Here is a 56,286-nt window from a genome sequence, read left to right as displayed (position 1 = left end):
GAGCGGCAGCCTACCGAGCGAGTAGTGCGACCGGGGGCGGATCTTGCCCTGGTACGTCTGGTGCAGCACCTCGGACTTGTAGGTGGCCATGTCGATCCCGGTCGGGCAGTCCGACGCGCACCCCTTGCAGGCCAGGCAGAGGTCCATCGCGTCGTGCACGGACGGGTCGCTGAACGCCAGTTCGCCGCGCACCACCTCCTGCAGCACCCGGGCCCGTCCGCGGGTGGAGTCCTTCTCCTCGCGGGTGGCCAGGAACGACGGGCACATCACGCCACCGGCGGCGGAGTTGTCGGCGCGGCACTTGCCGACGCCGGTGCACCGGTGCACGGCCTGGCCGAGGTCGCCGTCGTCGTGCGGGTAGGCCATCGCGAGCATCGGCAGCGGGAACCGGCCGGCCGGGCGGATGTCGGCGTCCACCGGGTCCGGGTCGACCAGCACGCCCGGGTTGAGCAGGTTGCCCGGGTCGAAGGCGTGTTTGATGGCGGCGAACAGGGCGATGGCGTCCGCCGAGTACATGTGCGGGAGCAGTTCGGAGCGGGCCCGGCCGTCGCCGTGCTCGCCGGAGAGCGAACCGCCGAACTCGCCGGCCAGTTTCGCCGCGTCGATCAGGAACTCGCGCATCACCGTGGTGCCGCCAGGCTGGTCGAGCGGGAAGTCCAGGCGCACGTGCATGCAGCCGTCGCCGAAGTGCCCGAACGGTGCGGAGGTCATGCCGTACTGCGTCACCAGCTCGTCGAAGCGGGCCAGGTAGGCGCCGAGCTTCTCGGGCGGGACCGCGGCGTCCTCCCAGCCGGGCCAGGCGGGCTTGTCCGAGGGCGCCCGGCCGGCCAGGCCGGCGCCGTCCTCGCGGATGCGCCACAGCCGGGCCTGTGTGGCCGGGTCCTCGACGACCAGGGCGTCGTCGGCGATGCCGTCGGCGGCGAGCTTGCGGGCGCGGGCGGCCACCTCGCCCAGGTCGTCGCCGGCCAGTTCGACGAAGAGCCAGGCGCCGCCGCGGGGCAGCGGCGGGACGGCATCCGGTCCGCGGCGGGCGCGCAGCACGTCGAGCAGGCGGGAGTCGAGGCCCTCGCAGGAGGTGGGGCCGTGGGCGACGACGGCCGGGGAGGCCTCGCCGGCGGCGACGATGTCGCGGAAGCCGAGGACGACGACGACCCGGACCGGGACGTCGACGACGAGCTTGACGGTGGCCTCGGTGATGACCGCCAGGGTGCCCTCGGAGCCGACGAACGCCTGGGTGAGGTCGAAGCGTTCGGGCAGGAGGTGGTGGACCGCGTATCCGGAGACCTGCCGTCCGAACCGATCGAATTCGGTCCGCGCGACCGCAAGGTTCGCGCCCATCACCTTCTGGACATTTTGAATCATCTCGTCGGGTCCTTCGGCGAAGGCCTGATCGTCCCGGTATCCCGTGACAATCGTTGATCCATCCGCCGTCATGAGCCGCAGACCGGCCACGTTGTCCGACGTGCGGCCATAGGCCAGCGATCGCGAACCACAGGCGTTGTTGCCGATCATGCCGCCGATCGTGCAGCGCGGATGCGTCGACGGGTCCGGCCCGAACCGCACGCCGTGCGGCATCGCCGCCTTCTGCAGGACCGCGTGCACGGTCCCCGGCTCGACCACGGCCGTGCGCGACTCCGGGTCGATCGACAGCACCCGGTTGAGGTGGCGGGAGAAGTCGAGCACGATCCCGCGCCCGACCGCGTTGCCGGCCACCGACGTCCCGGCGCCGCGCGACGTGATCGGCACCCCGGTCTCGCGGGCCACGGCCAGCGCCGCCGCCACCTCGTCGACGTGCCGCGGGCGGACCACGGCCAGCGGTGGGATGCGGTAGAGCGAGGCATCCGACGCATACATCCCCAGGGTCGCCGGATCACTCCGCACCTCGAGGCCGGCCTTCGCCAGGGCACCCACCACGCCGTTCACCTGCTCGCTCATGAGTAACATGTTACTCATGCCTGAGCTGGTCCTGCCGCCGGACGCCCCCTCCCTCGCCGACGCCGTCGCCCAGGCCGTCCGCGACGGCGTCGCCGCCGGGGAGTTGCGCCCGGACACCACGTATTCGGTCTACCAGCTCGCCGACCTGCTCGGGGTCTCGCGCAGCCCGGCCCGCGAGGGTCTGCTCCGCCTGGCCGAGGCCGGGCTGATCGAAATCCGCCGCAACCGCGGCTTCCGGGTCCTGCCGCCCCGCGCCGACGACATCGAGGAGATCATCGGCATCCGGCTGGCCCTGGAGCCACCGGCCGCCCGGCACGCCGCCGTGCACGGCACCGACGCCCAGCACGCAGCGATCCGGTCGGCTCTGGCAACGATGGCGTCGGCCGCCGCAGACGGCGACGAGCAGGCGTTCTGGCCGGCCGACCGCGCCCTGCACGACCTGCTGCTGCACACCGCCGGCAAACCCCGCACCGCCACCATCGTCGACCGCCTGCGCACCACGACCGCCCTGCTCGGCCCGCCCACCACGGCCGGCGGCCGCACCCTCGCCGAGATCCACGCCGAGCACGAGCCGCTGGTCACCGCGGTGCTGGCCCGCGACGGCGCGGCGGCCGAGGCCGCCATGCGGGTCCATCTCTCCTCGACGCTCACCCTCCTGACCGGCATGACCCCGGCCCCGGGCGCCCGGTGAGCAACGGCCGAATCATCCAGGCCCGGCCCGCGCCTTCCCGATCCACACTCGTTGATCAAGAACGCTATCCTCCTCGCCGTGTGGCCCTTCCGGAGGCGTACGGCCTTCCACCCCGAAAACGTGTCGGTCGACGAATTCCTGCACGACGACGACGCCGAGTCACTGCGGACCGCGTTGCGGCGCAAGGACTGGCCGGCGGCCCGGCTGATCCTGTCCACGAAGGACCCCGAGCACCGGATGTTCTACTGCCGGATCGCCGGGGAGACACCGGGCCTGGAGGAGTGGATCGACGCGCCGTGCCACACCGACGAGTCGACGCTGCCGCTGCTGATCCGCGGGGCGCGCTACATCTACTGGGCGTGGGAGGCCCGCGGTTCGGCCGTCAGCGCCGAGGTCGCCGCGAGCGCATGGCCGACGTGGTTCGAACGCCTCGATCACGCCGCGAAGGACCTGACCGAGGTCCTGCGGCGCGACCCCGGTGACGCCGACGCCCTGCAATACATGATCATGCTGTCCCGTGCCCGGCAGAAGGGGCTCGACGAGTCGCAGCGCTGGTTCGACCAGCTGCTCGACGTCGCGCCGACCCACCTGTACGGCCACACCGCGATGCTCAACGCCCTGATGCCGAAGTGGCAGGGCAGCACCGAGCTGATGTTCGCGTTCGCCCGGAAACGGGCCGCCGCCCACCCCGGCACCCACCTGCCGGTCCTGGTCGCCAAGGCACACATCGAGCACCACTGGACGAACGGCCGCGAGAGGTGGCTGGAGCGTGACGAGGTGGGCGAGGAACTCCACCAGGCCGCGCACGCGTCGGTCTTCCACGACGACTACGTGAACACGCTGATGACGCCGGTGCCGTGGAACGATTTCGCGTACACGCTCAGCAATGCCCTGTATTTCTCGGCGTCCTGGTCACTGTACGAGGTGATCGGCGAAGACTGGGTGACCACACAACCGTGGGGCAGCGTCCGGAACTTCCTGCGGGAACGCGAGTACGCCGCCCGCAACCGCAGACACTGACCGCCACATCGCCGGCACCCTCATGATCGTTTCTCTCGGCAGAACATCGAATCGGGAGAATCGAACTCATGAAACGCCTGTTCAGCATGGTCGTCACCGCGATGCTCGCCACCGGCGGCATCGCGGTGACGACGGTCGCCGCCGAGGCCGCGGCATGCACCCGGACGACGGCCACCATCGGTGTGCCACTCGACGCCGAGGACCACCGCGACATCCTGCGGCACGCACGGGACGCCATCGCCAAGGGCTATCCGGCCGTCCTCGTCCTGAACCGTCCCGGCGCCGACGAACGCCGCCGGAAGGCGCTCACCACGATCCCCACGAAACGGGGGTACGACCGGGACGAATACCCACCCGCGATCGGCCGCGCCGTCGTCGCCGCCGACGTGCGTCACGTGCCCAGCGCCGAGAACCGTTCGGCAGGCGCCCTGATGGGCAGCACGCTGCAGAGATACTGCGACGGCACGAAGTTCGCCTACAGCGTGCGGTCCACCGCCGTCCCCACCCTCGCGCCGACGGCCGGCACCGACCCGCGGTTCCGTACCTGCGCGGAGGCCAAGCGCAAGGGCTACGGACCGTACGTCCGCGGCACCGACCCGGAATACCGCTGGTACACCGACCGCGACGGCGACGGCACCGTCTGCGAATAGGCCGATCCACGGTCGCGGGGACCGCAGGACGCCGCCGCTCCGCACGGGTGGCGATTGATCACCAGTACGCGGACGGCACCGGCGTGCGGATCCACCGGGCGTTCGGCGGCCCGCAGTGCAGGTGCCCGCAAAGCCGTGCTCCCGAAAGGTCAGCACGGCCGCGCGCAGGAGCAACCGGCGGAACGATGCTGCGCGCCTGGAACTTTTGGTAGTACGGTCGTACCATCAAGGGCATGGAACCCTACGGACGGTTCGTCAGTGACACGGCGCGGCGGGCGTTCCTGGCGGCCTACGACCGGGCACTGCTCGCCTGGCCGGAGCCGAGGACGTCGTGGGACCTGGAGACGCGGTTCGGGAGCGTGCACGTCCACCGGTACGGGCCGGCGGACGGCACGCCGATCGTGCTGCTGCACGGCGCCGCCGGGAACGCCACCAACTGGTACCCGCACGTGGCTGCTCTCGGCGTACACCATCAGGTCTTCGCCCTGGACACCCTCGACGAACCGAACCGCAGCGTCGCCCGGCAGGCCCTGACCGGTCCGGACCAGACGGCGTCCTGGCTCGACGAGACCCTCGGGCTGCTCGGACTGGACGCGGTGCACCTGGTGGGCTTCTCCTACGGCGGATATCTGGCGCTGAACCAGGCCGTGCACGGGCCGGACCGCCTGCGCCGGGTGACCGTCATCGATCCGGGTGGGCTGGCGACGGTGCCGGCCCGGTTCTACCTGTCCATGCTGGCCGGGGCGTTCGCCATGATCCTGCCCCGGCGCTGGCATCCGTGGCTGAGCCGGGCCCTGGCCCAGCGGGCGCTGCTCGAACCGCCCGACCAGCTCGCGCTGATCAAGGCGGCGGCGACGTCGTTCCGGACCCGGCGGCCCGCCGCGCGACGGCTCACCGATGATGAATTACGGTCGATCCGGGTGCCGGTGCGGGTGCTGCTGGCGGGCCGCAGCGTGCTGCTCGACCCGCAACGCACACTGGCCCGGGTGCACGCCCTGATCCCGGACGTCCGTGCGGCGATCGTGCCGGGCGCGGGACACGGCCTGCCGCTGGAACAACCCGGCCTGGTCACCGCTCGCATCCTGGCGGACGACTGACATGCCCCGGCTCGCCGACCACGACGAACGACGGGCGCACATCCTCGACGCGCTGCTGCGGATCGCGGCGTCCCGGGGGCTGCACGCCGCGAGCATGCGGACGGTCGCGGCCGAAGCCGGCGTCACGGTCAGCACGGTGCAGCATTACTTCCAGGACAAGGAGCGCCTGTTGTACGCGGGACTCGAGCGCCTGTCAGTGCGGGTGGGCGAGCGGGCGCTGCGGTCGGTCGCCGGAGACGGTCCGCGGGCGGTCGTCCGGGCGTGGCTGGGACAGTTCATCCCGGTCGACGCGGAGCAGCGGGCGGCGTACACGGTGTTCGCCGCCTATCACGCACTGGCGCTCACCGACGACAGGCTGGCCCGGCTCCCCTATGGACGGCGGACGGGAGCTTTGGAGCGTACCCTCGCCGGGAATTTGATCGGCTCCTGCAACGACCCGGACGCGGCCGCGGCCATCGCGCTCGCCCTGGCCACCGGGTTGGGCGACAGCGTGATGGCCGGGATCCGCACGCCGGAGGCGGCCCTCGCGCTTCTGGAAAGGCACCTCGACGACGTTCTCGGCGGTGACGTGGCGTGACATGCTGGGCGGATGGGGCCGGTGGTTCGGTTCGCCGCCACGCCCGCGGGCCGGGTCGCCTACACGGTGACCGGCAGCGGGCCGCCGTTGCTGTGCCTGGCCGGCTGGGTGTCGCATCTCGCGCTGATGGCGGAGAACCCGCAGCACGAACGGTTCTTCGACGGGCTCGCCCGGTCCCGCACGGTGATCCGGTACGACAAGATCGGCTGTGGCCTGTCTGATCGTTCGCGGACCGACTTCAGTCTCGACGTCGAGCTCGCCACGGTTCGGGCGCTGACCGCGCACCTGGGTCTGGACCGGTTCGCGCTGTTCGGATCGTGCGAGGGCGGACAGGTCGCGGCGGCCTACGCGGCGGCGCATCCGGACGCGGTGTCGGCGCTGATCGTCTACGGCAGTTGCGCCCGCGGCGGTGACCTCGCCCCGCCGGCGGTCCGCGCCTCGGTGCTGGACCTGATCCGGGCGCACTGGGGACTCGGGTCGCGGGTGCTCACCGACATCTGGCTGCCGGCCGCACCGCCCCCGCTGACCGCGATGTTCGCCCGGATGCAGCGGGCCGCGGCGGACGCGGCGACGGCGGCCGCACTGCTGGAGATGTTCTACGGATGCGACGTCACCGCGCTGCTGCCGGCGATCCGGGTGCCCACCCTGGTGGCGCACCGGCGCGACAGCCGGGCGGTCCCGTTCGAGCGGGGGCGGGAACTCGCGTCGCTGATCCCGGGCGCGCAACTGGCTGCCTTCCCCGGACGGATGCAGCCGATCTACGCCGAGGAGCCGGGGGCCGCGCTGGCTGCCCTCCTGCCCTTTCTGGGGTCGGCCGGTTCGCTGCCCGGGCCCCTCACCGCCCGGGAGTTCCAGGTGGCGGACCTGATCGCGGACGGTCACACCAACCCGGAGATCGCCCGGCGGCTGGGCATCTCGGCGCGGACCGTCGACGCCCATGTGGAGCATGTCCGCACCAAGCTCGGGGTGCGGGCGCGTACCCAGATCGCGGTCTGGGCCCGTCGCCCCGCGTAGGTGTGTTGACCGATGCGGGCTCCCGGCCCGCGAATTTAGCGTCGACAGCATGGACCTCACCACCACGCGGCGCGGCGTCGCGTTCACCCCGATGGAGACCCGGCCCGACGTGCTCGTCCGGGCCGCGGCGCTGGCCGACGACCTCGGCTACGAATCGTTCTCGGTCGCCGAGGGCTGGGGGCTGGACTCCGCGGCCCTGCTCGCCACACTCGCCGGCGCCACCCGGCGGATCACCCTGATCGCCGGTGTCCTGTCGGTGTGGGGACGCACCCCCGCCACGATCGCGATGACCGCTGCCACGCTGCACCGGCTCTCCGGCGGGCGGTTCGTCCTCGGGCTCGGCGCGAGCACGCGGCGGCTGGTCGAAGGTTTCCACGACGTCCGCTACGAGCGTCCGGCCGTCCGCCTGCACGAGGTGACGGCCCGGGTCCGCGCCCTGCTGCGCGGCGAGCGGATCCCCGGCAGCCTCCGGTTGGGGCAGCCGCCCGCTCCGGAAGTGCCGATCTGGCTGGCCGCGACCGGTCCGCGAACCCTGCGGACGGCGGCCGAGCTGGCCGACGGGTGGTACCCGCTCTACCTGCGGCGGGACCGGATCGGGGACCTGGCCGGCCGGATCGCCCGGCACCGGATCCGGAGTCTCACCGACGGGCTGCCGCAACGGCCGATCACCGTGGCGGCCGGGCCGTTCACGGTGGTCGACCCGGACGCCGCCGCGGCGCGGACGGTCGCGACGGCGTGCACGGCCGCCTATCTCACCACGATGGGTGAGGTGTATCCGCGGCTGGTCGCCGGGCAGGGCCTGGCCGAGGACGTGGAGCGGGTCCGGGCCGGAGGTGAGGTGTCCGAGCGGCTGCTGGACGAGTTCACCGCGTACGGCGAGGAGAAGACCGTCCGGGACCAGCTGGAGCGCTGGGATGCCACGGTCGACGTCACGATGCTCGGGATCCCGCCGGGCCTGCCCTGGCCGATGATCGAGGCCACGATCAGGGCCGGCCGTCCGTGACCTGCACCCGGTCCCCGGCTTCTCGCCGTCCGACCGGCAGAGCGGTGCTGCGCGCCTGAGGCCCGGTTCAGGGGTGGAGCCGCCGGAAGGCCTCGCCGCAGGCGTCCACGCAGCGGGCCAGAACCACGTCGGCGGTCAGCACCTCGGGCACGGTGAGGAGGAAGACCTCACGGTCGGCCCGCTCGACCGCGGTGATCCAGGGCTGGGCCGCGAGCACCTGTTCGAGGGTGTCGGAGCCGGGCCGGGACAGGTCGAAGACGACGAGCATCCCGTCGTCGAAGCCGAACGACCACTCCCGCCCGTCCCGCGTCGCCACCGACAGGTAGTCCGGCAGGTCGGCCAGTTCGGGGTGGTCCGGCAGCCGCCCGGCCGCCGCGGTCACCGCCGGGCGGGCGGCCAGGCTCTCCCCTGCGAAGCTGTACCAGCCGTTGCTGCCGCGGTCCAGCTCGACACCGTCGACGGCGAACGCCGGCCGGGACTTCCGCAACCAGTTCATGGGTATCACTCTCCCCCGGGCCGGGCCCGGTGTCGCCACCGGACCCGGCCTGCGGACGTGTCAGGGCCAGTAGGTGTCGTTCGACGGGTGAAGAGTGAACGGAATCCGGTTGCGGCGCAGGCAGTCGAGCAGGTCCTGCGGGATGCCCTGGGATCCGTTGGCGTGCGGCAGGAAGTGCCACAGCACGTCACCGACCTGGCCGGTGTCGAGCAGGTGCCGGTCCTGATCGCACTGCTTGAGATAGGACTCCTTGTGGCCGGGCTCGCCGGTCTTCACCTCGTGCAGTTTCAGCGGTGGCCCGTCCTCCAGGAAGTCGGGTTCGCGGGCCGAGTTCGGCTTCGGCTTGCCCGGCATCGGGATCCGCGCGTCCCGGTTGCGTTTGCCGGGGATGCCGGCCAGCAGCACGTCGGCCAGGTAGTCCTCACCGGCGGGCCAGCCCCGCAGCCACGGCACCGAGGCCGCGCCGGGCACCGCGTCAGTGAGCGCGTCGGCCAGCCGGGCCAGGCTGTTGCTGGACTTGCGGGCCAGTCGCAGGATCACCGTGTCGGACATGCCGGCGCCGGTCAGCTTGCCGTAGTTGCCCAGCATGATCGCGCGGATGGTCAGCGTCTTGACGCTGTCCGAGATCTTGTCGTACTTGGCGACGAACGTGATCACCTTGTCGAGCCGGTGCACGTACTTCAGGACGAACTTGGCGGCCTTGCCGGGGATGGCCACCGCGTCTCCGGCGTACGGAACCAACCCCATCACCGACAGCCCGGTGCCGACCCAGTCCTGGTGGATCACTCCGGCGACGGCGTCGCGCAGGTCTGCGAGGCCGCCGAGGATCCAGCCGACCACCGGGATCAGGCTGAGTCCGCCGGAGCACAGGTATCCGGCCAGCCACGCCATCGAGTCGATGGGCTTGAAGTCGCCGGCGATCAGGCCGACCACGAAGTCGGTGACGTAGGTCCACTTGCCGACCCGCTCGTCCGGCACCAGCGGGTCCAGACCCTGGTCCTCGGCGTGCGCGATCTCGTACGCGTCGGCGATCCCGTCCCCGTCGGTGTCCCCCTGCAGCGGGTTCGTCAGGTGTTCGCTGATCTCCGCACCGTCGGACAGGCCGTCGCCGTCGCTGTCCGGGTTGGCCGGGTCGGTGTCGGTGTCGTCGGTCTCGGTGGTGTCCGGGATGCCGTCGCCGTCGGTGTCGACGTCGGTCGGCGTGGTCGGCACCGGCCCGGTGGGCTCGCTGACCGGCGGCGGCGGGTTGTCCGCGACCAGCGGGTCACGACCCTGTGCCACCTCGGCGCCGTCGGCAAGGCCGTCGCCGTCGGTGTCCGGGTCGGTCAGCCTGGTGCCCAGCTCCTGCTCGCGCAGGTTGGTCAGGCCGTCGCCGTCGGCATCCTCGGCGCCGTCCGCGGTCCCGTCGTCGTCGGAGTCCGCGTCGTTGGGCCGGGTGAAGGTGGCGAGCTGTTCGATCTCGGTCAAGTCGGTGAGGCCATCGCCGTCGGAGTCGGCGATCAGCGGGCTGGATCCGAACCGCAGCTCGGTCAGGTCCACCACACCGTCGGCGTCGTGGTCGCCCTCGTAGGTGATGCCGAACCGGCCGAGCACCGCGAAGCCGTTCCTCCAGGTGTCTCCGGCGTACTCGACGGCGTCCTCGGGGTCGGCCTCGCGCAGCTGCTCGTCGGCGTTCGCGAGGGCCCTCGTCGCCTTCGTGATGTCCTCGAGGGCCTTGTCGAGCCCCGTGGGCGTGGGCGGCGCCGGGCTGATGATCTTCCAGGGGCCGACGATCGCCTCGGCGTCCTGAATCGAGGCGTCGGCGAGCAACCGGACGCCGGTCAGCGACCCGACCAGCGCGTCGAGGTAGGGCTGCCGCTCGTCTGCGTCGTCCTCGAGCTCGTCCTGGATCTCCAGGAGGTGCGCGAAGGTCTTCTGCGCATCGGCGGCGCTCCGCAGGCGGGCCCCGTCGAAGTAGCGGGTGCCCAGGTCCTCGCGGATCGGGGTGAGCTTCTCCGCGACGTCCTCGTCGTCGAGGTACGGCTCGACGCGGTCGGCGGCCTCCCGGACATAGGTGGGCGCGTCGCGGGTGTAGGTGGCGGCCGGGATCTTCCGGACCGCGGCCTCCCAGTCCAGGTCGGCCGCGTACGCCGGCGACGCGACCAGGAACGTGGAGGCCAGCAGGGCGGCGGAGCCGAGAACCGCCGTCCTTCGGGCACGATGCATGAACACTCCCCCGTATCAACGACCGCCGATCGACGGCCACGGCGAGAGTATCGACGTCAATAACTTCGCTCAACCCCGTTCCCGGGCCCTACGATCAGGTGGATCCGGCCGTCCCGCGAGGCGAACCGCACCCGGTCCAGACCGTCGACGACCAGGTCGGCCTCCTTGAGCTCCGCCGCTGCCGATGTGCCGGTGACCGCGAGCACCGTGCACCCGGCCGCCAGCGCGGAGCGGATCCCGGCGGCCGCGTCCTCGACGGCCAGGCAGCGGGCCGGATCCACGCCGAGGCGTTCCGCGGCCAGCAGGTAGGGCTCCGGGTCCGGTTTGCCGGTGCGGACGTCGTCGGCGGTGACCGTCACCGGCGGCGTCACCAGTCCGGCGGCCGCCATCCGGGCCCGGGCCAGCGGCGCCGAGCACGAGGTCACCACCGCGCGGCGGCTGTCCGGCAGGCTGCCGAACAGGTCCAGGGCGCCGGGCGTGGGCCGGACCGTCACCGCGTCCTCGATCTCGATCGCGGTGATCCGGGCCAGGCCCGCCTCCGCCTTGTCGGCGGGCAGCAGCAGGTCGATCAGGTGCCGGGCCGGCCGTCCGTGGTTGTCGGCGACGGCCTTCGCCGGGATGCCGTGTTCGGTGGCGAAGCGCCGCCATGACCGGAGCACCGAGGCGGTCGAGTCGGCGAGGGTGCCGTCGATGTCGAACAGGACCGCGTCGAAACCGGCCGCGAACAGCGGGTTCGGCGCCTCGACCGGGCTGCGGCGATCGAGGGCGACGAGGACGCGTAGCAGCTGCTGTTCGGTGGTGAGCTCGGCGTCCACGCTGATCACCGGGATCGACGGTGGGGTGGACGGGCCGTCCGGAGCGCGGTGCCGGTCGCGGTCGGCGCCGCGGTCGGCCCGGCGTTCGGCGAACAGGTCGGGCGCGCCGGTCAGGTGCACGACTCGCACGTCGGCGACCGTTCTCAGCCGGTTCCACGCGTCGTCCTTCTGGAGTTCGGCGGTGAACGGGGCCACCAGGACGGCCGTGCCCGCGGTGGCGACGACGTCCACGGCCACCGTGAGCAGGGCCGCGTACCGGCCGTCGCGGATCGTGGCACGGTGCGGCGACGCCAGCCAGTGCCCGCCGAGCGCCTCCGCCGGGAGGCTGTCGAGCAGCGGATTCGTCATCGTGTCGAGGTCGAGCAGGGGTGCCCCGAGGGTTTTCGCGAGGGCCCGGCCGAGCGTGGTCTTGCCGCTTCCGGCGACCCCGGCGACCGCCACCACGAGGGGTCGGACCTGTTGACAATCCGTTGCTGAGCGCCACATCATGGCTGCCATGTTACCGGTGTCATGGTCGATCGCGACACCGGTGACATGCTCGGATTCCAGCCGCTGGGGAGAACTCCTGTGACAGAACGCGCGGACACCACCGGTCGCTTGATCGCGGGCGTCGACCTCGGCAGCACCGCCATGAAGATGCTGGTCACGGATGAGTCCGGGATCGAGGTCGGCGCAGCCCAGGTCCCGACGCCGTGGCGATCGGGCCCCGGCGGCACCACCGAGATGGACGCCGCCGCCCTGCTCGCGGCGATCCGGACTCTGGTCGCCACTGCCTGTGACCGGGTCGCCCGGTCCACCGGCGCCCCGATCGAGGCGGTCGCGCTCTCCGGGATGGGCGAGACCGGCATGCTGATCGACGCCGACGGCAGCGCCGTCGCACCGGCGTTCGCCTGGTTCGACCCACGCGGCGCCGCGCAGGCCGCCGCGTTCCCGGCGACCGTCCGGGACGAGTTCGCCGGGCGCACGGGTCTGCCGCTGGGCGCGCAGGTCAGCGTGGCGAAACTGGCGTACCTGCGGGACCAGGGACTGCGGCTCGACGGGTTGCGCTGGCTCAACCTGCCCGAGTTCGTCGCCGCCGCGCTCGGCGGGCGGACCGCCGTGGAGTACTCACTGACCTCCCGGACCGGGCTGATCGACCAGGACACCGGCGAGCCGTGGACGGCGATGCTGACCGAGCTCGGCGTCCGGGAGTCCTTCCTGCCCCCCTTGCTCGACGCCGGCGCGCCGTTCGGTGTCACCGGTGACATGGTCCCGGCGAACCTGGCCGGCGCCCTGCTCACCGTCGCCGGGCACGACCACCTGGTCGCCGCCGAGGCCACCGGCGGGCTGCCCGCCGACCACTACCACGTCTCGCTCGGCACCGCCGAGGTGCTGCTCCGGGTGATCGACGAGCCGCTGGGCTACGAGGCCCGCCGCCGCCTCGCCGAACACCTGATCAACGAGGTACGCCACGTCGTCCCCGGCAAACACGTGCTCGTCGCCGGGGTCAAGACCGGGCTCCTGCTGCGCCGGGCCCTGCAGGCCGCCGGGATCAGCGACCGGACCGGCCGTGACGGGCTCGACCTGGCCGTCATGCGGCTGCCGTACGAGGGCGCCCTGCCCGCCGACGCCATCGACGTCTCCGGAGCCCGCAACGACGACGGCGTCCTGAAACTCACCTACCACACCGACGGTGTCACCCCGGCCGAGGTCTTCGGGGCTGTGCTGCGGCACAGCAACGACGAGATCGGCCGGCTCATCCGGGCCATGGACCGGGAGTTGCCGCCCGCGGTCACCTCGACGCTCACCGGCGGCTGGGCCGGCATGGCCGCGGTCCGCCGCGCCCGCGCCCACGCCCTGCCCGCGATGACGGTGTCGTCCCGCGAACAGGAGACCGCGTACGGGGCCACCCGCGCGGCCGTCCGATTGCTCAGCACCATCCCACCGAAGATTGGAACCGCCCCGTGAACCCGCTGACCACCATCGAACGCCGTGGCATGTCCGCCATCTCCACCCCCGGCGGCAAGATGCTGATCGTCGCCGCCGACCAGCGCAACGGCATGAAGGCCGCGATGAAGGACGCCCCCGGCGGCGCCGCGGCGATCAGCAAGGCCGAACTGGCCGAGGCGAAGGCCGACCTGCTGCGCTACCTGGCGAACAACGCCCCCGCCATCCTGCTCGACCCGGAGGTGGCGCTGCCGGGCGTCGTCGACGACGGGGTCCTCGCCCGCGGCACGTCCCTGGTCGTCGGCCTGGACGCGTCCGGCTTCGAGACGGTCGACGGCCTGCGCTACACCGGTCTCGTCCCCGGGGTGACCGCGAAGACCGTCCGCGAGCTGGGCGGCGACGTCGCCAAGATGCTCTGGTACACCCGCCCGGACCGGCAGGACGTCACCTCCCGGGTCGCCGACGAGATGCGCAGCCTGATCAAGGAGTGCACCGACGAGGGTGTGCTGCTCATCGTCGAGCTCCTCACGTACCAGCTGGAGGGCGAGACCGACGAGGACTACGCGGCGAAGTTCGCCGGCCTGGTCGCGGACGGCGCGAAACTGGCCGTCGAGTGCGGCGCGAAGGTCCTGAAACTGCAGTACCCCGGCTCGGCCGAGGGCTGCGCCGCGGTCACCGCCGCCGCGAACGGCGTCCCGTGGGCGGTGCTGTCCGCCGGCGTCGACCACGAGACCTTCCTGGGCCAGGTCGCCACCGCGATGGCCGGCGGCGCCGGCGGGGCGATGGCCGGACGCTCACTCTGGAAGGACAGCCTGTCCATCTCCCCGGACCTGCGCAGGGACTACCTCACCAACCGCGCCCTGCCCCGCCTGCGGGAACTGGCCGACGTGGTGGACGGCGCCAACCGACCCTGACAGCGGACCGGGCCGCCGCGGCATCTCCGATATGCTGCGGCGGCCCGGGTACGGACATGCGGAGGTGACATGGCAACGATGCGGGACGTCGCTGCCCGTGCCGGGGTGAGCGCCAAAACGGTCTCCCGGGTCTTCAACGGCGACCCTCACGTGCTCCCGGAGACCCGTTCCCACGTGGAACAGGTGATGCGCGAGCTCAACTACGTGCCGAACATCCTCGCCACCACGTTCCGCTCCGGCAACTCGTCGGCCATCGGTGTCGCCGTCCCCGACGTCGTCGACCCGTACTTCGCCGCCATCGCCGGCGCGGTCGACGACGCCGCCCGCGACCACGGCGTGGCCACCCTGCTCACCAACCTGAGCGACGACCCGGCACGGGAACGCGGCATCCTCGAGTCCCTGCTGAGCCGCCGCCTCGCCGGCCTGGTGGTGGCGCCCACCGGCACCGACCACTCGTGGCTGAAACGGTGGAAGGACAGCACCCCGATGGTCTTCGTCGACCGGGCCCCGATCGGCCTGTCCGCGGACACCTTCACCGACAACGACGAGGCCGGCGGCTACCTCGGCACCCGTCACCTGATCGATCACGGGCACCGCCGGATCGCGTACGTCGGCGACCAGGTCCACCTCTCCACCGAGGTCAACCGCCTGGCCGGTTACCGCCGCGCCCTCACCGAAGCCGGCATCGACCTGGACGACGCCCTGGTCGCGGCCTACGTGAGCGACCGGGACACCGCCGCCGCCGCACTGCACCGCATTCGAGGCCTGCCCGACCCGCCCACCGCGATCTTCTCGGCCAACGCGCGCAGTTCCATGCTTCTGGCGTACGCGAAAGCGCCCGCAACCGTGGCCATCGTGGGTTTCGGCGACTTCCCGATGGCCGACCTGCTCACCCCGGCTTTGACCGTCATCGACCAGGACCCCGGTCAGCTGGGCCGTCTCGCCGTCGAACGCGTCTTCGAACGCGCCGAACACCCGAAACGCCGCCTGCGCCGCACCACCATCCTCGACGTGACCTTGATCGAACGCGACTCCTGCAAGGTCACCCCGCCCGGCCACGGATAGCACCCGGTCGATATATCTGTCAGCATGCGAATCCCGTCCGCGTGGTGAGCAGTGGACCGTGGTGACAGGTGCGCTGTCACCACACGCAGTAGGGCGTGGTGAATTGAGGCGCGCTGGACGCCCGAAATCACCACACGCAGCAGGGCGTGGTGAATTGAGGCGCGCTGGACGCCCGAAATCACCACACGCAGCAGGGCGTGGTGAATTGAGGCGCGCTGGGCGTGTGGTCGGCCGCGCGGAGGAGTCCGCAAGGTTCGTCGATCAGGCGGCGGCCAGATGCCCGTCCGGCCGGACCAGACCGGCCGGGGTGGGCACGAACCCGCCGTCGCGGAGCCGGGCAAAGAGCGTGCCGCCCTCCGGTAGTTCCTGGTCGGGCACGCGCGGTCCGGTGGCGTAGGAGGCCGCGAGCCCGGACAGCCGCTCCGCGAGCCGCCGGGAGAAGTCCGGCGCGGTCGTGATCATCTCGCTCAGCACACGGCGCAGCGCCTGGCCGTCGGGAGAGTAGGCGGTCATCAGCGCGGTCTGTGCCCGCGTGTGTTCCAGCAGTTCCGCGCCGACCGGCCACCGCTCCTCGTGATAGCTGTCCAGCAGCGCGTCCGGCGCCCGCCCACCCGCCACGGCAGCGAGCTTCCAGCCGAGGTTGTGCGCGTCGGCGATGCCCACGTTCATGCCGACGCCACCGGCCGGGAAGTGCATGTGCGCCGCGTCGCCGGCCACGAACACGTTTCCGCGCCGATACGTCGCGGCCTGCCGGGCGGCGTTGCCGAAGCGGGACAGCCAGTCCGGGTCGCGCATGCCGAAGTCGGATCCGGCGATCCGGACGACGGTCGCGCGGACCTCGTCCAGCGTCGGCGCGCCACCACCGGTCGCCGTCGCGTCCGCGCCGACGAGCCGGTGCCGCCCGCCCGGCATCGGCACCACCATCAGCCCGCCGTGTTCGCCGGTCAGCGTGAGCAATCCGCCGGCCGGAGGCGCGTCCAGCACGACGTCCGCGAGCCAGCCCCAGGTCGTCGCGTCCGTGCCGGGGAAGTCGATGCCGGCCGCCTCGCGGATCGTGCTGCGGGTGCCGTCACAGCCCACGACATATCGTCCCTCGACTGTCGAACCGTCCTCGAGGAGCACTCCGCCCGGCGCCAGCCCGGCCACCCGTACCCCGCGCCGGACATCCGCCCCCAGCTCCCGGGCCCGCTCCTCCAGCAGTTCCTCCGTGCGTGCCTGCACCAGGATCAGCGTGAAGGGGAAACGCGTCTCCAGCAGCGAGAAGTCCAGCCGGTCCGGGAGCGAGGCGAAATGCCCGTTCGGCACGCGCAGCCCTTCGGCGAGGAACCGGTCCGCGAGCCCGCGCGAGTCCAGGATCTCCAGCGTGCGCGGGTGCACGGTCAGCGCTTTCGAGTGTCGGTCCGGCGCGTCCCGGCCTTCCAGCACGGTGACCGTGGCCCCGCCCAGCCGCAGCTCTCCGGCCAGCCACAGCCCGGTCGGCCCGGCACCCACGATGACGACGTCCATGTCTCCTCCTTGGTCAGTGACCAAGAGACTAGACTAGGTCAGTGACCAAGAGTCAAGAGGATGTCGTACGCACCGCACTCGAGGTGCTCCACGACGAGGGCGCGTCCGGCGTCTCGATGCGCGCGATCGCGGCCCGGCTCGGCGTCCGGATGAACACCGTCGTCTGGCACGCCAAGTCCAAGGCCCGCCTCGAGGAGCTGATGGCCGACGCGATCGTGGCGGGCGTACGCCTCGACGATCTCCCGCAGCCGGGCCGGGACCGCGCCGCCGAGATCGCCGCCCGCTACCGCCGCGCACTGCTCGCCCACCGGGACGGCGCGACCGTGGTCGCCGGCACCTACGCGGCCGAGCCCGCCACACTCGACGTGGCCGAGGCGCTGGCGACCGCACTGCTCGACGCCGGCCTGCCCGCACGCGAGGCCGCATGGACCCTGTGGGCGATCATCTACTTCGTCCTCGGCCTGGTCCAGGAGGAGCAGGCACTCCCGGCCCGCACCACGCCCGCGTTCGACCCCGGCGACCGCCCCGCGCTACGGCGCCTGATCCCCTCACTCGCCGAGGACTCGTTCGACGCCCGTTTCACCCACGGCCTCGACCGCCTGCTCAGCCCGCCCGCTTGACCGGCCGGGCAGTGCCTGCAGGCCCTCGCCGATGGCGAGCATGGTGCCCGGAGCGGCTTGCCCGGAGCGGCGTCGACTCCGGAGATCCGGATCGCGTACGACGACGGCGGCCCACGCCAGATCCTGCATCTACGCCGCCGCAATCGACTCGGCACGGATCGGCTGGGCCTGACCGCGTCGACATCACGAAATCGGCAACACCCCCGACGGCGGCGGTCGGCGCACCGCCGGTCGCGCCCAGGGCGGACTCAACCGCACCGCCGCCGAAACCCCTACCGACGACTCGGCATCACTTCTGAGCTGTGATATCCGCCGGCACGGCGACGGCTGTCCCTGCGTCTCGGGCGGCGTGTCAGCGTGCCTGAGGGTGCAGCTGCCCGGCGAATGGTCAGGAATGACGTTGCGGCCGTCACCGCAAGGAGCCCTCCGCTGATCAGGAAGCCCGGACCCGGGCCGAGCGACTCGGCGACGACCGGCACGCATTGATTCTTGAGCATCGATCGATCACCACCTAGATTGATGTGCGGCGATGTCCATTGTGGAACGGATGCGCTCAAGGAACGGGGGTTCCATGAGAACAGGCACGGCAAGAAGACTGGCTGCGGGTGCCGCAGCGGCGGCCCTGGCGGCCGGCACACTACTGTCGGCGGCACCGGCCACGGCAGCACCGGACGAAACCGGACAGGAAAACCGCGGGATGCGCCTGACCGCTTTCGACGCACGGGTCGCAGAGGCTCACGGCTACCGGATCGTCATCCTTCCGGACGGCGCTACCGCCTCGGTGCCGGCGTCCCTCGCCGCGGCCGCGGAATCCGGCACCTACGTCCCGACGAGCGGCGTCATCCCCGCCGAACCCGCCGAGGGCGACATGTCGACGTCGGACTACGGCGCGGCGGATGGCGACTGCGGGATGTCCTGGGTCTCCCTGGAGGCCCGCGGCGGCTCCAAGGCGACCCTGCTCACCGGCATGGCTCTGCGGCCTGACGCCGGCGATCCGTGGGACGTGCACTGGAACGTGAACATCAGCGACCCGGGCGGCTCCTCCACCCAGAGCTACAGCGAGGGCCAGGGCACATCCGGCTTGCTGACCTGGACGGCGTACGCGCGCATCCTCGGCCTGACCAAGGGGTACGCCTTCGCCACCGTGGTCTGGTACAGCAGCTACACGGTGACCGACAACGGCTGGGTCTGCTGGTCGGCAGGCCCGACCACGTCCGAGAAGATCACCTGATCACCCCCGCGGACCGGGCTCTCGCCCGGTCCGCGGTATCGGCCGGTCCACGGGGTCGGTCAGGGCCGGTATCGACGTTATGCCCGCCCGAAGGCGGATTCGGCTCAGGCGGTGTGCGGTCGGACGGCGGTTGAGCTATGCGCGGCCCGTCCCCCGCGGCGACGGCTGCCGGGTTACGGTTTCCATCGACGTCGACCTGTCGCCGCCTGCTGCGGATTCGGCGGGTTCTTCGGGGCTTTCGGGGCTGGAAATGTTCGACCGGCTTGGCAGGGCTCGAACGGGAGGTGACGGGATGGCGTTCGGACCGGCCGCGGGTGGGGACAGGCAGGCTGGGCTTCGGGACGAGCTGGCGCGGCGGGAGCTTCCGGTTCTCGTTCTGGCGCAGGCTGTCGACAGCGCGCGGCTCGCCGGTACGGAACGCTTCGACGGGGTGCCTACCTGCGTTCGGGTGCGGCATGACGGGCCGGACGGCTGGCTTGTGGTGGAGAGTGCGCGATGGGCGGGCACCCGAGTTTCGTCCGGCTCGCTGCGCGAGATGATCGAACATCATATGAGGCTTTCCGGGGTACGGTTCGCGGACTTCGCCTGGTCCGAGGAGCCTGCGACGCTGGTCGTCGACGGTCGTGAACTGTCCGGGCGCCGGGTGCGCGCCGGCGCCGACTGGTGGGCTACCCGGGTCACCGACGGCGAGCTGGAGATCAGCGCGGTGGCCTTCTGCTGGGCGGAAGGGATCACTCTTCGATCCCTGGCCGGGGAACTGCCGGCACCGTACTCGAGAAAACGAACACCTACGTCCACCACTGAACCACCTGCCGGAGAGCCGAGCGGACAGCCTTCCGGAGAAGACGGCGGACAGGCTTCCGGGGAACCGTACCGGGCACTGGTCGACGCTGCCCTGCGGACCTCGCTGCGGCAGGCGGAATGGCTGGCCGAGGGCGGGCCGGTGCCGGAGCTGCCTGCGGACTGGCGACGGCTCTGGCAAGCGACGGTCGATCGTCAGGCCGGACTGGCGGACCAGTCCCCCGAGTCTGCGCGGCGGGCGGTGCAGAGCATGCTGGGCCAGCTCACCGCGCTGCAACGGGAGGCGACCTGGTTCCGCACCGACGCGGCGTTGCGGGAGCGGGCGATCACAGAGACTCTGCTGTACGGCTCCGGACTGACCGAGTCGGTGCCGAGCCGGGCCGCCCAGGAGGCGTGGACCCGCTGCGAGCCGTCGGACAGCCCCGACACACGGAACCACTGGATCGACCACTGGCACGCCTGGACCCTGGAACATCCCTGAACCGGTTGGGCGCAACCACTCACGCAGGTCGCCCGGTGGGCCGAGTGGTTTGGACGCGGAGCGGCCAGCTCGGGCCGGCGGGCCCTCGGCGGGAGCGACGGTCTGTACCCACCACCTCGCTACGACATCGGTCTTATGATCTTGATCTTTTTCGGGCACGGCGAAGCCGGACGACTGTTCGTCGCCCGGCCTCCCCCCGTTGAAATGCCCGATCAGCAGGTGCTCTGGTAGGCCGCCTTCGCGCCTTCGGTGGCCAGGTTGTCCTTCGTGATGGTGCTGAAGCCGGTCTGGACCTTGGGGTTGACCGTGCTGCCGTCCAGGGCCGCGACCGCCGAGTCCACGCCGTAGGCGCCGATCGTGCCGGGCTGCTGCGCGACCAGGGCGTTGACCGTGCCCTCCTCGAGGGCCTTGATCTGGTTGGGGCCCGCGTCGAAGCCGACGATCTTGACGCTTCCGGTCTTGCCGGCCTGGCGGACGCCGGTCGCGGTGCCCTCGGCGGTGAAGAGGTTCGCGGCGAAGACGCCCACGATGTCGGGGTCCTTCTGCAGGGCGGCGCTGATCAGGTTGGCGGCGGTGGCAGCGTCGTTGTGCGAGTACTGGACGGGCAGGTAGGTGAACTTCGCGTCGGCCTCGGCGGCGTCCTTGAAACCCTTGACGCGGGCGTCGGCGGTGGAGATGCCCGGGTCGGTGGACATCACCATGACCTTGCCGCCGTTCGGGTTCAGCTGCTTGATCGCGTCGAAGGCGGCCGCGCCGCCGCCCTCGTTGTCGGAGGCGATCGCGGCGGCGGCGTAGGACGGGTCCTCGGTGCTGGTGTCGACCAGGACGACCTTGATGCCGGCGGCGGCCGCGGCCTTCAACGGGGCCTGCATCGCGGTGACGTCGGTGGGGGCGATCAGGATCGCGTCCGGCTCGGCGGCGACGATCGAGTCGAGGATCGGCTTCTGCAGGGTCGGGTCGAACTTCTGCGGGCCCTGCGTGGTCAGGGTGACGCCCAGCTTCGCGGCTTCGGCCTGCGCACCGCACTGCATGCTGATGTAGAACTCGTCGCCGGCCACGCCCTGGATGAACTGGACGGTGTAGTTCTTCTTCGCCTTGTCCGGGACGACCGCTGCCGTGGCGGCGGGGGCGTTCGGGTCGGCTGCGGTGTTACTGGCGACGTTCTCGGCCGGCTTCGAGCTGGTGCAGGCGGAGAGACCGGTGACGAGGGCGAGACCGGCGGCGGTGACCGCGGCGAACTTCTTCATGAGGGGGGTCCTTTATCTGCGCGTGAGGAAGGAGAGGAGCGGCTTGCGGGCCGAGCCGCGGAGCATCGCGGCGCGGCGGGACTGGTCCACGTAGACCGCGGCGACCAGCACGGACCCGACGGCGACGCCCTGCCAGAAGGACTCGACACCGATGATCACGAAGCCGGCCTGGAGGACCGCGGGGATGAACAGGCCGATGACGGTCCCGAAGATGGAACCCTCACCGCCGAAGATCGAGGTGCCGCCGATGACGACGGCCGCGATGACGTTCAGGTTGGTGAGCGACTGCCCGGCGATCGTGGTGGTGCCGAACTGTGCGAGGGCCAGCACCGCACCGAGTCCGGCCATCGCGCCGGACAGCGCGTACACCAGGATCAGGTGCCGGTCGACGTTGATGCCGACCCGCCGGGCGCCGAGCTCGTTGGAGCCGACCGCATAGGTGTAACGCCCGAACCTGGTCTTGTGCAGGAGGATCCCGCCGAGGACCACCACGATCAGGGCGACGAACGGCAGCGCCGGAATGCCCAGGACCTTGACGTAGATGTTGAAGTCGGTGAGCACCTCGGGCACCGATCGGATGTCGATGCCACCGGTGACGACCTGCGCCAGACCGAGGGCCACGGACAACGATCCGAGCGTCACGATCAGCGCCGGGATCTTCGCCTTGGCGATCAGAAAACCATTCAGAAGCCCCCACAGTACGCCGGAAGCCAGCGCGGCCAGGACACCGGCGAACGCCGTCGACCAGCCGTCGCCGCCGACCGCCTGCATGGTCTTGGCAGCGATCACGGAGGAGAAGACGAGCACCGAACCGACCGACAGGTCGATGCCGGACGTGATGATCACGAAGGTCATGCCGACGCCGAGCACCGCCCACACCGCGATGTTCTGGGCGATCAGCGAGAAGTTGCCGGCCGACAGGAACTTGTCACCCGCCGCGGCCGAGAACGCGACGATGATGACGAGCAGCACCCCCAGGATCCACACCTGCTGCATGTTCGCCAGCCGCTTGAGGACCGGCTCCGGCGCCGGGTCGCCGGTCACGGTCTTCGGGTTCGCCGGGGTCGTCATGACGCTCACGCGGGGCCTTCCTTGCCGGTGTTCGCATGGTCCAGGGCGCCGGTCATCGCGCCGACCAGCTGCTCCACGGTCGTGCCGGCGGCCGGCAGGGTGGCGACCCGGGTACCGAGGCGCATCACCTGCACCCGGTCGGCGACCTCCAGCACGTGCGGCATCGAGTGCGAGATCAGCACCACGGCGATGCCCTTGTCCCGGACCCGCTTGATGGTGTCCAGCACGTTGCGGGTCTGCACCACGCCCAGCGCCGCGGTCGGCTCGTCCAGGAAGACGACCTTGCTGGCCCAGCTGATCGCCCGGACGATCGCGATCTGCTGCCGCTGACCGCCGGACATCGCGCCGACCTGCGCGGTCAGGGAACGGACAGTGCCGCCGAGCTCCCGGAAGCCCTCTTCGGCGCGTACCCGCATCGTCTTGTCGTCCATGAAGCCCAGCCGGCCGAGCAGCCCGCGGCGCGGGATCTCCCGGCCGAGGAACATGTTCTGCACCGGGTTGAGGTGTGGGGCCAGCGCCAGATCCTGGTAGACGACCTCCATGCCCATCGCGGACGCCTGCTGCGGGGAGGTGACGGCGACCGGGCGGCCGTCGAAGAGGAGTTCGCCCTCGTCCAGGTCGAGGTTCCCGGTGAGCGCCTTGACCAGCGTCGACTTTCCGGCGCCGTTGTCACCGATCAACGCGACCACCTCGCCGGCGTGGATGTCGAACGAGGCGTCGGTGAGCGCGCGGACGTGTCCGAAACTTCGGCAGAGGCCGCGCGCCTCGAGAAGGGGTGCCATATGACTGTCACCTTCCGGTGTGGGGGGCTGAGCAGGTCGCGGGGTGGATCGGGGGGTTATGGCGACCTTCGTTCCTGATGAGCGATCCAGGGCCGGTATCGAAGTGGGGCGACCGTCACGCGAACCCCTCTCCTGGCCTGTGAGCAGAGCCACTTGTTAACTCGGCTGAAACGCACAGTAAGCCATGTCCCCGGTGCGTGTCACCGGTGTCATGGCAATTTCTTCGAGCGGATGTCATCGGTGACATAGCCGGGTGGGATGGGTATCCTCCGCAGGAAGCGCCGATGTCGGTGCTGCTCAGCGCGGGTGCCGGGGTTCGGAACCCTTCACCCGGGGGCGACAGCGGCCGATAGGGAGCGGGGGAAGCGGACACGGCGCGAGGGAGCGGGCACGGCGCGATGACAGACGACCTCGGCCGCGGCAGCAGCCTCGCCACCGACCCGGGCGAGGCCGGTGAGCAGTGCGTCCGCAAGGCCATCGGCGGCCGGACACCGTCCGCGGCCGATCTGGTCGTCGTCTTCCCCAGCATCGACTACGACCCGCACACTTTCTTCGCCGCCGCGGCCCGCGCCGCCGGTGACGCCCAGGTGATCGGGTGCAGCTCGTTCGCCGGGTTCACCGACGCCGACACCGTCGACGGCGGGGCGGTCGCGCTCTACCTGCCGGCCGCCGACCTCACCTTCGGCGTCGCCGTCACCGACCGGATCAGCGACGACCTGTACGCCGCCGCCCGCGACGCCGCCGAGACCGCGCGGGAACGGGCCGGTGGCGACGCCGACCACTCGGTGCTGATGATGCTCACCGACGGCCTGGCCGGGGACCAGCGTGAGGTGGTGCGCGGCGCGTACGCGGTGACCGGCGCAACCGTCCCCCTGGTCGGCGGTACCGCCAGCGAGAGGATCTCGATGGTGGTCACCTACCAGTTCGGTGCGGGACGGGTGATGTCGAACGGACTGGTCGCCGTCTGGATCAACTCGCCGCGCCCGCTCGGAGTGGGCGTGGCGCACGGCTGGCACCCGATCGGCACCCCGATGGTGGTGACCCGGGCCGACGGCAACATCATCCTCGAGCTCGACGGGCGGCCGGCCGTCGACGCGTACCTCGGGCAGCGGGGTTCGGACATCACCGCGGCGACGATGGAACGGCTGTGGGAGACGCCGTTCGCGCAGGCGGCACTGGGCCATCCGCTGGGGTTGGCGACCGCGTCCGGCGGGTTCGAGGTGCGGCATGTGCTGGGGGCCCGGCCGGACCGGAGCCTGGTCATGTTCGCGCACGTCAGTGACCAGTCGGTGATGCAGGTGATGGCCGGTGAGCCGCGGGATCTGCTGGAGGCGGCGGCGCGGGCGGCTGCGGATGCGGCCGGCCAGCTGGTCGCGCCGTCGCGGGGCGGCCTGGTCTTCAGCTGCGCGGCCCGGGTGGAGCCGCTCGGCGAGGACGTGCCGCGGGAGGCCGCGGCGATCGGGTCCGGCCTGGGCGGGATGCCGCTGGCCGGGTTCTTCACGTACGGGGAGTTCGCCCGGGTCACCGGGTCGACCGGCTTCCACAACGCCACCGTGGTGGCCCTGGCGCTATGACCCGCACACACAGCGAGCAGCCATGACCCGCACACACAGCGAGCAGCCATGACCCGCACACACAGCGAGCAGCCATGACCCGCACTCACGTCGAGCAGGAACTCGAGGAGGTGGTCCGGCTCCGCGCCGAGCTGGCCGAGTCGCGGGTCACGTCGGTACGGGCACTGGCCCGGGCCACCCGTCTCGCCCGCCTGATCAGTGCGCTGGGGCAGCTCGTCGACGTCGACGACGTGTACGACCGTGCCGTCAGCGAGGTCGCCGATCTGTTCGGCGCCGACGTGGCGATAGTGCTGACTCCCGATGACGAATCGAGGAGAGTCAGGCTTGCCGCCCAGTGGGGTATCGCCGCTCGCCACCTACCCCCGGGCACCTGTGACCCACCGGAGCATCCGGCCCGGTTGACCGCGGAGAACCCGGTCACCGCCGGCCCGGCCGGCGACTTCACCATCCCGGACTGGCTGGCTCCCAGCGGTCCGCGGCACGTCGCCTGGGGCCTGCTCACCGTCCGCGACGAGCATCTCGGCCACCTGCTGCTGGTTCGCCGGGCGGACACCCCGTTCGACGCCGCCGAGGTGCAGGAACTGGCCGCCGTGGTGAGCCGGATCTCGCTCGCCGCCGACAACGGCCTGCTCTACCACCGGACCCAGGAGCAGCTGCGCCGGTCCCGGCTGCTGCACCGGCTGACCGCGGACCTGGCCCGGCTCCTGGACGTGGACGAGGTGGTGCGGCGCGTCATCAAGACCCTGATCGAGTACGTGCCGGTGGCGTCCGCCGCGGTCTACCTGACCGGCGGTCGTCCCGTACCCGAGAAGTTGCCGGAGGGAACCGAGCGGCTGGCCCTCGGCCATGACGACACCGAGGTCGGGACGCTGCTGGTGACGGGTGCGCCCGCCCCGGACAGCGATGCCCGGCTGTTCCTCGACCATCTGGTCGATGTCAGCGCGCTGGTCCTGGAGAAGGCGCTGTTCCTGGAGCGGATGCGCACCCAGGCGGAGACCGACGCGCTGACCGGGTTGCCGAACCGGGCACTCTTCCGGCAGCGGCTCGCCACGGCGGTGGCCCGGTGCGAGCCCCGCGGCGCGCCGCTGACCGTGATGTTCGTCGACCTGGACGGTTTCAAGGCGGTCAACGACACGCACGGCCACGACGCCGGTGACCAGCTGCTGATCGCGGTGGCCGGACGCCTGGCCGAGGCGTCCGGCCTGACCGCGTTGTGTGCACGGCTGGGCGGCGACGAGTTCGTGGTGCTGTGGGAGGGCGGCGTTCCGGCGGGGGTGCTGGACCGCATCCAGCGCGCCCTGGACGAGCCGTTCACCGTGGAGACGCCGGACGGGCCGGTGACCGTGACGGCCGGCGGCAGCCTCGGGCTCGGCACCGCCGCGAGCAGCGGTTACGACGCGGAGGCGGTTCTGCGCGAGGCCGACACCGGCATGTACGCGGCCAAACAGCACCGCCGTGCCCGTCCGGCGACCGGGGCCGGCTTCCGCGCCTGACGTGCCGGGCGGGCGCGGCCCGATGTCCGACAGTTTCTTGCGGTGGTGCCATTATGGTGCCACAGTGATGCCATGGACTTGACGTCGTACGTGAACAACCTCGGACGCGAGTTCGCCACACTGGCCGGCGCCGGCGGCGAGGAGGCCCGCGCCCTGGCCGAGCGGCTGAGTGGCGCGCTCGAGTCGGCGATCCGGCTGACCCTGCTGGAGACGCTGACGGCGGCCACCGACGAGATCACCCGGGAGATGGCGCCCGGGTCGGTGGAGGTGCGGCTGCGTGGCCGTGACCCGGACTTCGTGGTGACCGCGGCACCCGCCGAGCCGGATGGTGCCACCGTGGCACCGACCGGCACCACGCCGGACACCGTCGAGGACGGTCCGGCCGCCCGGATCAATGTGCGGATGCCCGAACAGCTCAAGGCGGCGATCGAGGAGGCCGCCGCCCGGGAGGGCCGCTCGGTCAACGCCTGGCTGGTCCGGGCGGCCGCGGCGGCGCTGCAGCCGACCGACCGGGTGCCACCCCGCGAGGCCAGCGGTGCGAAACGTGCCAAGCAAGGCTTCACCGGCTGGGTCCGCTGACCTCGACAAGGAGACCAACCATGCCCACATTCGAGACCCCCGCCCCCATCAAGGTCACCGTCGAGATCGCCAACGGCAGCATCCGGATCGCCGCCGGCGACCGGCTGGACACCGTCGTCGACGTCCGCCCCGGCAATGCCGACGACAGGTCCGACATCGAGGCGGCGGCCCAGATCAGCGTCGACTACATCGACGGTGAGCTGCGTGTCGCCGGCCCCCGGCGGATGCTCGACTTCGCCCGCAAGAGCAGGTCCGTGCACGTCTCGATCGAGGTGCCGTCCGGTTCCCGGGTGGCCGCCGACACCTGGGCCGGGGACATCCGCTGCGCCGGCCCACTCGGCGACTGCCGGCTCAAGACCGGCTACGGCACGGTCCAGACCGGACAGACCGGCTCGGCGAACCTGCAGACCGCCTTCGGTCACATCACCGCCGAGCACATCGCGGGCGACGCCGAACTCGCCACCGGCAGCGGCGACATCGAGGCCGACCGGATCCAGGGGGCCGCCGGCGTCAAGAACTCCAACGGCGGCACCGTGATCGGCACGGTCGGCGGCGCCGTCCGGGTCCGGTCCGCCAACGGCGCCATCACGATCGGCCGGGCCGGGGGCGCCGTCGACGCGAAGACGTCCAACGGCGCGATCCGGGTCGGCGAGGTGGTGGCCGGCACCGCCGTGCTCACCACCGCCTCCGGTGACCTGGACATCGGCATCGCCGAGGGCACCGCCGCCTGGCTCGACGTGCACACCGCGTACGGCCAGGTGCACACCCGGCTGGACAGCGCCGCCCGGCCGGAGGACACCGACGAGACCGCCGAGGTGCGGGCCCGCACCTCGGCCGGTGACATCACCATCCATCGTTCCGCGGGGAGAACCTCATGACGATCACCGCCACCGGTCTGCGCAAGTCGTTCGGCGACCATCTCGTCCTGGACGGCATCACCCTCGACGTGCCACGCGGGACGGTGTTCTCGCTGCTCGGCGCGAACGGCGCCGGCAAGACCACCACCGTGCGGATCCTGTCCACACTGCTGGCCGCCGACGCTGGCACGGTCCGGGTCGCCGGGCACGACCTGGTCCGCGAACCGGACGCGGTCCGCGCCGCGATCGGTGTCACCGGCCAGTTCTCCGCCGTCGACCGGCTGCTCACCGGCTTCGAGAACCTGATGCTGATGGCCGACCTGCACCACCTGCGCCGCGCCGACGGCCGGCGACGGGCCGCCGAACTGCTCGACCGGTTCGGCCTGACCGACGCGGCCGGCAAGCCGGTGTCCACCTACTCCGGGGGCATGCTGCGCCGGATCGACCTGGCGATGACCCTGGTCGGCAGCCCACAGGTGATCTTCCTGGACGAGCCGACCACCGGTCTCGACCCGCGCAGCCGGCGCGACATGTGGAGAATCGTCCGGGACCTGGTGGCCGGGGGCGTGACCGTCCTGCTGACCACGCAATACCTGGCGGAGGCCGACGAACTGGCCGACCGGATCGCCGTCCTGGACGGAGGACGGATCGTCGCCGAGGGGTCCCCGGAGGAGCTGAAACGGCGGATCCCCGGCGGCCACGTCCGGCTGCGGTTCGCCGACCCGCGGGGGCGGGACGCCGCTTCGGGCGTACTCGAGGAGAGTTTTGCGGAGAGTGACCCTCTGGCGCTGCGCGTGCCCAGCGACGGCAGCCTCCCGGCGCTGCGCGCCCTGATCGGACGACTCGACGACCACCACGTCGACGTCGACGAGTTGTCCGTGCACACCCCCGATCTCGACGACGTCTTCCTGGCCCTGACCCACGGAAAGGCACACACGCGATGACGACGATGAGCCTGGCCGCCCGCGACTCGAGAACGATGCTGCGGCGCAACCTGAAACGGATGATCCGCTACCCTTCGATGACCGTCGTGCTCATCGGGATGCCGGTGGTCTTCCTGCTGCTGTTCGTCTACGTGTTCGGCGGCACCATGGGCGCCGGGCTGGGCGGCGGGCGCGGCGACTACATCGACTACGTGACCCCGGCGATCCTGCTGATGACGGTGATGTCCGCGGTCCAGGGCACCGCGATCTCGGTGGCGATGGACATGACCGAGGGCATCATCACCCGGTTCCGCACCATGCACATCGCCCGCGTCTCGGTGCTGACCGGGCACGTCCTGGGCAGCATGATCCAGGCGGCGCTCGCGGTCGTCGCGGTGCTCGCGGTGGCGCTGCTGGTCGGGTTCCAGCCGGACGCCGGGCCGCTCGGCTGGCTGGCGTTCGCCGGTTTCCTGGCCGCGGTGACCTTCGCGTTCGTCTGGCTGTGCGTCGGCATCGGCCTGGCCAGCGGTTCGGTGGAGACGGCGAGCAACGCACCGATGCCGCTGATCCTGCTGCCCTTCCTCGGCAGCGGTTTCGCCCCCACCGACTCGATGCCGGCGGCGGTGCGCTGGTTCGCCGAGTACCAGCCGTTCACCCCGATCATCGAGACGCTGCGCGGCCTGCTGATGGACCGGCCGCTCGGCAACGACCCGTGGATCGCGCTGGCCTGGTGCGCGGTGGTCGCCCTGACCGGATACCTGTGGTCGAAGCGCCGGTTCACCCGGTCATAGGTGCGCCGAACCGCGCCGAACCGTGATCCAGCAGATAGCCCGTGGACGGCAGCTCTCCGACGCCCGGGCCGCGAACCACACCCCGCAGAAATACCGGGCCGTCGCCGACAGCTGGAACCCGGTCGGCTGACCCGCTCGGGGCGACGGCGCGAACTCCCGAGCCGTCGCCCACCGCGGCCACCCCGGCAGGCGAACGGTCCGACGACACATCGCCCGTTCGGTCAACGCCCTGCGCGGTCGCACCTCACCGGCGTCAGTCCCGCTTCAGGGTGGTTCCGGACGACGGCGTTCCGCGGCACCTTGGGTTCTCGACGTAACCTCTCCGAGGAAGCAGGGCCGACGACATGCTCAGGAGAATCAGTCGCTGGCTGGCCGGGACGGCTGTGGCGACCACCGCACTCGTCGCCGTCAGTGCCGCGCCGGCGCAGGCGGTCCAGCACCAGAACGCCAACATCGCGGCTCGATGGAACTTCAACGGGGCGACCGGCTTCTGGAACATCGACCAGCGGGTCCAGGTCACGCGGAAGGCCAGGAACTCGTACTGGGCCATGCAGTGGGGTTTCACCTCCACGCCGAACGAGGCCGGCTACATGGGACTGCAGACCGACGCGCGGCGCCCGAACGGCAGCACCGGCGATCTGGCGATCTTCTCGTTGTGGAACGCCACCAACGCCCGGGGCAGCAGCTGCGGGCGTTTCGGCGGTGAGGGCACGGGGTGGAGCTGCCGGTTGCCCTACACGATCGACGTGCGGACCGACTACCGGTATCGCGTGTGGCGGCTGGAGGCCGACGGCGGCGGCCAGTGGTGGGGCGCCTGGGTCCTCAACGTCCGGACCGGCGTCGAACAGCAGATCGGCGCGATCCGCGTGGCCGGCGGCAAAAACCTGATGACGCCGCCGCTGAACTTCAGTGAGTATTGGGGTGACGCCGTCAGCTGCGACGCTGTGCCCCGGTCGGTGGCCGTTTTCACCCAGCCCGCCGCGAACCAGCAGCGGCCCGGCGTCTACCAGCACGGATCACGCTTCGCCGGTTCGACCAGGGGCGCCTGCACCGGGGGCGACGTCCACGTCGTCGATCTCGGCTGGACCAGAGCCGCCCAGACCACGCTGGGCGGTCCCCGCTGATCAAGGAGGCGACCGATGCCCGCACGTGAAGTGACGCTGCCATCGGGCTACACCCCCTATGCGGTGGCCGGTGACCTGTGGACGACGATCCTGAACCCGCCGGGACTGCTGATGGTGCTGCCCACCGAGAGGTTCGAACCCCTCGAGGGCACCCCGATGCTGCTGGCCGTCGCCACCGACGGCGCGCTCTGGTGCACCCGCACCGACGATCGGCTGGTCCGCCGGGACACCGGTGGCGACTACACGGTGATCGAGCTGGAGCAGGGCTCGGCGCCGTACGGGATCGCCGCCGCGCCCGACGGCGGTGTCTGGTTCACCGCGCCGGGCCGGAACCGGATCGGCCGGGCCACCGCGACGGGCGGCCTGACCCTGTTCGACCTGCCGGTCCCGGAGGCCCGGGCGGCGATGCTCACCGTCGACGCCGACGGCCGGCCGTGGACGGCGCTCAACGGCGCCGACGCCCTCGCCTGTCTGGACGACGGCACGATGCGTCTCGTCGAGCTTCCGGGCGGACGGGCCCCGGCCGCCCCGGTCGGCATCGCCGCGGCCGCGGGCGGCGACCAGGGCGTCTGGTACGCCGACATCGCCGGCGGTTGCGTGGGGCTCGTGGACCCGTCGCACACCGTCCGGCAGATCGTCTTCGAGGATCCCGGCTGCTGACCGCACGCCGTCGCCGCCGACCGTGACGGCGGCTGCTGGGTGACGTTGTGGGGTTCCGGTCAACTGGCCCGGGTCACGTCCGGCGGCGACGTCACCCTGCACGACCTGCCGGGCCGGGAGCCGCACGGCCTGTGGGTGGGCGACTCCCTCGTCTGGGTCGCGATGGAGAGCGGTTCGCTGGTGGCCGTGCCTACTTCACCGCCCCGCTCGTGATGCCCGAGATGATCTTCCGTTGGGCGACCGCGAAAACCACGATCAACGGCAGGCTCATCATGATCACGTACGCGAAGATCAGGTGCCAGTTGTTCAGATAGAGGCCCGCGCTGGCGACGCGGAACAGGTTCAGTGGCAACGTGTCCAGCCGCCCGCCCACCACGAAGAACGCGTAGAACACGTCGTTCCACACGTACAGGCAGATCAGGATCGTCGCCGTCGCCAGGACCGGCCGCAGCAACGGCAGCACCACCCGCAGGAACACCCGGACCGGGCCCGCCCCGTCGATCTGTGCCGCCTCCTCCAGCGACGGCGGGATCGTCCGCACGAAGCCGGTCACGAAGAAGATCACCGTCGACAGGTAGATGCCCATGTAGACGCCGATCATGCCGGTCGCCGTTCCGGCCAGTCCGAGCTGGCGCAGCAGCAGGACCAGGGTGACCACGGCCGGCGGCAGCACGATGCCGCTGATGCCGACGGCATACAGCACCGCGGCGGTCCGGCCGCTGCGCCGGGCGAGGATCCACGCCGCCATCGACCCCAGGACCAGCACACCCACCACGGCCGGCGCCACCACCAGCACGCTGCCGAGGAACGCCGCCGGGATGCGCCCCTCGGTCCACACCGTGCCGAGGTTCTCCAGCAGGCGCCAGTCCGAAGGCGGGGTGAGGTCCGGAGTCAGCGCCTCCCCCCGGGACTTGCCGGCGGTGACCACCACCAACCACAGCGGGATACCGATCACGACGGCGACCAGCAGGGTCGTGACGACGGGCTGGATCCGAGTCCAGATCCGCGAGTCGCTCATACGATCTCCTCACGTTTGCGCAGGAGCCGGATGACCGGGAAGGCCAGCAGCGCCACCATCAGGAACAGGATCAGGCTCATCGTGGTCGCCTGGGCGAACAGTCCCTGGCCGAACGTGCGGTAGATGAAGATGTTGAGGATCTCGGTGGTCCGCGCCGGCCCACCGCCGGTGGTGGCCTGCACGATGTCGAACCCGTTCATCGAGCCGAGCAGTGCCGTCGCCACGTTGAAAGTGATCGCCGGGGCGAGCAGCGGGAACCGGATGCGCCAGAACAGTCTCCAGCGGGAGGCGCCGTCGATGCGGGCCGCCTCGGTCAGCTCCAGCGGCACGGTCTTCAGCCCGGCCAGGTAGATCAGCATCGACAGCCCCATCCACTTCCACGCGTGGATCACCGCGACCGTCAGGATCGTCCAGTCCGGATCGGCCAGCCAGGCGTAGTCGATGCCCAGCAGCGTGTTGACGCTTCCGGTCGGCTTCAGCAGGGCCTGAAACACATAGCCGACCGCCAATGCCGACATCAGCACCGGGACCAGCATCAGCACCCGGGCGATCCGGTTCACCGTGGTGTCGCGTTCGAGAAGGACGGCGAGCAGGAATCCGAAGACGTTCTGCAGGATCGCGACCAGCACGGCGTACACCAGGGTGATGCGCAGGGCGCGCAGCAGCGTGCCGTCGGCGATCAGGTCCTGGAAGTTCTCGGTCCCGACGGGTCTGATCTCGGCGTGGAAACTGGACCAGTCGGTGAACGCGTAGACGAAGTTGAAGACCGTCGGCAGGAAGAAGAAGACCAGCAGGATCGCGAAGGCCGGCGCCAGGAACCAGAGCGGATGGGTGTGCCGGCCCCGGTCGAAAGCCTTAGAACCCCGGGACACCGGCGGCCTTGGCGAGCTGCTCGAACTGCGTCTGGGTCGCCGCCGCCACCTCGTCCGGCGTCATCGTTCCCGTGATCATGTCGGCGAGGTTGATGTACAGATCGGGATTCGCCGCCGCCGATGCCTGCATGGATCCGACCGCGGTGCCCAGCGATGCGTGCACGTCCTTCAGCGCCTGCGGCACACCGTCGGGCGTCGGCACCGAGGGCTCCAGCGAGATGGTCTTCCGGTCCGCGACGAAGGACGGATAACCCGGGCCCATCCAGTACGCGAGAAGCTGCCGTGCCGCCGCCTCCCGTTTCGCGTCCCCGGTCCGGAACGCGACGAGCGCGTTGGACTGGTCCGGGATGAAGGTTCCCACGTTGCCGGTCGGTGAGATCGGGAAGAAGCCGACCTTCGCGTCCAGTGCGGCGGTGTCCGCGCTCGCCTGCAGCTGGCCGAAGAACGAGTTGACCTGCACGACCATCGCCGCCTTGCCGTCCAGCAGCGCCCGGCCCTGGTCGGCGAACGTGGCCGTCTTGATGTCGCTGTTGAACAGACCCTCGTCGATCAGCGCCTTGTATTTCTTGATGGCGTCGACGACAACCGGGCTGCTGAACGTCTCCTGCTTGGTGTTGACCTTCTCCCAGAACCCGTCCTTGGCGGCGTCGGCCAACTGCACCTGCACCCACCACTGGGTGGCCCACCGGTCGGCCGCCATCTCGTGGAACGGCGTCACGCCCTTGGCCTTCAGCTGCCGGGCGACCGTCACCATCTCGTCGAAGTTCTTCGGGGTGGTGGTGATGCCGCCCGCCGCGAAGACCTCCTTGTTGTAATAGACGCCTTCGACCGCCGGACTGGTTACCAGCGCGGCGTATCTGGTGTCGTCGAGAATCCCGGTGATGTCCTTGAGCTCCGGGGCCAGCTGCGGCAGCCAGGGCACGTCGGTCAGCGGCTGCAGGTTGTTCTTCGCATTGAGGGCGGTCAGCATCGACGCGGTCGGCTGCCAGAACGCCAGATCGGGTTTGTCGCCGGTCGCCACCCGGGTCTGCACGCCCTGTTCGTAGGGGTCCGGAATGGTGACCACCTCGACCGTCGCACCGGTGGCGGCCTGGAAATCGGCGATCACCTTCGCCGGCACGGTGTTGCTGTTCTGCGCCGCCCAGAGGGTGAGTGTGACGCCGTCGAGTCTGCCGGCCGGATCCGCCCAGGTGGCCGGCCCGGTCGTGGTGGTGGCGCCGCCGGAACCGGGATCGGTGCAGCCGGCGACGACGAGAGAGGCGGCAAGGACGAGGACTGTTCTGCGGGAGAGAGCCGTCACGACGTTCCCTTCTGAGAATCGATACGGATCAGCCGGGCCGCGAGAGGAGCCGCGCCGGTGTGGGTGATGGTGAGTTGTCGGGCCGCCGTGTCGAGGTCGAGGTCGAACGGCGGCAACGAGGCCGGATAGAGGGTGTCGACGGCCAGGTGGTCCCCGGTCAGGTGGGGGAGGTCCAGCCGGGCGGTCCCCCGGCCGTCCCGGAACCACACCCAGAGGTAGGTGGTTCCACCAGCCACCAGACCGAGGGCGATGACCGGATCGGACCATCCGGGAAGGCCCAGCGGCCAGACCGGCACGGCGCGCGCCAGGTCGTGCCGGATCTCCCGGAACACCGTGACGCCGGAGCGGACCAGGTCACGGTGACCGGAGCTCATCCGGTCCAGGTGGCCGGAGAGGTAGAGCCGCCCGGGCAGGCCGGTGCAGAGCGCGACCGCGATCTCCTCGTCGGACATGCCGGGCTGCGGGTACGCCCAGTTCGCCGCCTGCTCCGGCAGGATCGACAGTGGCGCGGCGGCGGCGATCGGCGGGTAGTGGGCGAGGTCCTGCTGGTCGCTGGTGGACTGCAGGTTGAGCCGGGACAGCATCGCGTAGTCCATGCGCATCGCTCCGGACGCGCAGTTCTCCAGGATGAGTCCCGGATGCCGGTCGAGCAGGGCGTCCAGCCAGGCCAGGTGCGCCCGGTTGTGGGCCAGCAGTCCGGCGCCGGGGCTGTCGGCGTCCAGGTCGGTGCCCGCCCCGGGGTCGATGTTGTAGTCGAGCTTGAAGTAGCCGACGCCGTACTCGGTGACGAGACGGTCGACGGTCTCGTCGAGGTGGGCGATCGCGGCCGGGTGGCGCAGGTCCAGGTGGTAGCGGTCGTGCTCGACGACGCGGACACCCCGGCGTTGCAGGAACGCCTCGGGTGGCAGCTTGCCGGCGAGCGGGCTGCGCACGCCGATCACCTCGGGTTCGAGCCACAGGCCGGGCACCATGCCGTGCCGGCGGATGTGGTCGAGCACCACCTCGAGGCCGCCGGGGAACCGGGTGCGGGACGGCTCCCACGCGCCGACGCTGTCCCACCACCGGCCGTCCTCGTCGTACCAGCCGGCGTCCACGCAGAACACCTCGGCGCCGGTGTCGGCCGCGGCGTCGATCAGGGGCAGCAGTGCGGCCGTGGTCGGGTCGCCCATCAGCGTGTTCATGTAGTCGTTGAAGATCACCGGAAGGGCGGCGCGTTCGGGATGCGTACGCCGCAGGGCCCGGCGATGTGCGCTGAGTGCGGCCACCGCGCCGTGCAGTCCGTCGCCGGAGACCGCGAGGGAGACCGGCACGCTGGTGAAGCTCTCCCCCGGCCGCAGCACCTGCTGCCACTGGTGATCGATGTCGGTCGGGCCGGAGAGCGACACGTATGCCCCGCCGAGCCGTTCGCCGACCTCCCAGCGCCAGGGTCCGTTGTGTTCGACCTGCCAGAGCCAGGTGTCGCCGCTCTGCCGGTCGATCAGCGCGCCGGTCGGCAGGGTCTGCCCGGTGGACCAGGTGCCGGTGCTGATCGCGGCGTGCCGTCCGCGGCCGTCCTGCCCGTGGGCCGGCAGGGCGATGTCCGGGACGCCCTGCTCGCGCAGGGGCCGGCGCTGCCAGCGGCCCTCGCCGAGCCACTCGCTGTCGCCGCGCAGCAGGTCGAGGCGGTCGGCGGGGATGTCGACGGCGACCGCGAGCGAACTGACCGCGAGCAGGGTGAGCGGCGCCTCGCCGGTGTTGGTGACCGTCGTGGTGGCCTGGACGGCGGGGACGCCGCCGGTGGAGCGCAGCAGCACGGTGACGGCCAGCCCGTCGTCGGTCAGGTGCAGTCGCCGCTCCTGCCAGTCGCCGTCGCTGGTCTGTTCGGTATCGGTCAGGGTGAGACGGCGGCCGATGGCGGTCCCGGCCAGGCGGTGCGAGGCGCGGGCCCGGCCACTGCCGGGCGTGAGGATCTCCACGCTCAGCGAGACCGGCGTGCCGACCACTTCGACCTGCAGATTCGCATGCATCGCGCCCCACCTCTTCGATCGACATGTGCCGGTGTGACCGGTCACACGATGCAGGAAGTGTGACCGGTCACACCCATCGATGAAAAGAGGTGGTTACCAGTTCGTTACAGAATCGGTGGCGGGGCCGTCGACTCGCGCAGCACCAGCTCCGGCGCGGCCAGCGACACGTCCCGGACCGGAACCCCGTCCAACTCCCCCACCAGGGCCGTCACGCACGCCCGGCCCAGGGCCACGAAATCCATCCGCACGGTCGTCAACGCCGGTGTCCAGTAGGCGGCGCCCGGCACATCGTCGAACCCGATCACGCTGACGTCCTCCGGCACCCGCCGGCCCGCGTCGTAGAGCGCCCGGCGTACCGCGAGCGCGGTGTCGTCGTTGCCACACAGGATCGCGGTCACCGACGAATCCCCCGCCAGCCGGCGACCCGCCGCGTAGGCCGACGGCGCGTCCCAGCCGGCCGGCACCACCTCGGGGATCTCCACCCCGGCACCGGCCAGCGCCTGCCGCCAGCCGGCCTCCCGGCCCCGCGTCCCGGACTCGGACGGGATCGCGATGTGGTGCACGGTCCGGTGCCCCAGACCCAGCAGGTGCCGGGTCGCGTCGGCCGCCGCGAGACGCTCGTCCAGGCAGATCGTCGTCCGGCTCACCGGCAGCACGTCCGGTTCGATCGCCGCGACGGCCGGCACCCCGGCGGGCAGCGCACGCAGCACCGCCACCCCCTCGGCATCGAACGCCACCACGATCACGCCACCGCCCGACGGGTCGCTGACATCGTCGACGGCACGGCGGACCTCCGCGTCGCGAACCGAGTCGATCACCCGGATCCCGACCGCGAGTTCCTGGTCACGTGCCGATTCCTCGATGCCCTGCAGCGTCGCGGCGTACCCGTAGAGCGTGGTGTTCGCGGTGACCACGGTGACCGCGCGGGCCCGGCCCCGGCCGAGGGTGCGGGCCGCCCGGTTCGGCCGGTAGCCCATCCGGTTCATCACGTCCAGGACCTGCTCGCGCGTCTCGGTCCGCACCTTCGGCGAGCCGTTGAGCACCCGGGAGACCGTCTGGTAGGAAACCCCGGCGGCAGCCGCGACGTCCCTGATACTCGGCAAAGGATCTCCTCGACGGGCCGTGGGCGCAGCGATCAGATCCTACGCCCACGGCTGTTTCGATCGTCTTACCGCTTGCTACCGCGCGGTCGTCGTCGGCGTTCCGGCGACCAGCCGGGCCAGGCTGACCGTGTCGAGGTCCGGCGCGTAGGCGGTGGCGTTGCCCAGGGTCAGCGCGCCGCTCGCTGTGGTGGTGGTGACCGGAATGGATTTGTCCCAGAAGTTGGTCCACGCATACGTCGTGCGGACCGCGCCCCGGGTGGTGCCGCCGCCGGCCTCCGTGACGTCGATGAACCGGTCCACCACCTGCGGGTTGTAACTGTGGCTGCCGCTGCGCTCCGCGTTGGCCGCGCCGACGGTCAGCACGTAGTCACCGGCGCCGAAGCTCGACGGCCGGTTCAGCGTCACGGTGTTCCCGGCGCCGAGTCCGACGAACCCGACGTAGCTCACCGTGCCGCCCGCGTCCTCGGACCCGAAGACGCCGGTCGACTTCGGATAGCTCGCCACTGCCGCGGTTCCAGCCCGGGGCAGCGACTCGGCCTGCGCCCGGTAGACGTTGGCCTGATCAGAATCGGCCGCGGCGGCACGGGCGGTGGTGATCGACGAGAGTTGCGCGCCCGCCGCCGCGGTCACCGTGATCTCGCTGATCCCCTGCGGGAGGAAGACCCGCGCGGTGGAGACCCAGGAGCCTGCGCTCTTGCTTGCGGGCATTTTGAGGGTACGCCCGTCAGCACGCACGTCGATCGCGGCGGCGTTCTTCGTCCCGTACCCGACAGAGAGATCGTGATATCCGGTCTCGGCCGCCGCCACGAAGAACGTCGCCTTACCGCTTCCGGACAGCGACGCCGCGCCGTCGACCAGCTTGGCCCCGCCGGAGAGCCGCGCCTGGAGCACCGGATACACGGTCCTCTCCGAGTCGGTGACGTCGTAGAGGTCGAACCGGTCCACCGCGATGTCCACGTTCGGCAGGGCGGTCACCCCGTCGGTGGAGCCCTTCAGCGCGAACGTGTGGGTGCCCGCGGTCAGCCGCAGCGTCACGTCGGCGTTGCCCCGGTAACCCCACGCCAGCGTCGCCGGATAACGCACCAGCTGGTGGTATCCACCGTCCACGAACAGCGCGTGACGACCCGGGAGGCTGTTGGTCCCTGCCAGCACCGAGAGCCGGTACGTGCCGGTCCGCGCGACGGTCGCCTGCCAGGTGATGCTGGAGGTCGCCTTCTTGAAGTCGCCGACGTCGTGCCGGTTCGAGGCCATCTGGGTCCAGCCGTCGTCCCGGTTGAACACGGTCGCGTCGACGAGCGTGCCGGTCTCCGCCTCCACACTGCTGACCAGCGGGTTCGCCACCGGTTCGCGGCGGGGCAGGACGGGCGTGACGATCGCCTGGTACGCGGTGTGCTGATTGTCGTTCGGCACGGTCACGCTCACGGTGCCGTCGGTGACGGTCGCCCGCGTCGACAGCACCACCGGCGGCTGGCCGGTCGCGCCCTCGGCCCCGTTGAGACGGACTGCTCGCACCTGCACGTCGACCTGCGAGCCGGTGACGTTGCGCAGCACCAGGTTGACGCCGTTGGCGCCGCCGCCGAACAGGACGGTGGTCCTGTCGTTAGCGGCGTCCCGGGCGGCGATGCCCTGCAGGGTGGCGACCGTGTTCGGCCGTGGCGGCGTCACCTTCACCGTGCGGGAACCGGCGAGGTCCCCGTACCACTTGAACATCCACCAGCCGCCGTTGGCGCCGTTGGTCCGGGAGATGTTGTCGCTCAGCCCACCGGCGTAACTCCAGTACGCGGTCTGCGCATCGGCCTTCACGTCCTCGAACATGGTCAGCCACTGGATCAGGCTGCCGGGGGCGCCCATGTCGCGGGGCAGCGCGTACTCGGTGATGTTCACCGGGATCGCCGCGACGCCCAGGCTCTTCTCCAGGTCCCGGTACGCCGCGAAGTTGCCGCGGAAGGTGGCGAGATTGTCGATGCCCAGCTCGTGCCAGATGAACACGTCCGGCAGTTGGCCGTTCTTCTGCGCGTACCCCAGGAAGTCGGCACTGCGATCGGCGTGCCAACGACTGTCACCGGGACCACCGATGCGGGCGTGGCCCAGACCGTGGGCCGCCCACACCTCCTGGATCACCCGGTAGGCCGCGGACCAGTCGGCCAGGAACTGGTCGCGTTCGGTGGGCCAGTCCTGGTACCAGATGCCGTCCGGCTCGTTGAACGGCAGGAACACGTAGTCCTTGGGACGGGCCGACCTGGTGGCGACCTTCTCGACGGCCTCGCGCAGCAGCGGCAGGTAGTCCCACACGCCGTCGCCGTCGGCGTCGCCCGGCCGGGTGCCGGCGGTGTAGGGCCAGTCCGGGTACATGTCCTGCAGGTAGACGTAGAGGTCCTTGCCCGCGCCGGCGAAGAACGACCGTTCGACCTTCAGCGCGTCGCCGGTGGGGTGCTGCAGTCCGTCGGGCGGCCGCTGCGAGGTGTTGGTGACGCGGGCGCCGTTGAGGACCGCCTGCGACGGAACGCCCTCGCTGGACAGTCCGTAGAGGGTGCCGGTCGCGCCGCCCCGGAACGCGCCGGTGTCGGCGGCCAGGTCGACGGTGAGGGTGTCGGTTGCGGCGGCGTGGGCCGCAGTGGCGATACCCATGGTCAGAACGATGGGGACGAGAGCCGCGGCAAGTGTTCTTCGGAGACGGGGCATGGGAGCTCCTTGCAGGGGATTTGCGGCATGTGCACTGGTGTGACCGATCACATAGAGGGAAGTGAACGTTAGTGTGATCGGTCACACAGCGAGGCCGGAAGTCCTGTTACCGGTTTGTTACCGGCTTAGAACGCTTGCAGGAGAGCCAGGCTGCCCGGACGCGCCACCAGCACCCGGCCGTCCTCCGCGACCGCGATCGCCATCGATGCCGCCTCACCCTCGTAGACGTCGAGGGGCATACTCGTGCAGTCGACGCCGGAGCAGCGCCACACGGTCTGCCGCCAGGCCGGTGTCGCCCCCTCGGTGCCGACATACACACCCTTCGGGCTGGCCGGTACCGAGCCCGCGACATAGACGTCGTCACCGGCGAAGACGGCGCTGCTCCCGGCACCGTTCTCGGCGCTGCTCCCGGCGCTGCTCTCGGCGCTGCTCTCGGCACTGCTCTCGGTGCCGACCAGCCAGGCCGCGGCCTCGACCTCCGGCTCCGCACCGGAATCCACCGGCGTGCCCGCCTCCGTCTCGGCACCTGCCTCCGTCTCGGTCTCCGCATCCACCGCCGCCTCCGCCTCCGGGGCCGGGTAACGCAACTGGCCGTGCTGCACCGTGACGCCGCGGGTGCCGTCCGTGGCCCAGATGGCGTTCGGGAATCCCGCGAATCCAGATTTCTTGGGATTCACGCAGGTGGTCGGGTCGCACGTCAGCCGCGTGATCCACATGCCCTCCCACCAGTCCGCGCGCGGCCGGCCGTCGGCGTCGATCGACAGCCGGGCCCGTTCACCCCGCTGATAACCGTCCTCCTCGATGTGGTCGAGGGTGCCCATCTCATGCCGCTCGGGTGTGGCGCACGCGACATCCGCGCACCGGATCAGAACGAACCGGTTCCGGCCATGCGGACCACCGTCCGCCGGCAGCGACACGAAGAACCAGAGCGCGCCGTCCGGTGCACTGGCCGGCGCCACCTCCATCTCACCGGTCCCCTGCGTGCTGAGCTTGTCGTTCGCCGAGGCCCGAACCGGCAGATACTTCTCCTCGCATCCGGTGCGGACACACCGCGCGTAGTGGATGAACGGGCCACCACTGTCCGGCCCGCCACCGATCGCCGCGGTGACGACCGTCCCGTCCCGCCCGATCGCCGCCTTACCGAACCCCCTCATCAACGCCGGCCCGCCGTCGACATCGGTATGCCGCTCGCAGAGGTCGTCGTCGCAGAACATCACCGCCCCCAGCGAGGCGATCACCGGATGCTGCCCGGCCGGCCAGGCCATCGCGGCCACCGGCCCCACCCCGTCCCGGGTGTGCACGACCGGCGCGCCGACCGGATTCACCACCGGCAGCCCGGTCGACACCACCAACGACAGGGCCAGTGCCGCGACGCCGGGCCAGGCGCGGATCTTCCGGTCCGTGCCTTCTCCGACGGTACGCGGTAACGACCGCGTCGCGAGTGCCGCCTGGGCGCCGACCGTCACCGCGAACAGGAGGACGTACCCGACGTTGTCCACATACCACGGCGTCTCGACGGCACCCCACAGGGCCAGCGCGGCGAACGGCAGAGCCAGGCCCGCCAGCACGAACATGACGACCTCACCCCACGACGGCGGCGCCGTGTCACCGGACACCGACCACCGGACGCCGACGAGCAGCGCGCGGACCGCGAGCAGCCCGCACACCACCGCCAGCACGACGATCCCCGGCAACCCGGTCGCCGTCACACCGCCCACCGCAACGAACGCCCACAACACCCCGACCGTCACGGCGCACGCCGCCACCGCGCCGAACAGCATCACCGGCAGGTGCCGCAGCGCATCCCAGGCCGCCTCGCGCGCACCCACCACACCGTCGCCGACCTCGATCCGGCTGCTCGCCAGCAGGGCGAACAGCCAGGCCAGCACGACCACCGCGAGATTCACCCAGCCCAGTGGGGCGGACTCGACCAGCTCGACCCTGCCGTCGACGATGACCAGGCCGTCACCGCCGGCCGCCAGGGTGACCAGGTTCGGCAGGAGCAACGCGACGGCCACCGCGGGAAGAATCACGGCCGCCGACAGCCACCGGGCGGGGTTCATTGACATCCGGCCAGGGTAAGACCGGACGCCAAGAGCCGCGTCGATCAGTCACCGGGATCACGCCAGCATGCGGGCGAACTCCTCCGGATCGATGATCGGAATCTCCAGTTGCGCGGCTTTCTTCGCCTTGCTGGTGGTCGTCTCCGCCGTCACCAGCGCCGTCGTCTTCGCCGACACGCTGCCGCTCGCCGTGCCACCGAGCGCCTCGATCCGCTCGCTCACCGTCGTACGCGTATAACCCGGGACGCTGCCGCTGACCACGAAGGTCTGGCCCGCCAGGGGTTTGTCACCGCCGTCGTCGAGCACCTCCATCGTCACACCCCGCGCGGCCAGCCGGTCGATCACATCGGCCATCGCGACCAGCCCGTCGACGATGTACCGCGCCTTGATCAGACCCAGCTTCTCGATCTCGGCGATCTCCTCGACGCTCGCCGCCCGCAGCGCCGTCATCGACTTGAACCGCGACGCCAGCCACCGGCCCACCGAACGACCGGTCATCCGGATGCCCAACGCCGTGATCACCCGGTTGAACGGCTGCGTCCGCCCCGCCTCGATGCCCGCCATCACCCGGCCGGCGATCGCCGTGCCGACCTGCCGGTTGCCGTCACCGGTCCGCAGCGCGGCGACCTGCTCGACGGTCAGCGTGAACAGGTCGGCGAGGTCCTTGACCAGGCCGGCCTCGACCAGCGCGACGACGATCTCCTCGCCCAGGCCGTCGATGTCCAGGCACTCCCGGCTCGCCGCGTAGACGATCCGGTTGACCACCGCACACGACGGCGTGTGGCAGCGCCAGAGCAGGCTGGACTTGTCCCACGCCTCACCGCACTGCGGGCACTGCTCCGGCGGCGCCCACGGGGTCAGCCCGTGCGGCTGCTCCCCGACCGGGGAGGTGACCCGCGGAATCACGTCGCCGGCCCGCCACACCGCGACCGTCTGCCCGATCGCGAGACCCTGACCGACGACCCAGTCCGGATTGTGCAGGGTGGCGCGGGCGACGGTGGTGCCGGCGACATACACCGGGTCGATGATCGCCCGCAGGCTGATCCGCCCGGTCCGGCCGATCCGCACCTCGATGTCACGCAACACGGTCGACGCGGTGTCCGGCGGGTACTTGAAAGCGGTCGCCCAGTACGGCGTCCGGCTCGCCAGTCCGAGCCGTCGGCGGGTGGTCTCCCGGTCGGCCTTGAGGACCGCGCCGTCGATCGGGAACGCCAGCCCCGCCCGCCGGTCACCGATCGCCTCGATGGCCGCGATCACCTCCTCGGCGGTCCGGCACACCACCGCCGCCTCCGGCACCAGCCCCCGGGCCGCCGGGAAACCCAGCTGCGCGGCGTGCGCCATCCGCTCCTGGTGACTGTCGTCGGCGGTCACCCCCTCACCGCTGATCTCGTACGCCGCGAAGCTCATCGGAGTCTCGTAGGTGCGGTCGACGCTGCGGATCGCGCCGGCCACCGCACCGCGCGAGTTCACGAACGCCTTGCCGCCCGCCTCGACCCGGTTGGCGCTCGACGTCTCGAAGTCGTCGACGGTCATGTAGACCTCGCCCCGGACCTCGCCACTCCACGCCGAAGGCAGCTCCGCGGGCAGGCCGGCCACACCCCGGCGGACCTGACCGGTCACGTCCTCACCGGTCGAGCCGTCACCACGCAACGCGGCCAGCACCAGCCGGCCCGCCTGGTATTCGGCCCGGATCGCCAGCCCGTCGAGCTTCACCTCGACCAGGCACTCGTCTCCACCGAGCGTCTCGACGAACGCGGTCACCTCCTCCGCCGTCTTGATCTTGTCGAGGGACAGCATCGGCGTCGGGTGCCGCACGTCGCCACCGGCCGAGGCACCGGCCGCCACCTCGGTGGTGACCCCCTGGTCGTCCCACTCGGGATGCTCGGCGACGGTCGCGGCGATCCGGTCGGCGACGAGGTCGTAGTCGGCGTCGGTCATCTCCGCGTCGCCGGTGTCGTAATACGCCCGGGCGGCCCGGCGCGCCAACGCCACCGCCTCAGTGAACTCGTCGAGGGTGGGGTACGGGCTCACGGCCACGGGCGAACTTTCGATCATGGCGGTGAGCCTAGAACGGCCGTACGACACTTTCCGGCGGGCCCGGAAAATGTCAGTGGTCCCGGCTACCGTGCGGGGTGGCTCTTCAGCCGGGCACGATTCGAGTTCGTCTGCTGGGCACGTTCAAGCTCGTCTGCTGAGCGCGTTCAAGCTCGTCTGCTGAGCACGTTCGAGCTCTTCAGTCCGGCGTGTTCGAGCTCGTCTGCTGGGCACGTTCGAGCTCTTCAGCCGGGCAAGTTCAAGATCCTCAGTCGGGCAAGTTCAAGGAGGAACCGATGGCTCTCGTGACCGCAGGATTCGCCGTCTCCGCCGACGGGTTCACCGCCGGACCCGGCCAATCCCTCGACAAGCCGTTCGGTGCGGGCCCGGTCAGCGAGCTGACCCGGTGGATGTTCCAGACCCCCGACGAGAACAAGGCCGAGATGGACGCCCTCGTCCAGGCCGACGCCTACATCATGGGCCGCAACATGTTCAGCCCCGGCCGCGGCGAGTGGGACCTGTCCTGGCGGGGCTGGTGGGGCGAGGAGCCGCCCTACCACGGCCCGGTCTTCGTCCTCACCCACCACGAACGCGACGACCTGCCGATGGACGGCGGCACCACCTTCCACTTCGTGACCGGCGGCGTCGAGGAGGCCATGTCCCGGGCCGCCGAGGCCGCCGGCGACGGTCGCGTCGACATCGCGGGCGGCGCCGCCACCGTCAACCAGTTCCTGGCCGCCGGCCTGGTCGACGAGCTGACCCTGAGCATCACCCCGGTCGTCCTGGGCGAGGGCGAGCGCCTCTTCGCCGGAGTCCCACCCCTCAAGCTCGAGCAGATCTCCAGCCGAGCCGCCTCCCTGGTCACCCACATCACTTATCGCGTCGTCCGCTGAAAAGTCGCCCGAACCCACCACACGGAGCCGACTGACAGCCCTCGACGATGAATGAGCCTGGACGGCTCGGGCACCTCGACGACTCGGCATCTCGATGGCTCGGGCACCTCGACGACTCGGGCACCTCAACGGCTCGGGCACCTCGACGGCTCAAGCTACCGTGGGCGACGGCTGGCCGACCCCGAGCCGTCACTCACGGCTGGTTCCCGCCCTCCCGAACAGCCGTAGTCGACGGCTCGACCGGCTCGGCCGTAGACTACGGTCCATCCGCGAGCCGAAAACGACCGTGAGCGACGGCCGACGGTCGCACCATGCCACTCAGCTTAAGTCGATCAAGAGTCTGCCCGTCGACTTCGCTGCGGCTGCGATCACACCTGCCGGGCGCCGCCTCCGGTCGCCCCGCGCGTCAGGCGCCGTTCAGCAACGCGCGGCCACACCAGAGCCGTCACCGAGATCGGAATGGGTTCGGTGGCGTTCCGGCTACCCCCAGCCGTCGCCCACGGTCCACCCCCAAGCCGAAAGCAACCGTGGGCGACGGCCGGGCAACCCGAGCCGTCGGCGATGGCTGATTCCCGCCTCTCGAACAGCCGTAGTCGACGGCTCAACCGGCCCGGCCGTCGACTACGGCCCATCCCCGAGCCGAAAACAACCGCGAGCGACGGCCAGGCAACCCCGAGCCGTCGCCCACGGCTGACTCCCACCCTCCCGAACAACCGCAGCCGACGGCCCGACCGACCCGGCCGTCAGCTGTCGTCCATCCGCCGCATCCCGGCCGCTCAACCGCATCGCTCAGCCATCCGCCGCATCGCTCAGCCATCCGCCGAGTTGAGCAGTCATGCGCCGGGTTGAGTAGTCATGCGCCGGGCCGTTCAACGACGTGCCGGGCGCTCGATGCCGTGCTGTCCGGGTCAGCTGGGTGCCGTGTAGGTCAGCGCGACCAGCCCGTCGATCTCGACGCGATAGGTGACGCCGGGTCGCAGCGGGACCGCGTCGGTGAGCGCCCCGGCCAGGACCACCGAGCCCGCGGGCAGCGACTGGCCCTGGCGGTGCAGGTGTTCGGAGAGGTGTACCAGCGCCAGCCAGGGGTCGCCGAGCACCGCGTCGCCCGTCGCTTCCAGCAGCGTCGTGCCGTCGGCGGAGAACACGCAGCGGGCGGCGGCCAGGTCGCCGGCGTTGGTGGTGGGTACCCATTCGCCGGTCAGGAAGCCGGCCGCGCTGGTGTTGTCCGCGACCACGTCGGGCAGGCGGAAGCCGAAACCGGCGAAGCGGGAATCGATGACCTCCACGGCTACGGCTACCGCGTCGGCGATGCCGCGGGCCTCGAGGGCCGTGATCGGGTGGTCCAAGGCGCGGCCCAGCCGGAATGCGATCTCCGGCTCGATGCGTGGCTGCACGGCCCGAACCGTCCGGCCGATTTTCACACGGGGATCGCCCCGGCCGGCATCCACCGGCGGCTCGTCCACGACGGTGTCCGCCGACCGGCCCACATGATCGGGGTTCACCGGTGGCTCGGAGCGGCCGGTACCTGCCTGCGCGGTGTCCGGCCGCGGGTCGGGCGGGGCGGACAGGTCCATGGCGTCGGTGAGAAAGCCGGCCACGGGCTGGTGCACGCCCATCGTGACCTGCTTGGCGCGGCTGGTCAGGCCCAGTTTCGCGCCTACCTGACGTTCTCCGGCGGCCAGCCGTGCCGCCCGGTCGACGTCCTGCACACGGTATCCCCACTGTTCGTCCAGCAGCGGATCCATGTCGGTGAACGGCGGCCGGGTCCGGCCCGCCGCCCGCGCCTCGGCCAGTGCCTCAGCGGCCACCGACGCCGACAGGAAGGCCGCCGACGCCGACGCCGACGGGAAGGCTACCGAAGCCGATGGGAAGGCCACCGAAGCCGACGGGAGGACAGTGCCCGAACCGGGCACCCCGGCCGGAGTACTCCCGGAGCCGGGAGTTCCATCACCGTCCTGAGCTGGACTTTCGGCAGCGCCCGGAGTGTCCGTCACCGGTCGGCCTGCAGCCAGGCGGCGAGGGCCTTCAACGCCTGCGGGGCGATGCCGTGGCCCACCGGATCGCGGCGGGCGGTCGCGTCCGCGCCGGAAGCGCCGGTCACGTACTCCCATGTCCGGTCCAGCAGTTCGCGCGGGATCACCGTGTCGAAGTCGCCCTGGGCCACGAACACCGGCGTCCCCTCCAGGTGCCCGGCTGTGGTCGGGACGCCCGCGTCGAACGGCAGGGTGCCGTAGAGCACGGCCACCCCGGTGTAGCGGCCCGGATCGTCCAGGAGCAGGCCGCCCGCGAATGCCGCGCCGCCGCTGAAGCCGACCAGGAAGACGTCGCGGGTCGGCGGCGCCACGGTGTCCAGCCAGGTGCGGAACCAGTCCATCCCGGTGCGTAGCGAGGACGTGACCGGCCGTCCGATGCCACGGTTCGCGAACCAGGCGTAGCCGCCGCCCTCGGCGATCGGTGCTCTCACGGAGGCGTACGCCGAAGACCGCGGAAGATGCTCACTCAGGGTGATGATCTCGCGTTCGTGCGAGCCGCGCCCGTGCAGCAGCACCACCAGTGGCGCCTCGGGGTCGGTGGAGCCGGCGAAGGCAACGGTCGGGGTGTCCATGGAGGAAACGTAGAACCCGAGATGTTGAAACGTCAACTAAAAGCCGATCGTGACGACAGCCACAGCAATAGTTGTTGCTTCAACCTAAGTCCCTCTAGATAGTTGAAGCGGCAATCAATCCTGCGAGAGAGGCTCCCATGAACAACGGCACGATCCGTGACGTCGCCACCCTGATCGCCCGCGTCGCCGTCGGGGTGGTCTTCGTCGCCCACGGGTGGCAGAAGATCAACGAGTGGGGGCTGGACGGCACCGGCGCCGCGTTCGGGCAGATGGGGGTGCCCCTGCCGACGGTGAGCGCCTGGTTCGCGGCGATCGTCGAGCTCGCCGGCGGCGTGCTGCTCATCGCGGGGGCGCTGGTGCCGGTGGCCGGACTGCTGCTGGCGCTGAACATGCTCGGCGCGGTGCTGCTCGTGCACATCGGCAACGGCGTGTTCGTGGCCGAGAACGGCTTCGAGCTGACGGCCGCGCTCGGCGCCGCCGCACTGCTGATCGCCGCCGTCGGCGCGGGCCGATTCAGCGTCGACCGCCTGATCGCGCCGCGACTCTCCACCTCGGGCGCCCGCCACGCCTTCTCCCCCGCGGCCTGACGAGCGATGTGAAGAGGCCCGGCCCGCGGATCCGCGGGCCGGGCCTCTTCACATCGCGTCACACGGAGATCAGGCGCCCGCGGTGTCCGCGAACTGTTTCAGGTCGATCTGCTTCGCATCGGCCGGCGCCTCGATCTTCTCGCCGGTGGCCACCTCGAGACGCGCCGCCACCCGGCCGGTCGCCCCGTCCACGAACTGCAGCACGTTCAGCTCGGCCGCCGTCAGCTCGCCGTCCTCGATCCACAGGTCGAGCGTGATCGGCTTGTCGGCCGGCGCCTCGCCCAGGTCGCCCGCCAGGCCCGGGTCGACCGCCGTCACCAGCCGCTTGGCCTCGGTGTACGCCTTCGCCGTCGACGACGTGGCGATCAGGTGCGTCTCGTCCGCGCTGTCCCGGGTGATGGTCGCACCTTCGAGCAGGTTGGTCGCGCCGGCTGTCACTTCCGCGGTCAGCTTCTCCGACTCGAGGTCGTCGGTGGGCACCCCGAAGCCGCCCTCGGCGAACTCACCGAGCTGGTCCGCGGTGACCTTGACCCAGTCGCCGTCCACGAAGTCGATCACGCCGGGCATGGCGGTGACCTCCTTGCGCAGGTCGGCGAAGTCGGCGTCGGTCGCGCCGACCTTCTTGATCACGTCCTGGACCGGCATCTTGGCGTAGAGCACCGCGTCCACCCACCGGATCTCGGTGCCGGTGACGCCGCTGATCGTCGCCGCGAGCGAGCCGCGGTCGTCGGCGGTGCCCTCGCCGGCCTTGTCGTAGGAGATCGTGAACGACGACGCGAACAGCGCGTCCATCGCCATCCTGTCCTCGCCGTCCGCCGACACCTCCTCGCCGGACGCCTTCAGCGCGGCGGCCAGGTCGTCGGCGCTGCCGGTGACTTTGAGAGTGAAGCCGGCCTGCTCCGCCTCGGCGAGTTTCTGCATGGCGTTGCGCAGCTCCAGCTTCGGCTCGACGGCCGCCGCGATCTGCTGCCCGCAGGCGCCGATGAGAGTGAGGGTGGTGACACCGGCAAGGGTGCCGGCGATGAGACGCGAGGCGCGCATGAATCTCCCCGTATGAATGAACGACCGGCCCAGGGTAGAAGGGGGGATCAACTCATGCCGCTGCCCTCCCGGCCGGCACCGGCCGCGCGGACCGCCGGGTCCGGTGGCCGAGCCAGCCGAAGCCCACGAGCAGCAACAGGTCGGCGAGGTGCACCAGCGTCACCTCCCGGGTGATCCGGCTGAGCGGGAAGACGAGGCCTCCGAGCAGGAGGAGAACGCCGAGGGGTACGGGCGCCGCCCGGTACCGCAACAGCACCGCGCCGAGCGCCGTCACCGTCAGCGGGAAGAGCGGCCCGCAGATCCAGTAGAGGGTCCAGGCCGGCACCGGGTAGGCGTCGAGCAACGCCACGGCGGCGGCGTGCGGCACATCCATCACCTGCTCCTGGACGGCCTGCACGCTGAAGGCCATGCCTCCGGTGACGGCGAGCGCGGTCACCGGCGGGGCGACGGTCGCGTACCACGGCACCAGTGGCCGCAGCCGCTGGTAGACGTCGAGCAGACCCAGCATCCAGCAGGCCAGGCCCAGGGTGGCGAGGGTGCCGCCGGTGGCGTCCAGCCCGTCGCCCTTCCAGAAGAATCCGGCCGCGGCGTTCAGCACGGCCCCGAGGATGAGATACATGCCGGCGACGCTACGAACGATCGACGCCGATGGAGTTCCACCGGCGCGGCAGCGGGACTACCGCGGTCGTGGCAGCCGGGCCAGCCCCCAGCGGTACGCGTACACCACGAGTTGTGCCCGGTCCCGGACGCCGAGCTTGGTCATCGCCCGGTTGGTGTGGGTCTTCGCCGTCGCCGGGCTCATCCCGAGACGGTCCGCGATCTCGGCTGTCGACAGGCCGTCCGCGACCATCGCGACCACCTCACGTTCCCGGACGGTGAGGGCCTCCACGGCGGGCGGGGCCGGTTCGCCGGGGACGGCGTAGGCGGCGATCAGCCGCCGGGTGACCGACGGGGCGAGCAGCGCGTCGCCGGCCGCGACGACCCGGACCGCGTGCCGCAGTTCGTCCGGGCTGACGTCCTTGAGCAGGAACCCGGAGGCGCCGGCGCGCAGGGCGGCGTAAACGTATTCGTCGAGGGCGAACGTGGTCAGCACCAGGACCCGGACGCCGGGCAGCCGGTCGTCGCCGAGGATCCGGCGGGCCGCGGTCAGGCCGTCGGTGCCGGGCATCCGGATGTCCATCAGCACCACGTCCGGCCGGTGCGCGCGGGCCGCGGTGATCGCCGCGTCGCCGTCGGCCGCCTCGGCGACGACCTCGATCGCCGGGTCGCGGTCGAGCAGGGCCCGGAACCCGGCACGGATCAGGGCCTCGTCGTCGGCGATCAGCACGCGGACGCTCATCCGGGGATCCAGCCGCGGACCTGGAACCCGCCCGCCGGTCCCGGGCCGGCACGCAGCCAGCCGCCCAGCCCGGTGGCCCGTTCGACCATGCCGTGCAGCCCGTTGCCCGGTGGCCCGCCGGCGTCCCGGCCGTCGTCGCCGACCTGGATCGCCAGACCGTCCGGCCGGTATCCGAGGCGGACCTCTATCCGTCCCGCCCCGGAGTGCCGGATCGCGTTGGCGACCGCCTCCTGCACGATCCGGTACGCCGCCGCCTCCACCGCCCGGGGCAGCCGCCGGGGCGTACCCTCGCTGATCAGCACCGCCCCGGTGGCCGCGGCCAGATCCGGCAGCCGGTCCAGGGCCGGCGTGGGTGGTGGCGGACCGGATTCGGGGCTGCCGTCGCGCAGCACGCCCACCGCCGCCCGCAGTTCGCGCATCGCGTCGCCGGCCGCCTGGCGCACCGCCTCGAGGGCCCGCCCGGAGCCGTCCGGGTCGTCCTCGCGCAGGTCGGCGGCGACCCCGGCCTGCACCGCGACGACCGCCAGGGTGTGCGCGGTGACGTCGTGCAGTTCGCGGGCGATCCGGACGCGTTCGGAGATCAGGCGCTGCTCGCGGTCCGCGGCGGCGGTCGCCAGCCGTTCCCGTCGCCCGCGGACCACCTCACCGAGCAGCAGCGCACCGAGGAAGACACCGGTCGAGCCGTCGAGCCGGGCGTCCAGCAGACCGAGACCGGTGGTGGCGGCCCGGCCCTGGATGTCGACGGCCAGCAGCAGCCCGGCGACGACGAACCCGGCACGACGGCGGGACGCGGCGCCCACCGCGAACAGGGCCACCCAGAGCGGCGGGGCGGGCGCGCCGCCCGGATAGCCGAGCACGTGGTACACCAGGAACAGCACCCCGACCGTGGCGAGCGTGATCGCCGGGTGGTCGTCGCGTACCGGCAGGGCCAGGCACATCGCCGCGACCAGGGCGTACGCCAGCAGGTCCGGGGGCCGGTCGGTGAACACGACCGGGGCGGCCGCCACCCGTGCCACGGCCAGAACGAACGCGAGCGGGGGAAGCCAGCGACCCATGCCGTCACGGTACGGAAATTCGTTCGGCGGCATGTACCACGATCGTTGTATGCACCCGCTCTCTCCACCCTCCGGTATAGCGTGACGTCGGCCCGCGGTGAGATCCGCCGACGGTCGGCGACTGCCAGACTGGCCACCATGGACAGTCAGAACTCCCCCGCCCGCCGCGTCTGGCTCCGGCGGCTGGTCATCGCCGTCTCCTGCATCCCGTTCGCCGCGGCCGGGTTCCTGGCCGCGGTGGGGCGTTCCGGCGACCACGGTGTGCTCGGCGAGTGGTACGTGCTGGTCCCGCTGGCGATCGTGGGTTTCTTCAGCTGGGACCTCATCGAGAAGGCGATCGGGACGACCAGGGATGAGTGACCTTCCGGACTGGGGCCCCGCCCCGCAGCGCGTCGAGGTCGGCGCCGATCAGGTCCGGCGGCTGGTGGCCGCCCAGTTCCCGCAGTGGGCCGGCCTGCCGGTGACGCCGGTGGCGCGGGGCGGCTGGGACAACCGGACCTTCCACCTCGGTGACGGCATGTCGGTGCGGCTGCCCAGCGCCGCCCAGTACGCCCGCGCCGTCGAGAAGGAACACCGCTGGCTTCCGGTGTTCGCCGAGCGGCTGCCGCAGCCGATCCCGGTCCCGCTGGCCCAGGGCGTACCCGGCGAGGGTTATCCGTTCGCCTGGTCGGTCTACGGGTGGCTGGCCGGGGAGACCGCGAGCGTGGAACGGATCGCCGACCCGGTCCGGTTCGCCGGTGACCTGGCCGAGTTCGTCGCCGCGATCCGCGGGTTCGACCCGTCCGGCGGCCCCGGTCCCGGCCTGCACAACTGGTTCCGGGGCGCCACCCTGCGGGCCTTCGACGGCTTCGCCCAGGACGGTCTCACCGCCCTGGACGGCCGGATCGACACCGACCTGGCGGCCCGGGTCTGGGCGGACTGCCTGGCCGCACCGTGGGACGGCCGGGTGACCTGGTTCCACGGCGACCTCGCCCCGGGCAACCTGCTGCTGCGCGACGGTGAGCTGGGTGCGGTGATCGATTTCGGCACCTGCGGCGTCGGCGATCCGTCCTGCGATCTGGCGGTCGCGTGGACGTTGCTGACCGCCGACGGCCGCGAGGTGTTCCGCAAGCGGCTCGGGGTCGACGACGCCGAGTGGACGCGGGGCCGTGGCTGGGCGCTGTGGAAGACGCTGCAGATCTGCGCGAGCGACGGGTCCGGCCCCGGCGCCTGGCGTGCCCTGTCCTCGATCCTCGACGACTACCGCTGACCGGTCACTTGCCGGCCTTTCCGGTGGCCGCGCCCATCCGGTCGATCGCCTCCCGGCTGACCGTCAGGCCCTCGCCCAGTTCGAGCAGTTGGGCGCGGGTGATCGGGACGTCGGCCTGGATGGTGGCGGAGACCCGGTCGGACACCGCGATGATCAGCTGCGTGGTGTCGCCGATCGGGTGCACGACCGCCGGTCGCCCGGCGACGGTCACCGTGTCGCCCTCCTGCGGCCCGCGATAGTCGGACCGTTCCAGGAAGATACCGATCTTGTCGGTGTAGAAGCGCGGGTCGTACAGGGTGTCCTTCGACGGATCGACGTCCGGCCCGGGGTTGCGCGCCCGGTCCGGGGCGATCATCAGGCCGGTCTCGTCGTCGTTCTGGATGAAGTAGCCCTCCGGCACCTTCGCGATGGTGAAGTACTTCGGCTGCTCCCCGCGGTAGTCGACCAGCGCCAGGCCGCCCGTGACGCTCTCCGCGGTGCTCCGCGCGCCCGGGACGGCCGGTTGCCCCGCGACGGTGGTGAAGGTGAACGCCGCGACGGCGGCGACGGCCGCACCGGTCGCGGCCTGGGCCGCACGACGACGGCGGACGGCGCGGCGTCCCCGTACGATATCGGCGGCGATCATTTCCGGCACGGTGGTCTCGACCGTCCCTCCGAAACGCCGCAACCGCTCCTGCAGGTCCATCATCGACTCACTCCCTGGTGCTGAAGTTCCGGAAAGTTCTCGAGGGCGGTACGCAACTTCTCCAGCGCACGGGCGGTCTGGCTCTTGACCGTCCCGGCGGAACAGCCGAGCGCGACCGCGGTGTCCGCCACGTCCATGTCCAGGACGAAACGGAACACGACGGCCGCGCGCATCCGCGGTGGCAGTTCCCGGAGGGCGGCGGCGAGCGCCGGGTCAGTGTCGGCCGCCGTCGAACCGGGGCGTTCCGGAACGTCGGCGACGGTACGCTCGAAGCGCCGCCAGATCCGCCGGCGTTCGTCCATCAGCGCGTTGAACAGCGCCCGCTTGACGTAGGCGTCCGGTTGTTCCGAGCGCCGGAACGCCGCCCACGACACATACAGTTTCGTCAGCGCCGTCTGGACGAGATCCTCGGCCAGGTGGCCGTCACCGGCGGTCAACAACCGCGCGGTGTGCAGCATCCGGCCCCGGCGGTCGGCCACGAACTCGTGGAACTGTCGGTCACGCTCGGATCGACCCGAGCCGCTGTCTACTGTCACGTACCCCTAGACCGTCCGGTGCGGGGAGAAGGTTGCACGGGGCTTCACCGCGTACCCGATGACGGGTTTCTCCTGGGGTTGCGAGAACCCGCTCTCACCAGGGACCCCGGTCACGCTCCACGAGCGTCCGCAGGTCCGCGGCGGTGACCTCCTCCTGCAGGAAGACCACCCGGTACACCAGATATCCCAGCCAGGTGTGGGCGGTGACCGCGTCGCCGGTGGTCGCGCGGATGCCCTCGAACCAGGGGTGCAGGATGTCGCGCAGGTCGGCCAGCCCCGCCTCTCCGCGCGAGCTCATCGCCGCCGCGACCACGCTGGCGTCGCCGTATTTCGTCAACGTTCCGAGCAGGCCCTCCAGCCAGGCCAGCGCGTCGCCGGCAATCGAGCCGGTGTCCGGCACCGCGGTCGGCGCCAGGCTGCCGCGGACGGCGTCGGTCACCACCGCCGCCTTGTTCGGCCACCAGCGGTAGAGGGTCATCTTCGCCACCCCGGACCGTTCGGCGATCTTCTCCATGGTGACCCGGTGATAGCCGATCTCGATCAGCAACGCCTCGGCCGCCGCGAGCACCGCCCGCTGTGCCTGCGGGTCCCGTTTGCGTCCCGCTCCGGGACGCGCTCCTCCGACTGCCATGCGGGGCATTCTGCCTCCTGTCACAGGGACCGAGATCACAGGATCCAGAAACCTATACGAGACGTATCGTTTACTTATCAAGGGCCGACCAGCCCTAGTCAGAAGAGCAAGGACAAGATCATGGCTCGATTCGATGGCAAGACCGCGCTGATCACCGGAGCAGCGAGCGGCATCGGCCGGCAGACCGCCCTGCGCGCGGCCGCCGAAGGCGCGACCGTCGTGGTCGCCGACGTACAGGACACCCTCGGCGCCGAGGTGGTCACCGAGATCGAGAAGAACGGCGGCACCGCCCTCTTCCTGCACCTCGACGTGACCTCCGAAGAAGCCTGGGCGCAAGCCGTCAGCACCGTGCAGGAGAAGTTCGGCGGACTCGACATCCTGGTCAACAACGCCGGGCTCGGTCACGCCGAAACCCTCGAGGACACCACCCTCGCGCTGTACGAGAAGGTCGTCGCGGTCACCCAGACCAGCGTGTTCCTCGGCACCAAGGCGTTCGCGCCCCTGCTCAAGGCGGCACCCGCGGCCAGCGTCGTCAACATCAGCTCGATCTTCGGGGCGTCCGGCGGGTTCGGCACCTCACCGGCCTACCACGCGGCGAAGGGCGCGGTGCGTACCCTCACCAAGAACATCGCGGTCGAGTGGGCGCCCCTCGGCATCCGCGTCAACAGCATCCACCCCGGCTTCATCGAGACCCCGATGATGGGCGACACCGACCAGGAGCCGTACGTGACGACGACGCCGCTCGGCCGCGTCGGGCGCCCCGCCGAGGTGGCCGCGGCGATCCTCTTCCTGGCCAGCGACGACGCCTCGTTCGTCACCGGCGCCGAACTGTTCGTCGACGGCGGCTACATCGCCCGCTGAACACCCGCCCGTCGGAGCCCTTCTAGACTGCAGGTCCTCCTGAAAGGTGGATCCCGTGGAGCTGGTGTCCGGCGACCTGACCGAGCAGCACGTCGACGCGATCGTCAACGCCGCCAACTCGTCCCTGCTGGGCGGTGGCGGCGTCGACGGCGCGATCCACCGCAGGGGCGGCCCGGACATCCTGGCCGAGTGCCGAGCCCTGCGCGCCAGCAGGTACGGCCGGGGCCTGAAGGTCGGCCAGGCGGTGTCCACCACCGCCGGCCGCCTCCCGGCCCGCTGGGTCGTGCACACGGTCGGCCCGGTGTGGAGCGCCGACGAGGACCGTTCCCCGCTGCTCCGCGACTGCTACCTCAATTCCCTGGCGGCAGCCGCGGAGCTGGGTGCCACGTCGGTCGCCTTCCCGCTGATCTCGTCGGGCGTCTACCGCTGGCCCAAGGACGACGCCATCCGCCAGGCGCTGCAGGCCGTCGCCGATTCCGGAACGACCATTCCGACGGTCCGCCTGGTCCTCTTCGACGCCGAGACACTCACCGTGGCGAAGCGCATCGCCGCCCGGTCCGGCACCTGACGGAATCAGG

52 protein-coding genes and 1 pseudogene (2 of these 53 only partly in view) are annotated in these 56,286 nt (G+C 71.2%); 27 read left to right on the top strand and 26 right to left on the bottom strand.

Annotation, left to right across the window (positions count from 1 at the left end):
• A protein-coding gene (locus QSK32_RS24140; protein ID WP_502872550.1) for an FAD-binding and (Fe-S)-binding domain-containing protein crosses the window boundary here: on the bottom strand, positions 1–1,953 show its 5' portion. The gene continues 873 nt to the left of window position 1, outside the view; the window shows 1,953 of its 2,826 coding nt (coding positions 1–1,953); it begins with the start codon at positions 1,951–1,953; the stop codon falls past the left edge of the window.
• On the opposite strand from QSK32_RS24140, the gene QSK32_RS24135 reads away from it, so the two are divergent.
• The 7 genes from QSK32_RS24135 to QSK32_RS24105 all read left to right on the top strand — a co-directional run bounded on the left by QSK32_RS24135 (position 1,952) and on the right by QSK32_RS24105 (position 7,987).
• Complete coding sequence (locus QSK32_RS24135; protein WP_052720302.1) at positions 1,952–2,626, top strand: GntR family transcriptional regulator; 675 nt, start codon at positions 1,952–1,954, stop codon at positions 2,624–2,626. The genes QSK32_RS24140 and QSK32_RS24135 overlap by 2 nt on opposite strands.
• 120 nt (positions 2,627–2,746) lie before the next feature.
• On the top strand, positions 2,747–3,646 hold the full coding sequence (locus tag QSK32_RS24130) for a hypothetical protein (RefSeq protein ID WP_052720301.1): 900 nt from the start codon (positions 2,747–2,749) through the stop codon (positions 3,644–3,646).
• A 68-nt stretch (positions 3,647–3,714) separates the two neighbouring features.
• Complete coding sequence (locus tag QSK32_RS24125) at positions 3,715–4,296, top strand: excalibur calcium-binding domain-containing protein (RefSeq protein WP_052720300.1); 582 nt, start codon at positions 3,715–3,717, stop codon at positions 4,294–4,296.
• 233 nt (positions 4,297–4,529) lie between these two features.
• Positions 4,530–5,393 (top strand): alpha/beta fold hydrolase, encoded by an 864-nt coding sequence (locus tag QSK32_RS24120; protein WP_285473252.1) that lies wholly within the window; start codon positions 4,530–4,532, stop codon positions 5,391–5,393.
• Between the two features lies 1 nt (position 5,394).
• Positions 5,395–5,970: a TetR/AcrR family transcriptional regulator gene (locus QSK32_RS24115; protein WP_285473251.1), complete on the top strand. Its 576-nt coding sequence runs from the start codon at positions 5,395–5,397 to the stop codon at positions 5,968–5,970.
• Positions 5,971–5,982: 12 nt separating this feature from the next.
• The gene (locus QSK32_RS24110; protein ID WP_285473250.1) at positions 5,983–6,984 is read left to right on the top strand and encodes an alpha/beta fold hydrolase; all 1,002 of its coding nucleotides are present in this window, start codon (positions 5,983–5,985) and stop codon (positions 6,982–6,984) included.
• A gap of 49 nt (positions 6,985–7,033) precedes the next feature.
• The gene (locus tag QSK32_RS24105) at positions 7,034–7,987 is read left to right on the top strand and encodes an LLM class flavin-dependent oxidoreductase (protein ID WP_285473249.1); all 954 of its coding nucleotides are present in this window, start codon (positions 7,034–7,036) and stop codon (positions 7,985–7,987) included.
• 67 nt (positions 7,988–8,054) lie between these two features.
• Here QSK32_RS24105 and QSK32_RS24100 read toward each other — a convergent pair whose 3' ends face one another.
• From QSK32_RS24100 to QSK32_RS24090, 3 genes are read right to left on the bottom strand one after another with little or no spacing between them, the layout of a single operon-like run.
• Positions 8,055–8,483, bottom strand: coding sequence for a hypothetical protein (locus QSK32_RS24100; RefSeq protein WP_045741635.1), 429 nt, complete (start codon positions 8,481–8,483; stop codon positions 8,055–8,057).
• 60 nt (positions 8,484–8,543) lie between these two features.
• A complete protein-coding gene (locus QSK32_RS24095) occupies positions 8,544–10,688 on the bottom strand; it encodes a hypothetical protein (protein WP_157410928.1) in 2,145 nt (714 codons plus the stop codon).
• Positions 10,689–10,744: 56 nt separating this feature from the next.
• Positions 10,745–11,947, bottom strand: coding sequence for an HAD-IA family hydrolase (locus QSK32_RS24090; RefSeq protein WP_285473248.1), 1,203 nt, complete (start codon positions 11,945–11,947; stop codon positions 10,745–10,747).
• Positions 11,948–12,070: 123 nt separating this feature from the next.
• Between QSK32_RS24090 and QSK32_RS24085 the strand changes: the two genes are divergently transcribed.
• From QSK32_RS24085 to QSK32_RS24075, 3 genes are all read left to right on the top strand, one after another.
• A complete protein-coding gene (locus tag QSK32_RS24085) occupies positions 12,071–13,450 on the top strand; it encodes an FGGY family carbohydrate kinase (RefSeq protein WP_245673893.1) in 1,380 nt (459 codons plus the stop codon).
• On the top strand, positions 13,447–14,343 hold the full coding sequence (locus QSK32_RS24080; RefSeq protein ID WP_285473247.1) for a tagatose-bisphosphate aldolase: 897 nt from the start codon (positions 13,447–13,449) through the stop codon (positions 14,341–14,343). The genes QSK32_RS24085 and QSK32_RS24080 overlap by 4 nt, the downstream gene beginning before the upstream one ends.
• Positions 14,344–14,412: 69 nt before the next feature.
• Positions 14,413–15,408, top strand: a complete 996-nt coding sequence (locus tag QSK32_RS24075; protein WP_285473246.1) for a LacI family DNA-binding transcriptional regulator — start codon at positions 14,413–14,415, stop codon at positions 15,406–15,408.
• A 261-nt stretch (positions 15,409–15,669) separates the two neighbouring features.
• On the opposite strand, the gene QSK32_RS24070 is transcribed toward QSK32_RS24075, so the two are convergent.
• Complete coding sequence (locus QSK32_RS24070; protein WP_285473245.1) at positions 15,670–16,914, bottom strand: FAD-dependent monooxygenase; 1,245 nt, start codon at positions 16,912–16,914, stop codon at positions 15,670–15,672.
• Positions 16,915–16,955: 41 nt separating this feature from the next.
• On the opposite strand from QSK32_RS24070, the gene QSK32_RS24065 reads away from it, so the two are divergent.
• The 3 genes from QSK32_RS24065 to QSK32_RS24055 all read left to right on the top strand — a co-directional run bounded on the left by QSK32_RS24065 (position 16,956) and on the right by QSK32_RS24055 (position 20,047).
• On the top strand, positions 16,956–17,534 hold the full coding sequence (locus tag QSK32_RS24065; RefSeq protein WP_285473244.1) for a TetR/AcrR family transcriptional regulator C-terminal domain-containing protein: 579 nt from the start codon (positions 16,956–16,958) through the stop codon (positions 17,532–17,534).
• A gap of 697 nt (positions 17,535–18,231) precedes the next feature.
• Positions 18,232–18,765 (top strand): hypothetical protein, encoded by a 534-nt coding sequence (locus QSK32_RS24060; RefSeq protein WP_285473243.1) that lies wholly within the window; start codon positions 18,232–18,234, stop codon positions 18,763–18,765.
• A gap of 535 nt (positions 18,766–19,300) precedes the next feature.
• Entirely contained in the window at positions 19,301–20,047 is a 747-nt protein-coding gene (locus QSK32_RS24055) for a hypothetical protein (protein WP_285473242.1), read from the top strand.
• 212 nt (positions 20,048–20,259) lie between these two features.
• On the opposite strand, the gene QSK32_RS24050 is transcribed toward QSK32_RS24055, so the two are convergent.
• The 3 genes from QSK32_RS24050 to QSK32_RS24040 are packed head-to-tail and all read right to left on the bottom strand — an operon-like array spanning position 20,260 to position 23,147.
• Positions 20,260–21,294 (bottom strand): ABC transporter substrate-binding protein, encoded by a 1,035-nt coding sequence (locus tag QSK32_RS24050; protein WP_285473241.1) that lies wholly within the window; start codon positions 21,292–21,294, stop codon positions 20,260–20,262.
• A 12-nt stretch (positions 21,295–21,306) separates the two neighbouring features.
• Entirely contained in the window at positions 21,307–22,365 is a 1,059-nt protein-coding gene (locus QSK32_RS24045; protein ID WP_045741690.1) for an ABC transporter permease, read from the bottom strand.
• 5 nt (positions 22,366–22,370) lie between these two features.
• A complete protein-coding gene (locus tag QSK32_RS24040) occupies positions 22,371–23,147 on the bottom strand; it encodes an ATP-binding cassette domain-containing protein (RefSeq protein WP_285473240.1) in 777 nt (258 codons plus the stop codon).
• A gap of 398 nt (positions 23,148–23,545) precedes the next feature.
• On the opposite strand from QSK32_RS24040, the gene QSK32_RS24035 reads away from it, so the two are divergent.
• The 8 genes and pseudogenes from QSK32_RS24035 (at position 23,546) to QSK32_RS24000 (ending at position 31,361) form a co-directional block, all read left to right on the top strand.
• Positions 23,546–24,721 carry an FIST signal transduction protein gene (locus tag QSK32_RS24035; RefSeq protein ID WP_045741627.1) on the top strand — a complete coding sequence of 392 codons (1,176 nt, stop codon included), beginning with the start codon at positions 23,546–23,548 and terminating at the stop codon, positions 24,719–24,721.
• Positions 24,722–24,795: 74 nt separating this feature from the next.
• Positions 24,796–26,214 carry a GGDEF domain-containing protein gene (locus QSK32_RS24030; RefSeq protein ID WP_285473239.1) on the top strand — a complete coding sequence of 473 codons (1,419 nt, stop codon included), beginning with the start codon at positions 24,796–24,798 and terminating at the stop codon, positions 26,212–26,214.
• 72 nt (positions 26,215–26,286) lie between these two features.
• The gene (locus tag QSK32_RS24025) at positions 26,287–26,793 is read left to right on the top strand and encodes a ribbon-helix-helix protein, CopG family (protein WP_045741626.1); all 507 of its coding nucleotides are present in this window, start codon (positions 26,287–26,289) and stop codon (positions 26,791–26,793) included.
• Positions 26,794–26,813: 20 nt separating this feature from the next.
• Positions 26,814–27,671: a DUF4097 family beta strand repeat-containing protein gene (locus QSK32_RS24020; RefSeq protein ID WP_285473238.1), complete on the top strand. Its 858-nt coding sequence runs from the start codon at positions 26,814–26,816 to the stop codon at positions 27,669–27,671.
• On the top strand, positions 27,668–28,594 hold the full coding sequence (locus tag QSK32_RS24015) for a daunorubicin resistance protein DrrA family ABC transporter ATP-binding protein (RefSeq protein WP_045741624.1): 927 nt from the start codon (positions 27,668–27,670) through the stop codon (positions 28,592–28,594). Before QSK32_RS24020 ends, QSK32_RS24015 begins: the two co-directional genes overlap by 4 nt.
• Positions 28,591–29,364: an ABC transporter permease gene (locus QSK32_RS24010; RefSeq protein ID WP_285473237.1), complete on the top strand. Its 774-nt coding sequence runs from the start codon at positions 28,591–28,593 to the stop codon at positions 29,362–29,364. Before QSK32_RS24015 ends, QSK32_RS24010 begins: the two co-directional genes overlap by 4 nt.
• Positions 29,365–29,708: 344 nt before the next feature.
• The gene (locus QSK32_RS24005; RefSeq protein ID WP_285473236.1) at positions 29,709–30,488 is read left to right on the top strand and encodes a DUF3472 domain-containing protein; all 780 of its coding nucleotides are present in this window, start codon (positions 29,709–29,711) and stop codon (positions 30,486–30,488) included.
• Between the two features lie 15 nt (positions 30,489–30,503).
• Positions 30,504–31,361 (top strand): annotated as a pseudogene (locus QSK32_RS24000) (Vgb family protein).
• Here the strand turns inward: QSK32_RS24000 and QSK32_RS23990 are convergent.
• From QSK32_RS23990 to ligA, 8 genes are all read right to left on the bottom strand, one after another.
• Positions 31,339–32,166, bottom strand: coding sequence for a carbohydrate ABC transporter permease (locus QSK32_RS23990; protein ID WP_285473233.1), 828 nt, complete (start codon positions 32,164–32,166; stop codon positions 31,339–31,341). The pseudogene QSK32_RS24000 and the gene QSK32_RS23990 sit on opposite strands and share 23 nt — an antisense overlap.
• A complete protein-coding gene (locus QSK32_RS23985; RefSeq protein WP_285473232.1) occupies positions 32,163–33,038 on the bottom strand; it encodes a carbohydrate ABC transporter permease in 876 nt (291 codons plus the stop codon). The genes QSK32_RS23990 and QSK32_RS23985 overlap by 4 nt, the downstream gene beginning before the upstream one ends.
• Positions 33,022–34,338: an ABC transporter substrate-binding protein gene (locus tag QSK32_RS23980; protein ID WP_285473231.1), complete on the bottom strand. Its 1,317-nt coding sequence runs from the start codon at positions 34,336–34,338 to the stop codon at positions 33,022–33,024. The genes QSK32_RS23985 and QSK32_RS23980 overlap by 17 nt, the downstream gene beginning before the upstream one ends.
• Entirely contained in the window at positions 34,335–36,344 is a 2,010-nt protein-coding gene (locus QSK32_RS23975) for a glycoside hydrolase family 36 protein (RefSeq protein WP_285473230.1), read from the bottom strand. Before QSK32_RS23975 ends, QSK32_RS23980 begins: the two co-directional genes overlap by 4 nt.
• Positions 36,345–36,448: 104 nt before the next feature.
• Complete coding sequence (locus QSK32_RS23970; protein ID WP_285473229.1) at positions 36,449–37,447, bottom strand: LacI family DNA-binding transcriptional regulator; 999 nt, start codon at positions 37,445–37,447, stop codon at positions 36,449–36,451.
• A gap of 75 nt (positions 37,448–37,522) precedes the next feature.
• Entirely contained in the window at positions 37,523–40,075 is a 2,553-nt protein-coding gene (locus QSK32_RS23965) for a carbohydrate-binding protein (RefSeq protein WP_285473228.1), read from the bottom strand.
• 179 nt (positions 40,076–40,254) lie between these two features.
• Positions 40,255–42,198, bottom strand: coding sequence for a hypothetical protein (locus tag QSK32_RS23960; protein WP_285473227.1), 1,944 nt, complete (start codon positions 42,196–42,198; stop codon positions 40,255–40,257).
• Between the two features lie 51 nt (positions 42,199–42,249).
• On the bottom strand, positions 42,250–44,247 hold the full coding sequence (gene ligA, locus QSK32_RS23955) for an NAD-dependent DNA ligase LigA (protein WP_045741614.1): 1,998 nt from the start codon (positions 44,245–44,247) through the stop codon (positions 42,250–42,252).
• A 275-nt stretch (positions 44,248–44,522) separates the two neighbouring features.
• Here ligA and QSK32_RS23950 point away from each other — a divergent pair, with 275 nt between their 5' ends.
• Positions 44,523–45,119, top strand: coding sequence for a dihydrofolate reductase family protein (locus QSK32_RS23950; RefSeq protein ID WP_045741613.1), 597 nt, complete (start codon positions 44,523–44,525; stop codon positions 45,117–45,119).
• 908 nt (positions 45,120–46,027) lie between these two features.
• Here QSK32_RS23950 and QSK32_RS23945 read toward each other — a convergent pair.
• Complete coding sequence (locus tag QSK32_RS23945) at positions 46,028–46,996, bottom strand: 2-keto-4-pentenoate hydratase (RefSeq protein ID WP_285473226.1); 969 nt, start codon at positions 46,994–46,996, stop codon at positions 46,028–46,030.
• Between the two features lie 113 nt (positions 46,997–47,109).
• Positions 47,110–47,724, bottom strand: coding sequence for an alpha/beta hydrolase (locus tag QSK32_RS23940; protein WP_285473225.1), 615 nt, complete (start codon positions 47,722–47,724; stop codon positions 47,110–47,112).
• Positions 47,725–47,861: 137 nt separating this feature from the next.
• Here QSK32_RS23940 and QSK32_RS23935 point away from each other — a divergent pair, with 137 nt between their 5' ends.
• The gene (locus QSK32_RS23935; protein ID WP_045741611.1) at positions 47,862–48,311 is read left to right on the top strand and encodes a DoxX family protein; all 450 of its coding nucleotides are present in this window, start codon (positions 47,862–47,864) and stop codon (positions 48,309–48,311) included.
• Positions 48,312–48,380: 69 nt separating this feature from the next.
• On the opposite strand, the gene QSK32_RS23930 is transcribed toward QSK32_RS23935, so the two are convergent.
• Genes QSK32_RS23930 through QSK32_RS23915 form a run of 4 tightly spaced genes read right to left on the bottom strand, consistent with a single transcriptional unit; the run spans position 48,381 to position 51,746 of the window.
• Positions 48,381–49,352, bottom strand: a complete 972-nt coding sequence (locus QSK32_RS23930) for a hypothetical protein (protein WP_285473224.1) — start codon at positions 49,350–49,352, stop codon at positions 48,381–48,383.
• A 52-nt stretch (positions 49,353–49,404) separates the two neighbouring features.
• On the bottom strand, positions 49,405–49,971 hold the full coding sequence (locus tag QSK32_RS23925; RefSeq protein ID WP_285473223.1) for a hypothetical protein: 567 nt from the start codon (positions 49,969–49,971) through the stop codon (positions 49,405–49,407).
• Positions 49,972–50,028: 57 nt separating this feature from the next.
• The gene (locus tag QSK32_RS23920; protein ID WP_045741608.1) at positions 50,029–50,691 is read right to left on the bottom strand and encodes a response regulator transcription factor; all 663 of its coding nucleotides are present in this window, start codon (positions 50,689–50,691) and stop codon (positions 50,029–50,031) included.
• Positions 50,688–51,746 (bottom strand): sensor histidine kinase, encoded by a 1,059-nt coding sequence (locus QSK32_RS23915; protein WP_285473222.1) that lies wholly within the window; start codon positions 51,744–51,746, stop codon positions 50,688–50,690. Before QSK32_RS23915 ends, QSK32_RS23920 begins: the two co-directional genes overlap by 4 nt.
• 138 nt (positions 51,747–51,884) lie before the next feature.
• On the opposite strand from QSK32_RS23915, the gene QSK32_RS23910 reads away from it, so the two are divergent.
• Positions 51,885–52,106, top strand: a complete 222-nt coding sequence (locus tag QSK32_RS23910) for a hypothetical protein (protein WP_045741607.1) — start codon at positions 51,885–51,887, stop codon at positions 52,104–52,106.
• Entirely contained in the window at positions 52,099–52,995 is an 897-nt protein-coding gene (locus QSK32_RS23905; protein ID WP_045741606.1) for an aminoglycoside phosphotransferase family protein, read from the top strand. Before QSK32_RS23910 ends, QSK32_RS23905 begins: the two co-directional genes overlap by 8 nt.
• A 4-nt stretch (positions 52,996–52,999) precedes the next feature.
• Here QSK32_RS23905 and QSK32_RS23900 read toward each other — a convergent pair whose 3' ends face one another.
• The 3 genes from QSK32_RS23900 to QSK32_RS23890 form a co-directional block, all read right to left on the bottom strand.
• Complete coding sequence (locus tag QSK32_RS23900; protein WP_285473221.1) at positions 53,000–53,683, bottom strand: hypothetical protein; 684 nt, start codon at positions 53,681–53,683, stop codon at positions 53,000–53,002.
• Entirely contained in the window at positions 53,680–54,216 is a 537-nt protein-coding gene (locus tag QSK32_RS23895; RefSeq protein WP_083448923.1) for a SigE family RNA polymerase sigma factor, read from the bottom strand. The genes QSK32_RS23900 and QSK32_RS23895 overlap by 4 nt, the downstream gene beginning before the upstream one ends.
• Before the next feature lie 94 nt (positions 54,217–54,310).
• Entirely contained in the window at positions 54,311–54,847 is a 537-nt protein-coding gene (locus QSK32_RS23890; RefSeq protein WP_285473220.1) for a TetR/AcrR family transcriptional regulator, read from the bottom strand.
• Between the two features lie 120 nt (positions 54,848–54,967).
• Here QSK32_RS23890 and QSK32_RS23885 point away from each other — a divergent pair, with 120 nt between their 5' ends.
• Positions 54,968–55,708 carry an SDR family NAD(P)-dependent oxidoreductase gene (locus QSK32_RS23885; RefSeq protein ID WP_045741603.1) on the top strand — a complete coding sequence of 247 codons (741 nt, stop codon included), beginning with the start codon at positions 54,968–54,970 and terminating at the stop codon, positions 55,706–55,708.
• A gap of 46 nt (positions 55,709–55,754) precedes the next feature.
• Positions 55,755–56,276 (top strand): O-acetyl-ADP-ribose deacetylase, encoded by a 522-nt coding sequence (locus QSK32_RS23880; protein ID WP_045741602.1) that lies wholly within the window; start codon positions 55,755–55,757, stop codon positions 56,274–56,276.
• A 5-nt stretch (positions 56,277–56,281) separates the two neighbouring features.
• On the opposite strand, the gene QSK32_RS23875 is transcribed toward QSK32_RS23880, so the two are convergent.
• Positions 56,282–56,286: the final stretch of a PepSY-associated TM helix domain-containing protein gene (locus QSK32_RS23875; RefSeq protein ID WP_285473219.1), read on the bottom strand. It continues 1,339 nt past the right edge of the window; 5 of the gene's 1,344 nt are visible here — the last part of the coding sequence; its start codon lies off the right edge, out of view — the gene reads right to left on this strand; its stop codon occupies positions 56,282–56,284.

The sequence above is a fragment of the Actinoplanes sp. NBRC 101535 genome (assembly GCF_030269225.1).
GTDB lineage: Bacteria > Actinomycetota > Actinomycetes > Mycobacteriales > Micromonosporaceae > Actinoplanes > Actinoplanes rectilineatus.
Note: the sequence above shows the minus strand (reverse complement) of the source record. Positions and strands in the feature narration are given on the sequence as shown.

What these genes read in the sequence shown, in the direction of transcription:
- QSK32_RS23910 (WP_045741607.1), top strand. Translation starts at nt 51,885, where the DNA reads ATGGACAGTCAGAACTCCCCCGCCCGCCGCGTCTGGCTCCGGCGGCTG.
- QSK32_RS23950 (WP_045741613.1), top strand. Translation starts at nt 44,523, where the DNA reads ATGGCTCTCGTGACCGCAGGATTCGCCGTCTCCGCCGACGGGTTCACC.
- QSK32_RS24070 (WP_285473245.1), bottom strand. Translation starts at nt 16,914, where the DNA reads ATGGACGTCGTCATCGTGGGTGCCGGGCCGACCGGGCTGTGGCTGGCC.
- QSK32_RS24040 (WP_285473240.1), bottom strand. Translation starts at nt 23,147, where the DNA reads ATGGCACCCCTTCTCGAGGCGCGCGGCCTCTGCCGAAGTTTCGGACAC.
- QSK32_RS23940 (WP_285473225.1), bottom strand. Translation starts at nt 47,724, where the DNA reads ATGGACACCCCGACCGTTGCCTTCGCCGGCTCCACCGACCCCGAGGCG.
- QSK32_RS24105 (WP_285473249.1), top strand. Translation starts at nt 7,034, where the DNA reads ATGGACCTCACCACCACGCGGCGCGGCGTCGCGTTCACCCCGATGGAG.
- QSK32_RS24025 (WP_045741626.1), top strand. Translation starts at nt 26,287, where the DNA reads ATGGACTTGACGTCGTACGTGAACAACCTCGGACGCGAGTTCGCCACA.
- QSK32_RS23965 (WP_285473228.1), bottom strand. Translation starts at nt 40,075, where the DNA reads ATGGGTATCGCCACTGCGGCCCACGCCGCCGCAACCGACACCCTCACC.
- QSK32_RS23935 (WP_045741611.1), top strand. Translation starts at nt 47,862, where the DNA reads ATGAACAACGGCACGATCCGTGACGTCGCCACCCTGATCGCCCGCGTC.
- QSK32_RS24020 (WP_285473238.1), top strand. Translation starts at nt 26,814, where the DNA reads ATGCCCACATTCGAGACCCCCGCCCCCATCAAGGTCACCGTCGAGATC.
- QSK32_RS24125 (WP_052720300.1), top strand. Translation starts at nt 3,715, where the DNA reads ATGAAACGCCTGTTCAGCATGGTCGTCACCGCGATGCTCGCCACCGGC.
- QSK32_RS24095 (WP_157410928.1), bottom strand. Translation starts at nt 10,688, where the DNA reads ATGCATCGTGCCCGAAGGACGGCGGTTCTCGGCTCCGCCGCCCTGCTG.
- QSK32_RS23885 (WP_045741603.1), top strand. Translation starts at nt 54,968, where the DNA reads ATGGCTCGATTCGATGGCAAGACCGCGCTGATCACCGGAGCAGCGAGC.
- QSK32_RS24100 (WP_045741635.1), bottom strand. Translation starts at nt 8,483, where the DNA reads ATGAACTGGTTGCGGAAGTCCCGGCCGGCGTTCGCCGTCGACGGTGTC.
- QSK32_RS24005 (WP_285473236.1), top strand. Translation starts at nt 29,709, where the DNA reads ATGCTCAGGAGAATCAGTCGCTGGCTGGCCGGGACGGCTGTGGCGACC.
- QSK32_RS24075 (WP_285473246.1), top strand. Translation starts at nt 14,413, where the DNA reads ATGGCAACGATGCGGGACGTCGCTGCCCGTGCCGGGGTGAGCGCCAAA.
- QSK32_RS24135 (WP_052720302.1), top strand. Translation starts at nt 1,952, where the DNA reads ATGCCTGAGCTGGTCCTGCCGCCGGACGCCCCCTCCCTCGCCGACGCC.
- QSK32_RS23930 (WP_285473224.1), bottom strand. Translation starts at nt 49,352, where the DNA reads ATGCGCGCCTCGCGTCTCATCGCCGGCACCCTTGCCGGTGTCACCACC.
- QSK32_RS24115 (WP_285473251.1), top strand. Translation starts at nt 5,395, where the DNA reads ATGCCCCGGCTCGCCGACCACGACGAACGACGGGCGCACATCCTCGAC.
- QSK32_RS24110 (WP_285473250.1), top strand. Translation starts at nt 5,983, where the DNA reads ATGGGGCCGGTGGTTCGGTTCGCCGCCACGCCCGCGGGCCGGGTCGCC.
- QSK32_RS23900 (WP_285473221.1), bottom strand. Translation starts at nt 53,683, where the DNA reads ATGATGGACCTGCAGGAGCGGTTGCGGCGTTTCGGAGGGACGGTCGAG.
- QSK32_RS23960 (WP_285473227.1), bottom strand. Translation starts at nt 42,198, where the DNA reads ATGTCAATGAACCCCGCCCGGTGGCTGTCGGCGGCCGTGATTCTTCCC.
- QSK32_RS23975 (WP_285473230.1), bottom strand. Translation starts at nt 36,344, where the DNA reads ATGCATGCGAATCTGCAGGTCGAAGTGGTCGGCACGCCGGTCTCGCTG.
- QSK32_RS23920 (WP_045741608.1), bottom strand. Translation starts at nt 50,691, where the DNA reads ATGAGCGTCCGCGTGCTGATCGCCGACGACGAGGCCCTGATCCGTGCC.
- QSK32_RS24045 (WP_045741690.1), bottom strand. Translation starts at nt 22,365, where the DNA reads ATGACGACCCCGGCGAACCCGAAGACCGTGACCGGCGACCCGGCGCCG.
- QSK32_RS24015 (WP_045741624.1), top strand. Translation starts at nt 27,668, where the DNA reads ATGACGATCACCGCCACCGGTCTGCGCAAGTCGTTCGGCGACCATCTC.
- QSK32_RS23905 (WP_045741606.1), top strand. Translation starts at nt 52,099, where the DNA reads ATGAGTGACCTTCCGGACTGGGGCCCCGCCCCGCAGCGCGTCGAGGTC.
- QSK32_RS24050 (WP_285473241.1), bottom strand. Translation starts at nt 21,294, where the DNA reads ATGAAGAAGTTCGCCGCGGTCACCGCCGCCGGTCTCGCCCTCGTCACC.
- QSK32_RS23925 (WP_285473223.1), bottom strand. Translation starts at nt 49,971, where the DNA reads ATGTATCTCATCCTCGGGGCCGTGCTGAACGCCGCGGCCGGATTCTTC.
- QSK32_RS24060 (WP_285473243.1), top strand. Translation starts at nt 18,232, where the DNA reads ATGCGCCTGACCGCTTTCGACGCACGGGTCGCAGAGGCTCACGGCTAC.
- QSK32_RS24035 (WP_045741627.1), top strand. Translation starts at nt 23,546, where the DNA reads ATGACAGACGACCTCGGCCGCGGCAGCAGCCTCGCCACCGACCCGGGC.
- QSK32_RS24055 (WP_285473242.1), top strand. Translation starts at nt 19,301, where the DNA reads ATGATCGAACATCATATGAGGCTTTCCGGGGTACGGTTCGCGGACTTC.
- QSK32_RS24010 (WP_285473237.1), top strand. Translation starts at nt 28,591, where the DNA reads ATGACGACGATGAGCCTGGCCGCCCGCGACTCGAGAACGATGCTGCGG.
- QSK32_RS23890 (WP_285473220.1), bottom strand. Translation starts at nt 54,847, where the DNA reads ATGGCAGTCGGAGGAGCGCGTCCCGGAGCGGGACGCAAACGGGACCCG.
- ligA (WP_045741614.1), bottom strand. Translation starts at nt 44,247, where the DNA reads ATGATCGAAAGTTCGCCCGTGGCCGTGAGCCCGTACCCCACCCTCGAC.
- QSK32_RS23915 (WP_285473222.1), bottom strand. Translation starts at nt 51,746, where the DNA reads ATGGGTCGCTGGCTTCCCCCGCTCGCGTTCGTTCTGGCCGTGGCACGG.
- QSK32_RS24030 (WP_285473239.1), top strand. Translation starts at nt 24,796, where the DNA reads ATGACCCGCACTCACGTCGAGCAGGAACTCGAGGAGGTGGTCCGGCTC.
- QSK32_RS23990 (WP_285473233.1), bottom strand. Translation starts at nt 32,166, where the DNA reads ATGAGCGACTCGCGGATCTGGACTCGGATCCAGCCCGTCGTCACGACC.
- QSK32_RS24120 (WP_285473252.1), top strand. Translation starts at nt 4,530, where the DNA reads ATGGAACCCTACGGACGGTTCGTCAGTGACACGGCGCGGCGGGCGTTC.